Here is a 57,671-nt window from a genome sequence, read left to right on the forward strand (position 1 = left end):
CTGCCATTCATCACTTGACGAATCGCTTCGGCGAGCTCTTCTATAGGGCTGTCCTTAAGCAGATAGCCGCGAACACCGCCTTTAAGCGCACGTTCGAAATATCCGGTTCTGGCAAACGTGGTAAGAATAATGACTTTGCAGTTCATGCCTTTGAGTTCCTCGGCAGCTTCTAACCCACTCTTAACAGGCATTTCGATATCCATTAAACAGATATCAGGCGCATGTTGTTGTACAAGCGCAAGAGCTTCCTGGCCATTGCTAGCTTGTCCAACAACCTCCATGTCTTCCTCCAGATTAAGTAGCGAAGATAATGCGCCTAGCATCATGCGCTGATCTTCAGCAATGACGATTCTGATCATTCTTCTGCCTCCTTTATCGGTTTGCGTACCAGCTTGGGCACATGGATGATCAGCGATGTACCTTCGATTCCTGTACCTGACCGAATGTCCATGCAGCCGTTCACAAATTCCAGTCGTTCTTTCATGCCGAGAATGCCCGTTCCGCGTCGATCTTGCTTGCGCGTGCGCTCCATGCCTATCCCATTATCGTCTACGGTTAAGACATTGTGGGAAGGGGTTTCTTCAATTCCAATAATACACCTCGTAGCCTGACTGTGTTTGACTACATTGGTCACCGCTTCCTTTAAACACATTCCTAGCACATTTTCATTTAATTGAGAGGTGTCCTGTAGCTTGGGGTTGCCTTGTAAAATAAATTCAATGGAAGCGGCTTTCAGAATCTGCTCCGCCCGGAACATCTCATCCACAAGTTGCGTTCCACGCATCGTTGTAACCATCTCGCGAACTTCCTTCAAAGCTGTGCTTGCTGTCTGTCTAAGTTCATTCAGTTCAATGATGGCTTGATCCGGATTTTTGCGAAGCAAGCGCTTGGCCAGATCGGTTTTGAGACCGATCAGCGAGAGCTTTTGCCCCAGTGTATCGTGTAAGTCTCGTGCAATCCGTTGACGCTCTTCCATTTTCACCAGATCGTCCAGCCGTTTGTTCGCACTTTCCAGCTGGCCTTCTAGTTGCTCTCGCTTGTTTTTATTGTACGTGCTAATCGGTAGGAGAATAGAGGCCATCAGGCTGATAAAGACAAATGGAAACTGGCTGAGCAGCATTGAGTTTTGATTGATAAAACCATAATTGACCGTAAGGAAGCTTGCACCGAGATTTACCGAGTAAAGGGTGAAAAATCCAGCTTTATTTTTAATATTGCCAATAAAAAAAGCGAGAAATAATGAGAAATAGGCATAATCATATGCAATCGTCATCGTAACGGATATGGCAATCAGTAGTCCGATCCACATGTAGACCTGCCAGCCCTTGGTAATGAAGGCCAGTAGATAACACACGAAAAATACAAGAATAATGATAATGCCGGTCACCAGTGTCCACAATTGCGAATATTGAGAGATGTAGTAGAAGGGCAGAATGAAAAAAACAAGCCATACATATGGATTCAACCCTGTATTTTTATAAAATAGTTGCGACCACTTCTGAATATCATTCTCCTCCTTGAAAAAGGTGTTACTGGACTTTAGCCTGACTGTAGCATGACTGCTGTCCGAATACAAGAAAACGAATCCGACAGAGCCTAAGGCTTCTCTGTCAGACCCGCTTGATTAGTTACCCGAATAGGATTCGGAATATACTTTTTGCGTGATGCTTGTTTCAGCTCTCTGAAACTGATGAATTGTTTGTGCTCTTCATCCCACAGACGGAAGCGGAGTGCAACCAAACTGGAACGTAGTGTGATCGTTGTGGCCTTCTGCAAAGGCGGTGTTGAGTTATGTGCTTCTTCCAGATAGTAGTTCGGCACACGTGGGCTCAAGTGATGCACATGGTGGAATCCAATATTTCCGCTGATCCATTGTAGCAACTTCGGCAGCTTGTAATAGGAGCTTCCTTCTACCGCAGCTTTGACATAACTCCATTCGTCTTCGTGTTCGAAATATGTCTCTTCAAACTGGTGCTGTACGTAGAACAGCCAGATGCCAAAGAAACCGGAGAAGAAAAATACGGGTGCTTGCACCATGACAAAAGCTTGCCATCCAATCAACCAGCACATAAAGCTATACAGAGCAATGATTAGAATCGTTGTTAAATGGGTATTAATTCTTTCCTTGCGTCTTGCCGCTTTGCGATTAAAACGATAGGCAAACAGAAACACATAGATCGGTCCAATGCCAAACATGATCACCGGGTTACGATACACACGATAGAAGAGACGCATCCAAGGTGTCGCAGACTTATATTCATCGACGGTCATAACCCAGATGTCGCCTACACCGCGTTTATCCAGATTGCCGCTTGTCGCATGGTGGATCGAGTGCTCTGCTTTCCATTGCTGGTAGGGGGTCAAGGTTAATACGCCCGTGATGGTGCCGAGAATATCGTTAGCCCGCTTGCTTTTGAAGAATGAGCCGTGACAGCAGTCATGAAAAATAATAAACGTTCGAAGCACGAATCCCGATGCCACTAGTGCAATAGGGAACGTAAGCCAGTACGAGATCGATAAGCTGTAATATGCAGCTGCCCATAATAGAAAGAGCGGGACTAATGTATTGATTAATTGACGAATGCTAAGTTTGAGATCGTTTTTTTCAAAAGGTGTAACTTCTTTTTTTAGCGCCATTTCTTTGCTTCTACTCATACATGTTCCTCCTTATGCGTACAAACCATAGCGGTCTGTACCCTGCCGATTCCCGATAATGCTCTTTTGGGAAGCGTTTTTATCATTGTAAAAGAATGCGCGCATGACGGTAAGTCACAAACGTCAGCCTGCTGTAATGACAAATATCAAGTATCGACCATGACATTTGTCATGGTCAGTTTCCGTTTTACATGATACAGAGCGCGAAAAGATGACGTTTTCACATTTCCTTTGCACAAATGACGCAACAATTTGTATTATGTATACAAATTTTGCGAAGAGCATGGTAGAATCTATCCTGGAGTGTATATGACAGGTTATTAGGTAGAGAGTTATTTTAGATGTATTAGTTAAGGTAAGGCGATTAATTAGAAGATTTAGATAAGCTATTATTTTTGGATGGATTGGATGGAGCGCCGAATGAAAAGAAGAATCACGGATATTTTATTTATTATGGCTGGTGCGTTTCTGTTTGCGCTGGCGGTAAACTTGTTTGTCATCCCTAATGATCTGGCAGAGGGTGGCGTGACAGGGATCACGATCATTTTGTACTATCTCTTTCACTGGTCTCCCGGACTGATGAACTTGATTCTCAACGGTATATTGCTACTCGTAGGTTATAAGTTTTTGGATCGAACCACGACAGTATATACGATTATTGCGGTTATCTTTAACTCGCTGTTCCTGCACCTGACAGAAAGCTGGAGCATTGCATCAGATGAGCTGTGGGTTAATACCATTTTTGCAGGAGTATTTGCAGGTCTCGGGATCGGTTTAATTGTCAAAGTAGGAGGAACAACGGCAGGCACGGTCATTCTGGCACGGCTTGCGAACAAATACCTGGATTGGAATATCAGCTACGGATTGCTTTTCTTTGATCTGATCGTAGCATTCTCTTCTTACTTTATCATTGGGCCACAGGGTTTGATGTGTACGATTGTATTGCTATTCGTTGGAACGAAAACGATGGAATTTATTATTGAAGGATTGAATCCGAAAAAAGCAGTTATGATTATCTCATCGAAGCAGGATCAGATCGCGAAGCAGGTCATTGAGAAGATGGATCGTGGGGTTACGGTTCTGTCCGGCCACGGTTATTATACGAAGAATCCGAAAGAGATTTTGTATATTGTGATCAGCAAGCAAGAAGTTCCAATGCTGAAGAAAATTGTACGTGCAGAGGATGAGATTGCGTTTATCACCATTCATGACGTGCGCGACGTATTCGGGGAAGGTTTTATCGAGCTTTCGAAGTCATAGTATATGATATTGTACAGTTTCAAGCGTGGATAAGGACGAAGTGGGGAAACCATTCCCATTTGGTCCTTTTTGCGTTGTGGATTTACGGAAAATGTGCTGTACACACTTCAATGAGGATGATATATTGAATTTAATTCGTTAAGAAACTTAACTAACTATGAAACGAAGGTGATAAAATGGCTGGCACACCGCAATATATCCGTAATCTGAATGAAAACTTGATTATGGATGCCTTGATTACACAAGGCTCCATGTCGAGAGCGGATATCAGCCGTCAAACAGGACTTAGTAAACCGACAGTATCATCAGCGGTAGAGCACCTGATTGAGCGTAATCTGGTGAAGGAGACAGGTCGGGCAGACAATGCCCAAGGGCGTAAGGCCACGTTAATTCAATTTAATGAAACAGCTTATTATGTCTGCGGTATTGATATCGGGGCTACACGAATTCGAATTGCCCTGTCTGACCTGAATGGGCAAATCATTGCATATGATACCTATCCGCCAATTGATCCAGGTCAGTACGTGCAGTTCAACTCAGCAATCGTACAGTCCTCTGGAGAGGCCGAAGTCGAGGGGGGGGATGAGACATCTGTTGCCTCTGAAGTGCCTGTACTTCGCTTGTTACACAGCTATGTGGATCAGCTGCTTCAGAAGAACCGCCTTCAGTGGAGTGATCTTCGCTGTATTGGGTTTGGAATTCCAGGTGTTGTCTTGCCTGTCTCAGGCAAGATTAGCCGGATTGTTGACCCGCTTGCAGGCATGGAGCAGGACTTCTCCTGTGATGCCTTAGCTCGTGCTTTTCCATGTGATATTATGCTGGACAATGATGTGAATCTCGCTGCGCTCGGGGAATATAGAAAGGGAGCTGCGATGAATTCGCCTTTTTTCATATTTTTCTCCATTGGGGCGGGAACGGGTGCAGGGATTATGGTTCAGGGTCATTTACTACATGGCTTGGGGGGGCTAACTGGTGAAGTAGCTGAGATGCGGATGCAGGATGGCCGCCGTCTGGAAGATGTGTTGTCGGCTGATGGGCTGATAAGACTGGCGAAGCGACATTACTTAAAAGGCCTTTTAAGTTCAGACATGCAACCTGAGGATATCTTTGCGGCGACTCGTAGCGGAGAGGGATGGGCTATAAGCATGATGAAGGAGTACAGTCAGATGATCGCTTCGGCGTTGCGTCAGATTAGCACGTTGCTTGCCCCTGAATTAATCGTGCTTGGAGGCGGCATTGGCGGGAATGGTGATGTATTGTTACCTCTGCTAAGGAAAGCTGTTGCCGAACAATTTCCGGTGCAACCACAGCTGATATGTTCGGATCTTGGAGAGCGAGCGGTCGTTACAGGGGCTGTGCAAGTAGCTTTGCAACATACATTGATGAAGCTTAAACAAGGGACGACTGAAGAGTAGAAATCGAAGAAAATAAGTTTTGAACCGTTGTACTACCAATAATAAAGAACAGATCTGCCAAGGAGGAAGTGTAATGACAGAAGCACAGCTTGAAGGGTTCGAAGCGAAAGGCTCATGGGTCGCCGGTATTGACATTGGAGGAACCAAAATACTGATGTTGTTATCCGATCAGAAAAGCGGTGGAGAAGTGCATGAGCGCAGATTGCCAACACAATCCGCGGAGCAACCGGAACTGTTTTTCCAGTGGTTATTCACGGAATTAAAAACGTTCTGTGCAGAGATTGGATGTGATTGGGATCGGCTCGCGGGTGTAGGGCTAGGTTTTCCAGGTGTTATTTTGCAAGATGAAGCTATGCTTCGGAATGCTCCTGCATTCCAGTGGCCCGAAGAAGATATTCGGCCAATAATCGCTAAGTACTACAGTGGAAAGATCGTTCTGGATAACGATGTGAACATGGCGGCCATGGGAGAAGTGGATGAGGGGGCAGCCAAAGGACATCGTCATAGTGTAATGGTAACCGTAGGTACAGGCATTGGCGCTGCGCTCGTGCTCAATGGAGAATTGCACAGTGGGCAGCACGGTGCGGCCGGTGAGATAGGACATTTTATCACAGGTGATGAGGGACTGAGTTCCGACTATGTAGCAGATGGTGATGCCTTCGGTGTATTTGAACAAGTGACGTCGGGGACCGGCATTACGGAGCGGGCAAGGCATTATTTTAATTCGGGTAAGGGAAGTGAATTATCCCTGATCTGGAGTCTGTCCGGAGGCGAAGTGGAACAGATTGAAGCAAGACATGTGTTCAAGGCGGCGGAGTCAGGCGATGTAGCTGCACTTGAAATTCTGGAACTGCCTATGCGTTATATGGCAAGAGGACTCGCGAATATTACGGCGCTGCTGAACCCGTCGATTATCGTACTCGGCGGCGGAGTAGCTGCATCCAATCCAGCCTATTATCTGAATGAAGTTCAGGCCAGACTCAAACGTTATGTTGTGCTCCCGGTCCAAGTGGTTATTGCCGAGCTTGGCAATAAAGCAGGGGCAATCGGGGCGCTAGCTTCCATTAGACGTCACCTTGAACGTATGTAGCGGCTAGTCATAGGAGTAAACCATACACAGAGACTACAGAAATCAAAGGATGGAGATCCGGATGAGCGATAGACATATGACGGCTACTACAAAAAAAACAAAAGCCGAATTCAATGAAGCAAAAGCTGTATTAATTAAATTGCAGGGTTTATATCTGTTTATGGGACTTGCTGGAGGCATATTTAACCCTTACATCAATCCGATATTGGTTGCTCAGGGTTTTTCGAGTAAGGATACCGGATTCATCATGGCATTCGGAACATTAATATCCATCATTCTCCAGCCAATCTGGGGGATTTTGGTAGATAAATTCAAAAAAACACGCCTTGTATTGGTGGTCAGTCTGCTTGTTCCAGCAGCGTTAGCGTATTTTTATAATATTCAGGTGTACATTATATTAATTTTGATTTATACTTTGTGCACTATATTTCAAGTGACACAGATACCTGTAGCTGACTCCTACGCGGTAACGGCAGCAAGAGCGGCGAATACCTCTTACGGTATGATTCGGCTGTTCGGAAGCCTGGGGACAGGGGTTGGCGGATTCGCTGCAGGGATGTATCTCTCCCAGTTTTCCATTCATATGTTATGGTTGCCCTTTCTGTTTTTCAACATCTTGAGCGCAATACTGGCGGGCACACTCCCCAAGCAGACGAGCATATCCTCGTCCTCGGTAACTTTCTCCGTAGGTTTGGCAAGATTACTTCGAAATCGCACGTTCCTTCTCTTTCTCACAGGTTGTTTTCTGGTGAATCAGACCCTTACAGCATTTAACTCCTTTTTTGTTATTTCATTTCAGATGGCTGGTGGCTCGGTTGCCTTGACGGGTACAGCTCTTTTGATCGCTTCCATCACCAATGTACCCTCTATGCTGGTAGCCGCTTATGTGTTGCGCAGGTGGGGACATGAACGAACCATGTTGCTGGCAGCGGGAGCCTACATGTTACGCTGGGGAATTCAATGGTTATGGCCAAGTCCCGAAGTGATGATTGGTGTTCAGGTGTTGCACGGATTGTCATTTGGATTTTTCTATATCGCGGCAGTGGAATATGTGGCGTCTGTTACTGGACGTGAGATGCAGGCGACAGGTCAAAGCTTGTTTAACATGGTGTTTGCAGGACTCGGAGGCATTGTGGGAAATATGCTTAACGGCTATTTGTTGGATACTGGCGGTCCGTCAATGATGTATCTGGCTTGTACCATCAGTGCGGCAATGGGGGCAATTATTCTGTATATCGTCAGCAGACAGGCCAAAGAGCAGAGAAGGGCATACCCGTTAGAGTAGAAATGGAGTTAGAAACTTAAAGTAGAAACGGAAGGAACTGAGGCCTATGAAGGTAAATCTGAAGCGGACATGGCACACCAGGTTGATTTATTCATATTTCCCCCTATTTCTGCTCACGATTTCCATTCTGATCTTTCTCTCCTTCCTGGTTGTTAACGAACTGTCACGAAAAGAAACCAAAAAAGCGGATATGATCTCCACACATTACATTGTCAGCACATTGGAGCGTTCGTTAGGCGATATCGAGATGAGACTGCTGGATGAAATTGTAACGAACACAATGTACAGTCGTTTTTTGGAAGCCGAAAAAGGACAATTGTCCAGTCAGTTTATTTATGATGCAGCCAGTGATCTGAACCGTATGGTGGATCAACAGGGCATGGTGCAGTCGATTTACCTCTACCGAATGTCGGATTCGAGCATTATTACACCTAGAGGAATGGTAAGTTTTGAGGAATTTGAGGATAAATCGTATATCGAACAGGCGTTGAAAAATAAATTGAATCTGGGTTGGAATCAGCCCAGATCCTATAAAGAACGTTCATTTGATGTCCCTTCACAGGTCATCAGCATGAATAAATGGCTACCACTGCCTTGGGGTGGTGAAGGTCTGCTTGTTATTACCATACGGATGTATGCCTTGGAGAGGCAAATTGACAATATGACGGATGCGAATCTTTCTTTTCTACAGGTGAAGAATAACTATGGGGATCTCGTATATTCGGCTCATCAGATTGACTCGGCAGAGGGGAATGTCCTTAATCAGGTCAAGGCTGAGAAGCTTGGACTTACCTTTGAGAGTGGCATTCAGACAGGTCAGTTATATTCATGGGTATCGCTGGTGTCCTATGTGTGGATTGGAATTGGTATTCTCACCATTGCTGGTGCGGTCGCAGGTCTGATCTATATTACACGTAGAAACGTAAAACCCATGCAGCTGATGATGAATCGCATTCAGGCGTTACAGCCCCGTGTGCATGAAGAGAATGCCGCACCTTCTGTCAAAAACGAGCTTGCACTGATCGACCGGGCGCTGGAACATCTCATTGCTCAAACCGTAGATTACGAGAAACAGCATCATGAGAATCTGCTGATTCATCGCAGGCAGTTGCTTGTGGATTTGATGGAGGGTGAACGTATAGATTCTTTCCGTCAGCGTCTTCGTCACTTGCAACCGCTTGAGGAAAGGTTTCTTGAACCGCAGTGCGCCGCTGTATTGGTAGCGGAGATGAATGGGGCAGACCTGCCCGCTCCTTCCAATACGCTGAAAATGGCACTGATGAATGTGTTCAAGGAACTGGTGCAGAAAGAGAGCAATTTTGGTGCGTGGGCAGAATGGTTTGGCAATCGGCGTTTAATCGTTGTGGTAGCCTGCAATGAAAAAGAAAGACTGAGTCGTGAACTTCTGATGGATTTGGCTAAACAGTTGCATATGTGGATTGCTGAGCATTTCCGGATTCGGTTTACGTTCGGAATCGGGCAGACGGTTAATGGCTGGGAAGAAATCACTCGATCCTATAGCAGTGCAGACACAGCTCTGCAGCACCGGCTTACCCTTGGTCAGAATGCGATTGTACTCAGTGAACAATTGCCAGGCCACATGGAACTGCATTCGTATAAATATTTGCAAATGCTCGCAGATATCGTTCGGGAGTTCAGGCTTACGGGGGATGGCTGGCGAGCACAGCTTGACCAGATGTTTATTGCGTTCAATGAAGACCAAATGAACGATAAAGATATTCGTATGCTCTTGCAATCGTTGATTCAGATGTTAGCGCGTGAGTTCGGGGAGTTATCTGAACGTTTGCAACACCAATTTGATGAGCTGCTTTTGGCGCGGCTTCGCTCGCAAATTCAGGAGGACGATACGCTCGAAGGCATTCGGGGGATTTTGCTGGATTGGCTCAAAGAGGTCTATCGCAATTATGTTGCCGTTAATGAAACGAAAAGTCACCGTGCGATGATAAACGAGCTGCGCGTATACATTGAGGAGCATTTCGATGATCCGGATCTGTCGCTGAAACATCTGAGTGAACGTTTTCAAATCTCGGGTAAATATGCGAGTTATTTGTTCAAAGAAGAGTTCGGTATGAAGTTTGTTGATTTTCTTGTGAAATTGAGAGTAGAAAAGGCATGCCGAATGCTAACATCAACGGATACAGCTATTCAGGATATCGCCCAGCAAGTGGGGTATGCTAATGCGATCTCGTTTGGAAGAGTTTTCAAACGTGTGATTGGCGTGACCCCTGGGGATTATCGCAAGCAATATGGCAAACAAGAAGAACAATGAAGCGAAGCATTATTTTTGAAAACTCCTCTACTTGAGCAACGTACATTTTTTGTTGCGTCGTAGGGGAGTTTTTTTGAGGCTACTCGAAAAATGACGTAAGAACACAGTTAGAAAATAAACAATATGTTCTAAACTATATATACATATATCAAAAGGAGGGGGACAAAATGCATCAGTATGGACAGCAAGTTTGGGGCTCCGTGGAACTGGGTAGCGAGGTTAACATTACAACGGATAACAGTACCTTCGGTTTTAGCGTAGACGGTTTGCAATATTCTTTGGACATTCCAGCGGGAAGCTACATGACCAGTAGGAACAGACATGAGTCAGAGCTTGTTCAGATCATGACTGAGACAGCTGAGCATCTGAGCTTGCCTGTACAGTTCAAGCTGGGCGGGATTCATGATGATCAGAAGCTGAACGTATTAATTCTGGAACATCTCGACAAGAGTAAAGAGTATGTGCTGGATGAATTCGGAGGAAGCGCAGTAGATACGATTTTTGGAGAAGTGCGTTTTAATCTTGCTCCAAGAAACTAGTCGAGTAGCATCATCATAGATTGTTTAGAAATGACCGCTGATAAGGCGGTCTTTTTTATTTGCGCGCAGATCAGGAAAATGGATTAGTGTTTGTCGTTTATTGTCGAATTAGAGGGGATTACCACCTGAAAAAGAGTGAGAATAACTTATATTTGTGTTAGTTTATATAACATAATTAGTGTGAAAATAGTTTATTGTCAGGAAAATTGTTTATAAAGATAGGTTACTTGACGTTATAGTAGCTTTATCCTGTTTTGAAAATAGTTTATTGTCGATTTTCAGAAAACAATGTAATAATTAATGACATTCACAGGTGCAACAAGTTGGGCAACCATAACGGAGTGGCGATCATGTGAATCATTACAGAATGAGTGCGAAAGGGGAAAGGTCAAATGAAATTATTTCAAAGACGCAAGGCAGGAAAGGCAAGTTCGATTCTCGCAGCGGTAACAGCATTCACTCTATTATTATCCGCGTGTTCGTCAGGTAGTGAACCATCATCTTCATCATCCGGGGAAGCGGGTGCGGGGAACAGAACCATGTTGAAAGTAGAAATTTTTGACCGGGGAAATACACCGGCTGGTTACACCATCTCCGATAGTTATCTGACACGCTTCATTCAAAAGGAATTTGGTGACCCTAACAACATTGATGTTCAATTTGTTCCGGTTCCCCGCTCAGAAGAAGTGCAGAAGCTTAACGTGCTCATGGCAAGTGGTTCTGAAGTGCCCGATGTTGTATTCACTTATGATTCCGGTACATTTAATCGTTATGCCTCACAAGGCGGTTTGACAGAGTTGACTGATCTGCTGAACAAAGAGGGAAGCAATCTGAAAACATTTTTGGGTGATGACACGCTGGCATACGGTCAGTATGATGGACAACAATTCGCAGTTCCGGGTAAACGTCTGGTGTTAGGAAAGTACGCTTCATATGTTCGCCAGGACTGGCTGGATGCACTTGGACTGCCAACGCCTCAAACGGCTGAAGAACTGCACACAGCCCTGAAAGCAATCAAGGAGAAAGATCCGGGCAAGGTGGGCTCGGCACTCATTCCCATGGGGATGTCAATCGCTTCGGCGCAATATGAGCCATTGATCTGGTCTTTCATTCAACCTCTTACGGAAGAACAGAGGTATACACTGACTCAACAGCTAGGTTCTAATGATTATCCAACGTTGCTCCCTGGTTTCAAAGATGCACTGAAATATATGAACACGTTGTATAACGAGGGACTAATGAGCGCAGACTTCGGGCTGGATAAAGACAAGAAAAAACTATGGGAAGATGTATCCAACGGGAAAGTAGGTTTCTACAGTGAAGATGCCGGAGAAATTTACATCTCAGGTACGTATAAAAATCTGCAAACGAATAAACCAGATGCGGTGATGACACCGATTGATGCATTCAAAAATTCGGAAGGCAAATTTGCCAAGCCGGCATATGCACCCAATGCGATGTATGTCATGATTCCTAAAACAAGTCAGAATGCAGAAGCGGCTATGAAATATCTGGATTGGATGGCTTCTGGCAACAATTTGTTTGATCTGCAATACGGCGTGAAAGACGAGAACTATGAACTGGTGGATGGAGTACCGCAGATTAAAGAAGATGCTTCTCCTGAAATTGCTGGTCGGATCTACAACTCTGGTGATATTGCCATCATTGTAAACGGAAAATATGTCGGAGATGAAAAGAAAAACGAAGAGGCTTATGTCGTTCAGGTAGATCCCAAATATCGGGATGACATGCGTAAATCGGTAGCCATCTCCAATACGGATACGATTCAACCCGTGCGTTTCTCCAAACCTATTGAAGCGGAATCTCGTTATGGTAACGGCTTAAAAGACAAATTCTCTGAGTTTATTGTGAAAACAACCATCTCCAAACCGGCTGATTTTGAAGCTGTGTACAACAGTATGATGAGTGATTATATGGCAAGTGGAGGCCAAGCTGTTCTTGATGAGCGTACGGAGGCTTACAAAGCGATGAAGTAATTATTCATCATATAGCGCAGGTTAGACAGGTCTGGCCGTATTGAACAGGACTTTTCATGGGGGCGATGTAAGGATCGCCTTCCATGAGACATCCTTCACGACTTGGGGGGAACATTATGAAGACAGGCACTTATTTCCGCAGAAACTGGCAAATGTACGCATTACTTGTGTTGCCCATGTTATACTTCATCATTTTCAAATACGGTCCAATGTATGGGGTACAGATCGCATTCAAGGATTTTAACTTTTTCCAAGGAATCGGTGGCAGTGAGTGGATTGGATTCGATGGGTTTAAGGAAGTGTTTCAGAATCAGGGGTTCTATACTGCCTTGCGCAATACGATTGTGCTTAACTTGCTAGACTTGCTAGTATCTTTTCCGGCACCGCTAATTCTCGCTATCCTGCTCTTTGAATTACGAGTCGCCTGGTTCAAAAAGATGGCACAGACGCTGCTTTACATTCCACACTTTATTTCCTGGGTCATCATAGGTGGTATCGTATTGCAGGTGTTTGGCACACAATCTGGATTCATTAACAACATGTTAATGAGCATGGGGCTTGATCCGCTTCCATTTCTATCGGATAAAAACTATTGGATCTTTACGTATCTCGCCGTGGGCGTGTGGCAGAGCGCAGGCTGGGGAACAATTTTGTATCTGGCATCCCTTACAGGCATTAACCGTGAACTCTATGAAGCAGCCGAGGTAGACGGAGCCAGCCGTTTGCGCAGAATTTGGCATATCTCCCTGCCAGGCATCAAAACGACGATTGTTACCTTGCTAATCATTAACGTTGGTAACATGATTTCTATCAGTTTTGACAGGCCGTTCATCATCGGAAATGTGGCAGTACGCGAATATTCGGATGTGCTTAGTACGTTTGTGTACCGTCTGGGTCTGCAATCCGGCCAGGTAACTCTGGCGACCGCAGTGGGACTGTTCCAGGCTGTCGTTGGACTGATTTTCATCCTCGGTGCAAACTACGCATCTAAAAAATTGACAGATGAGAGCATTATGTAACGGAATGAATGCTTCTGCGGCAACACGGTATCCATCTATGATCTGTAAGGAGTGAGTGAGATGTCGGAAAACACGGCGAATCGAATATTCAACACAGTAAATGTAATTCTGATTGTCATTGCGATGGTACTGTGCCTTGCACCATTTATCCATATCATTGCGATCTCGCTTAGCTCGAACCGGGCGATCGGTTCGGGAGAGGTTTCCTTTTTCCCCAAAGAGCTGTCCTGGGAAGCCTATGGCAAGGTGTTCGGTGATGGCTCCATGATTCGTTCCCTGATCTACACGATCTGGCTGACGGTTCTGAGTACGGTGCTTAGTATGCTTATGACGATTATGGCAGCATATCCCCTTGCCAAAAGCAGTCTGAGAGGCCGCAAATGGTTCATGCTGGTCATTGTTGTGACGATGTTTTTTAGCGGGGGAATAATCCCGGAGTATATTTTGATCAAAAATTTGCATTTGCTTGACAGCACTTGGGGATTAATTCTTCCTGGCCTGATCAGTCCGTTTTATATGATTATTCTGATCACCTTTTTTCGCGGCATTCCGGAAAGTCTGGAGGAAGCTGCTGATATTGATGGCAGTACCCAGGTTGGAACGTTAATGCGCATTATACTGCCACTATCTCTTCCGGTAATGGCAACGCTCAGCCTGTTTTACGCTGTAGGACGCTGGAATGGATTCCAGGATGCGTTAATGTATATTACCAAACCGGAGTTGTATCCGTTACAATTGAAGTTATATCAGATGATTCAGCAAAACCAAATCACCGAACTGATGCAAAATGAAGGTATTGGTGCAGTTCATGTGTTACCGGAAAGCTTGAAAGCAGCTAGCGTAATATTTTCGACGTTGCCAATCCTGCTCGTCTATCCATGGTTGCAACGATTTTTCATCAGCGGTGTAATGGTAGGTGCTGTAAAAGGTTAACGTCCCAGGAGGTCATAGGCATGACACAACCGATGGTTAAGAAGATGTCCAAGGAACAGCAACATCTAGTACACCAGTCCATGATTATGATGGATCGTTTTTATGACGATGAATTCGCGTTGCTTCGCAGCTTTGAAGACGATGCATCAGAGCATGGTACACGAGGCAGTGCACATTATGCGCTGGGCTTGCTGATTCGTCAGGAGCCCGGCGATGTCGAGCGGGCTGTTCGTGTGTTTCACAAAGTGCTCGATTATCAATATGATGCGCCAGAAGAAATCTATCACGGCACCTTTGCTACCCAGACAAATGAAGAGCACCCGCCTGCGGGTCATTATGCATGGAAATCATTTGCGCCAGGCACAGCCTATTTCCTGGAACGCACCTTTGAGAAGGTGTCTGCGCAGTTTATTCATAATCTGCAGCAAGAGAATGATTTGATGAAAGAAGGCGCAGACGCCAAACAATTGAAAGAACTGTTCTATACGTCCGTGAACGCTGTTTTACCCCCGGTCTGGATCAGTTATGATCCAAACTGGCGGGAATTTATCGCATGTGCGTGTGCTATAGCAACAGCCGAGTTTGCGGCACTTCTGCCGGATACGCTTATTCAGCGGATGGATGAAGCGATGGAACGTGCCGTTCAGGGCTCTGTTGATCGCAGACGGTCAGATGTGATTCCGATGAACACCAACATTGAACTGATGCATATTTTTATTACCCATTATTATGGACATCGGTTCCAGCGAACGGATTGGATTCAGCATGCGGATGCACAGGCCGAAAGTCTGTTACAGGAGTTTGAGCAGTTCGGAGGCACGTTTGCCGAGTTCAATACCACGACCTATTACGGGGTGGATCTCGCCGTACTTGGCATGTTCCGAAAGTATGCTGTAACTGAGCGCATGACTGAAATTGCTCACTCGATTGAGCATGGATTATGGAACAATATCGCGCTGTATTACAATGCCAATCTGGAGAATCTCTCCGGGCCATTTGCACGGGCATATGATATGGAGATGCGGGAGCATAGCTCGATCGGTGTCTTTCTCTATCTATTGCTGGGAGAAGGCTACGAGTATTTGACAGGCATGAACTGCGAATCGGGGCATGATCCGATGATAGCGTTGTTGGGTGTTGATGTCCCTGAAGAGGCTGTACCGTATTTCAAAGCCCATCAAGGAGACCGACTCGTGCAAAAACAGTTCATGGAGCTTTGCGAACGGAGCGATCCAAAAGCGAATCGAAATTTATGTACCGCTTCGGCCTGGATTGGTGAGACACGAATGATGGGAGCGATGTCTGGCAGTCGGAATACCAACGGCCAGATGCATCCGGCAACGATTCATTGGCAGACCGAGACAGGAGAGCGGTATTACTTGCGTCTTGTTCGGCGCGAAACAGGTGGAGACTGGAACAGCCATCTGCGGGGCATCACTTTTGAAGCGGAGGTCACGCCGGAAACATTGCATATTGAAGTGCAGCTGGATACGGCGGAAGAGATCGAGGTTTATTTTGAAATCAAAGGACCTCACCTGCATCCACAGCATTTACAACCGACACGCTGGACGCTTCCGGGGCTAACCTGTTCTGTAAAAGCAGAAGCACCAGTGCCGGCAGTATTAATGTATACCGACTATGCTGAAATAATCTATCGTTATGTTCCGGGCGTGACGGAGAACCGTATGAAGTTTGAACTCGAGATCAGCGAATAGATCGATGAGGCAAGACGGTATCATAAGGTTAGGCAGGAGACTAAGAGTGGACTTCTATAGAAGGCTATTAGAAGGACTGGGATAGGGCTAATGTGCGGAAGGAGGCAGGGCAGAGTAAAAATGTATACAGACAAAAAAGAATACTCATTCTCGACATGCTGGAATATCAAGCGCCATACGACGGGCGAAGGGATGATCGAAGAGATTCTGTCGCTTGGTTTCAAACAGGTGGAGTTGAATTATAATGTGACGGATGAGCTATTAAATACAATTGAACCGATGATTGAACGTGGGCAAGTGGGTGTATCGAGTGTGCATAACACGTTTCCGCATGTAGCCGATCCGGATTATGGAACGGATTCGGTGCTGCTTGGATTCGACGATGAGCCGCGGCGTAAAAGGGCGATTGAACTGTTGCTTCGTTCTGCGGAATACGCTCACCGCTATGGTGCGAAGGCTGTTGTTGTGCACCCGGGGGAAGTGCCGTTTGAGTATAACATTGATGAAGCTCTGAAAAAGATCTATCACAAGCAAGGCAAGGATTCACCAGCCTATCAAGCGTTGTGGCATGAGATGCTGGAGAAGAGACAGGCTAGTAGTGAGCACTACTTGAGACGCATACAGGAAAGTCTAGAAGAGGTATGTAATCTGTCAGAGCAACGTGGATATGGTGTGAATTTCGGAATTGAAACCCGTTCACGCTGTTATCAGATGCCTACGTTGCAGGAAGCAGGAACGATCATTGGTCAGATGAAGGGTGCACCGCTTGGATTATGGTATGATATCGGCCACGGCATGATGATGGATCGCATGGGATTGTATGACAATGTGCGCGAAGCGAATGCGCTGATCGATCATGTCGTGGGGGTTCACATCCATGAAACGGTAGGATTGTCCGATCACTGGTGTCCATATATTCATAGTCAGGACATGAGCTATTTTGATTCATTTCTAGATATCATCGATCGATCTCCTGTGAAAGTGTATGAACTGAAAGCGGCTTGCACACCCGAGGAGATTGACGAAAGTCATAAACTCATTAAAGCTCGTATTGCTGAACGTCGGGAGAAAATGAAGCAGGCGAACGAATTGTGATGCAGTAGTGGAATTGGGGAAGTGCAAAGTACAACAAGCGTGAGTAAATAGAGCAAACACAGAAATTGCAGAAAACAGAGAAAGCACAGAAAACACAAAATGCACAGAAACACAGAAACACGAGGAGAGCATACACTCTCTCGTGTTTTTTTGTTTAATGCATTGAAGCTGAGTGCGTCAAGCAAGTCAAGGGGAGGAACGGAATGGAGAGAGCGATTGAACGGAGCGGTGATCGGAACACGTTAACGTATCAGATAAGAATAGCAAAAATGAGTTCTAATCCTGACCCTTAAAGTTCTAACGATCAGCAGGAAGCTTATTTCCTCCATCTAGACTGATATAAAATTCTAATGATCACCAGAGAGCTTATTTCGTTGTTTCAGTAACTTTTTGCGTGTATTTAGGCCTTTTTTTGGAAAATAGCGTCATCTGAGATCGTTAGAATTTTAAAACCGCCAAAAAGGTCCAAATAAGCTCTCTCAGGATCGTTAGAGTTTGATTGCCTTCATACCTACACCCGCGCGCTCAAAATTGCATCCTACAATACCCGAACCCGAACCCGAACCCGAACCCGTTCCAGTTCACCCCACATACCTTTTCCTTTCACTCATATCACTCATACATCCGTCGTTCCAATTCAGCAAAAGCAATAGCAGGATCATCACTAGAATTGTCGATGTATGCGATAGATTCCGTTGGAAGCGGCCAGGCCACTCGTTTTCGATCAAGAGAAGAACGGAACGCATCCCAATTAGCTAGTTTCCATTCATCTAATGGAGATTGTCTCGCTGTGATTCGTTGACGGTATAACGCTTCGTTCTGCAAATAAACATAAGCCACTCGAACGTCTGTGTTATCGAGGGAACGGCCAATGCGTGCGAGTTCCTGCTCAATCCAATCCGGTGTCCCGGTCTCTTTGGTAAAAGGTCCAACCACGAGAGTGTCTACACCAAGTTGTACGTTATCCAAAGCGGCGTCCATCGTGATTCGATAACCCAGATCACGGCACAGCCGTTTGTATTCTGGTGAATCCCGGTCTGATGGATCAAGCCCTTGTAACGTCATGATGGCCTCAGCTGCGGGACGAAGCAGGATGTCCATGTCCAAAAATGCAGCTTTATATTTACGTGAGAGCGCTTTGGCGAGTGTAGTTTTGCCACTTCCGGCTCCGCCGAGAAAGAAAATAAGTTTACTTTTGCGCATGAGAGAATGTCTCCTTTAATTCGTAATATCGGTCTATCTAAATCTGTAAAGATCGAAAAAATTTCTATATACAATTCAAAGCTGGATAGAGGTAGTTTAACATAAAAAGATAAATGGGGTGCTGGACATCGAAGGAATTATAAGGTATCATGACACCTAGATTAACTATGCATAGATTTCCGATGTATTAGACCAGTACTTAGGAGGGAGCGTTTTGTTTGCAGATAAATAAACAAATGATTAAAGGAAGTACAGAAACATTAATTTTAACTTTACTTCATGCACAACCCATGTATGGCTATGAGCTGATTAAGGAACTGCATCGTCAATCAGAGGGCGTGTTTAGTCTCAAAGAAGGAACGTTGTATCCGATTCTACACGCGATGGAAATCGAAGGATGGGTGGAGGCTTACTGGGCAGAAGTGGAGGGCAGAAAACGGAAATATTACTCCATACGAGAGCAAGGCATACAGGCATTACAACAGAAAAAAGCGGAATGGTCTCTATTTCGTCGTGCTGTAGATCGAGTGATCGGTGAAGGAGGTTTAGCCTGATGAATCTGAAGCAAGTGAAAGAGCAGGGGAAGCAGAAAGAAAAAAAGGAACAGATTCAGAGTTATCTGGATCAAATCTGTGATCAGGTCAGGGCGAGGGAAGTACATAACGATCTTCGTGAGGAACTCGGGAATCATCTCGAAGAGATGACCTATGACAAGGAGCAGGAAGGATTTACAACGGAGGCAGCTGCCACATACGCTATTGAACAAATGGGTGATCCGGCTGATCTAGGCAAAAGAATGCACAAAATTCATCGTCACCGAATGCACTGGGGATTATTGGCGGGAGTCGTGGGGATGGCTCTTATTGGCATGGTTTTGACCTGGATATATACGAATAGTCTATTAGACTTGGGAAATGAATACTCATCCGTCCATCTACTGTATACAAGTATGGGGATGTTAGCCATGTTGTTCTGCCTCTTTTTCGACTATAGGAAATGGATTAAATCTGCTTGGTGGGTATACATTCTAATGAATGTTCTCTTATGGATTACCCCGGTGATAGCAGACTCGTATGGTAGCTTGAATAGAATGCTTATATTGCCATTTGGCTTCTCAATCGATGTTACTACGTCCGCGCTTTGGATATTGCCACTCGCGATCGGCGGGATAGTCATTTCCCATTTTCGTTCGGGTCAGAACGTGCAAATGATCTTTACCTATGTTGCGTTAGTAGCTTTGCCTATGGTACTCATCTATCAAATCTCGGATTGGGTCCGATTATCGTTATTTGGATGCATATGTTTGCTACTGTTCGGATGGATTACAAGAAAGTGGCTGTATACGCTGATTACTGCGTGTTTTTGTGGAGTGGCTGCAGCCTTGTTATTACTTGTAACCGATCAATATAGTCGATTCGAAAGGTTGTCTGTTGTATTTAATCTGGATCAAGATTCTAAGGGTATGGGATTTATGAATAACGCTATTATTGATATCGTCCAAACAGCGGGATGGTGGGGGAATGGTACGAATATCCCGATAGGATCAACTTTAAAATATCTTTATCTGAGTTATCCAGGGGTTATGCTTATAGACGTGTTTGGGTGGTCTGCCTGTGCGCTGTTTATTGTTGGCATAGTGTGGTTTGTAAATACATTATTTAAAATACTGCCGCGTATACAAGACAAGTTTGGTTCGATGATTGTACTGTCTGTAACGGTTACACTTGCACTTCAACTGAGTTATTCAGTTGCGATCATTACGGGAATGGTCCCAATCATGAGTATTGAATTTCCCCTTATCGGATATAGATCTCATGTGATACTTGAATACGCTATGATCGGTTTGCTTCTTGGTGTTTATCGTCGAAAGGATACGGTTTCCTTGAGCCGTAACTACACCCGAACCCACACGGGAAAGAGTATGACGTTATCAGAAAGATGATGGACTATGCCAAGGTTCACAACTTATCAGAGGGAAACCAGATGTGCCGCAGATTAACCCAGCCCTGACTGTTGAATGACATTCCGCGAACGGAAGGAAGATAAGCGGTTTCTACAGGTTTTTGGGACAAAATGAACATTAGATGTTCACGAATTAGAAATTCTTCGATATCGAATAGTGCCTGCTTACGCTCGCTGGTATGTGGAGATATAGCAACGGATTGTAATCTATACTGAACCCACTCCTGAGACGGGGATTCCAGATGCTCGGATAATGTGGAGAACAGATCATATCTGCGAAGCTCCACGTCACGATCTTGAATCAGGGAGAAGAGAATCAGATCGGATTCAAGCCGCCAATCGCCTTTGAATTGTTCCATGTTGCCTGTGTGTATGGTGCAATGAAAACCGGATTTTTCCAAAATCAGTGCAAGTCGCTCAGCATCGGGCCGATATTGCGGAATGGTAGCAAGGTGCAAGGCAATGGGTGCATCGTAAGGAGAGTTCTCCTGTGAAGTGGGAGTTTTCCCATGTTTATATTCGTGATGTTGAGGTCGATTTTCTGTCCCCTTCTGTAGTGCCAGATCAATACACTGTTGCAAATAGGCTCGTACAGCCGGATCGTTTAACGGTCCGGTTTTTTGTGTGTTACACGTAAGCAACTTGGTCACGGTCACTCCAGAACTTGCCTGTGTCCGAGCAGTACCCGCATTTTTAGCCGGATTATGAACAAGGTGGAAGAAGGGAGATTCCACATGTTCAGTTGGTCCGGGCACCTGATTTGGATCAAGTCCCTCCAGTGGAGTACCCCACGGAATTTGCAGAATATCCACCCGGTCAATAAGAGATCTACCCTGAAAATAAGTTGTATATGCTTCAAGTCTGCACAGGTGATGATCCCATACGGCAACTTTAAAAGGCCCCGTTCCTACCGGTTTCAACATGGAATGTATCGGCTCGGTAGGCATGTTTATCTGATCTGTATCTGGGTTCCGAGTAACAATGACGGCCCGGCTTGTTGTCAGAAAAGATAAAAATAATTCCTGCGGTTGTTTTAAACAAAAGCGTACAGTTAAGGGGTTTAACGCTTCAACTGAATGGATCTGTTTCATAATTTCACGGTACAATGTACGGCGCTCTGTAGATAACAGTCGCTCGAACGAATAGACGACATCGGGTGCTGTAAAGGGACTGCCGTTGTGAAAATAAACCCCTTTCCGCAAATGGAAAATCCATGTCCGTCTATCAGCGGATACATCCCATGTATGCGCTAGACAGGGTAGAATGTGTCCTCGCTCATTTCGCTGCACAAGTCCATCGTATACGTGGCTTGTTACGAAAGACTCGGCAAGCAGATTAATATATAACGGATCGAGCGCATGAAGTTGCTGGCGAATAGGTAAACGAAGCGTTTCAATGGGTTCATTGTTCGTTCCAGCTTCCGTGTGGTGCCCTGAATAACCAAGCAACCACTGGTTGAGAACATGTTGCATAGACATTGAACTGGAGAAGGCGCGAACTTGATCCGCAGCCTCTTGTAACTCCAGGCGATTCATCGCTTGCATCATGTACTCTGCAGCAATTTGATCTGCTGGAATCAGTAGAGATAGTGTCGAACGCCGTCCTCGTCCCCGCTGGGCATGCCAATGAATCCAGCCCAAAGAAGCCATTTTTTTCACAATTGTTAATGTGTTGCGATGGGTACAGTCAAGGATCACAGCGAGATCTGCTAGAGTTATGGTGTGTTCTGATGCTTCGCCGAGCTGGCTGTGCAGTAGCAAGTATTGCTGATGTAGCTTCATCGGGGTTCCTCCTTGATGACAAGGTGTATGACGTTCCTTAGCAATCTAAAATAAGAAGTTATATCGGTCAAGATTTCTGTTTGTGTTCTTATTTTATCATTTAGAATAAAACGTAGATAGATGAATGGAGGTTTTTCCTATGATTGATATAATAATCTCTTCATCCCATCTTTGTTATCTTGTAGCCCGGGTAGAATTGTCCAAATTAAGAACGGAATAGAGCGGAGTTTGGATTTGCCAGCAGTTCATTTATGCAAACGTGATATGTAAGTGCTATAATGTAAAAATAAACGTATGAAGGGGGTGAATCTCTTGTTTGAATTACATGAGCTATTGCCGTATATATTCTCCATTGGTCTGATTTTTACCGTCAGTTACGCCTATATTGCCCATCTACACTGTGGTATGACGGAGTACTGGATGGAAGGTGGAGCTGGAGACGGAATTGAACCTGTCTTTCCGGCACTTGGCTTGAACTTACAGTGCAGGCCGGAAAACTGGAGCCGCATGGTCAGACGAAAAGAAGCACCGGATGAAGATGAACCAGACTGTATTTCCTTGTTGAGACTGGAATCAACCAATCAACAAGGAGGATATATATGGAACAACATACAAACAAGAGGTTCACACTCACATCTGGCAAGGGACGGATCTATGGCCTGATTGTGATTTTATTCGCAGTTATGCTGCTTGCCGGATGCAGTAATAATGTATCAGAGATTAATTCTTCCACTCCAGGGTTCTTTAATCATTACATCGTATTTCCGCTGTCGTATCTGATTCAGCATATCGCCAGTATATTTAGTGGAAGTTATGGTGTTGCGATTATCGTCATTACACTTGTCATTCGGCTCGCATTATTACCGCTCATGATGCGTCAAGCCAAGTCCCAGCAGGGAACACGGGTGATTATGAATGCAATGAAACCTGAACTGGATGCCATTAAGAAAAAGTACGAGGGCAAGAACGATACGGCTAACCGGCAGAAGTTGTCTGAAGAGACAATGGCGTTATACAAAAAGCATAAATTCAACCCGCTGAATATCGGCTGTTTGCCATTGTTAATTCAACTCCCGATTTTATCGGGGATTTACACGGCAATTCGGCTAACGCCAGAGCTGTCGTCCCATTCGTTTTTGTGGTTCAAGCTTGGCGCACCTGACTATGTACTGGCTGTAGTTGTAGCTGTTATTTATCTTATTCAGGCGAAGGTATCACAGGCAAATATGGCTCCTGAACAGCGCAAACAGTTTGCGATAATGGGGTATATCTCCCCGCTAATGATGGCGTTTTTCTCGTTTTCCGCACCAGCAGCTATGCCACTGTACTGGACGGTTGGGGGTTCGTTCTTAGTGCTACAGACTTTGCTGTTCCGCAAATTGTACCCAGTCGAGCATCCGCAGGTAGCCGAAGTGACGGAATTAAGCACGCAGAAGCCTGATAACATCAAAGGTGCTAAAAGCACGAAGAGCGCAAAGAATACCAATAGTGCAAAGAATACCCAAAATGCGGGTAATTCCAAACGTTCTGCTAAACCTGCCAAATCGTAGTTGAGTTATAAAAATATTAAATAATGCAATCAAAGAAGCGCGTCCATAGGGACACGCTTCTTTGATTTGCTTAACTTATATTCTAGGTATATCCAGATCTCCGGATAATTGAAAACGGGAAACAAAATGCCAGATTAACTCCCGACGGGAGGAAACCTTTGTTTTGGCGAAGATGGACTTCAGATGATCTTGAACGGTGTAGGCTGAAATATGCATAGCCTTTGCAATTTCCTTCGAGGAAAAGCTGCGTAGCACATAGGCGAGCAATTCACGCTCCCGAGCGGATAAGGAATAACTGTCGGACAGCAGGGGGAGTAAATCCTGAGGCATAGCCTGCTCCAGCCAAACGGCGATCTGATCCCATTTCTCTGCATGTTCTGCCGATTCGCAAGACTGCATCATACTAGCTTGAAGCATAACATAACGACCGTCCGCCAACTGGACACATACTTTGGACAGTGAACCGTCCGATGTTGGTGAAGCTGACGAGGCATTCTTTTGAATGGATTGCAGTAGATGAGAACTCACGGCACGAACGGGTCTCGGAAGCACATCGGATTCAATCTGCTCCAATCGGCGTAATTGGGATAACCAGTATTGTGCGGCCGGATTTTGCATAACAGGTTCAAGTGAAGCACGCAGAACAACAATGCCCGGCTCCCGCGGACTACCACCTTGAAGCTCTTCCATCAATAATAGATGCGTTGTCCGTAGCATAAATGCAATTGAGGATGCCCAGTGTTGCATGAGCTCTCGCTCTTCTTCAGAGAATGTAGGCTTGTTCTGTTTGCGGTACAACGTGAGATAACCCCAGCAGGCATCGTTATTCACAAATACCGTTCGAAGCTCATCTCCGAATCCGGCAGGCTGTAAAATATTCGTATAACGTGAACTTGCTCCAGACCGTGATTGGATAGAAGCATGCAAAATAGCAGCATACTGGCCGGACTTAATCAAGTCGCTATATTTATGGATATCCTCTTCCATGTATTCATTAATAAATAATCGATCATGAATGGCTTCAATGCCATCTTCCGTCACCGCGCCTGTAGAAAGAAGGGTGGAAGGATCTACGGTGGTGAAGCAATAAGCATCATATGTGATAACCGTATGAATTTGTTTGAGAACAGCTTCCCGATAGGTGTGAGAGGTCCAGTTTCCTTTTTCAAGGGAAGTAATCCGGTGTACATTCTGTGCAGTAATTAGGCTGGTCAATTGGATAAGCTCCTTCCCGAGTACGTTAATATCCCATACTTATGGGATGGTCGTCTGTATGTATACTTTTATAATGAAATTAGACGAATGCAGAGTCAAGTCTAACTTCAAATTCAGAGGAGTGTAACTGCGATGAAAGATCATATAAATGGTACACGGGATGAAAAACGAAATAAAGGAACGGATCATACATGCTCGGATAATCCTTCACCCATGAGTTGGGATAGCGCGGACATCGTTCGTTATGAACAATCGATTGCTCTCAAAATTCCGGGATATGCCTATATGCATGATCTGATGGATAAACTTATCACAGCAACAATAGCAGATAACAACGATATTGAAATATTAGTTACCGGAGCTGGAGGAGGCAAGGAGATTACTTTACTGGGTACAGAACATCCTGACTGGTTGTTGACAGGTATGGATACCTCTCAGCCGATGTTGGATTTAGCGAAAAAAAGAGCAGATGAAGCTCGCATCTCGCATCGGATCAAGCTTTTTTCCGAGACCATTGAACAATTACCTGAGGATGGATTGTACGATGGTGCCACGAGTATGCTGATGCTGCATTTTATTCAGGGACTGGAAGCAAAAAAGTCTTTCCTGATGCATCTCGCCAGTAGGCTCAAACCCGGCGCACCTCTAATCCTTGCGTCTGTTAATGCAGATCTGGATTCTCCCGCTTATCCAGTCATGATGCAGGCGTGGCGGGAACATATGATGCAGGCGGGAGTGCTTACGGAGGAATGGGAACGGTTCGCCGCATCGCTCGGTCAGACATCCGATCCCGTATCTGCTGAAATTTTAGTGAGATTGCTTGCGGAGTGCGGTTTTTCAAGGATAACCCGTTATTTTGCAGCATTCTGGGTGGAGGGGTATTATGCAATCCGAGACTAATATACAACAAGACAACATCATGAAGGATCAGATCTGGGTTGTTGGTGGTTATGGCCAAGTGGGGCAGATGGTCTGTACTCAGCTTGCGCAAGCATTTCCCGGCAAAGTGTGGGCTGCGGGTACACGCTTGGAACGTGCCGAACAATTCAGTCGCCAGACGGGTGGAGCAGTTAAACCACTGCAACTGAATATTATGAAAACGGTGGACCCTGCCATGTTGCGACACGTTAAACTTGTCGTCATGTGTGTAGATCAGAATGACACCCGGTTCGTTGAAAGTTGTGCCAAAGCCGGAGCCGATTACATCGATATTTCTGCCAAAGGTGATTTCTTAAAACAAGTGGAAGGATTGCATTCAGTGATGAAAGTTTCCGGATCAACCGCTATTCTTAGCGTTGGTTTGTCGCCCGGCATAACCAATCTGCTTGTTCGTGAAGCGTCGATGCATTTGGATCAAGTGCAGGAGGCGAACATCACGGTGATGCTTGGTCTCGGGGAGAAGCACGGCAAGGCCGCAATCGAATGGACGGTAGACCAGATGAATACGGCTTATGAGGTCAAGAAGCATGGAAAGTTTACCAAAGTTCAGAGTTTGAGCGATGGAAAATGGATTGATTTCGGCGAGCAACTGGGAAGCCGGATCGCATATCGATTTCCGTTTTCAGACCAACAGGCTGTAGCCCAAACGTTGCACATCCCTACCGTTTCAACCCGACTGTGCTTGGATTCCCGTTGGATTACCAGAGCATTGTCGATATCCAGACAAGCAGGATTAGTGAAGCTGCTGCGTTTTGCTTGGGTTCGTGATCTGGTAGTAAAAGCATTTGCTGCGATTCCAGGTGGTAAGCCGATGTTTGCTGTGAAGATAGATGCGACAGGATGGAAAAATGGAGAGCGGATGGGAATAGAGCAGCTCGTTGTTGGCGAGAAGGAGGCTGTTCTCACAGCAGAGGTAGCTGCAGCTGTAGCGAAAAGGGTCTATATGAACGGTCAACAGCCAGGCGTGTATCATGTGGAACAATGTTTCTCCATAAAGGACATTGAAGAGGAACTTAAATACTCGTTAAATGTGGTAACCAAAATCAAATAATCTGAACCGTATCCAAGTGACGCGACGCGTTGGACTTATGGCTTAAAACAACTTAAAGGTTGTTTTGTCTGAAAGCGCCAATCTGCTATGATAAAACTACGGATCAAGCACGATTGGAGGGAGAACATGGACTGTATTGCCATACTTCCTTATTACAGAGTACAACGAGAGATGACTGGCCTTTCGCAGGAGATTGAGAGGAATGCCCGTACCATGACCCTTTATTCGGATCGAATCGTGACCAAGTACAGGGAGTTCAGGATTACGGAAGTATTTGATATGTCTTTTCGCCGGATGGGGGATGCAGGTGGTTTTTTCTATCTGCATACGAGCACAGGAGTATATCCCTATATGGTAGAGATAGATCCTAGGCCGTTTATCCAGACATTCCACCAAGTGGCGATTGCTCGAATCAAATGATTGACCTTGCCGCCACGTAAAGCCTTACGATGGATGGGTAGTAATTATATCCAATCCAGAGGAGTGTATCTCATGAGTATTTTGATTCAACAAGTAACTATTCTAACGATGCAAGAAGCCGAAGCACCTTTCACGGGGGATATACGGATTGAAGGAAATCAGATTGTGCAGATCGCGAGTCATATCATGCCTCAACCTGAGGATGAGGTGATTGATGGTCGAAATAAACTGGCGATGCCCGGTCTTGTGAATGCCCACCAGCATTCGCCAATGAGTCTGCTTCGAGGTTTTTCCGACGATCTGAAGTTGATGGACTGGCTGGAGCGCAAGATGTTGCCTGCCGAAGCACGAATGACACCTGAAGATATTTATTGGGGAGCTAAATTGGGCATTGCAGAGATGATTCGTTCAGGAACAACGGCTTTTGCCGATATGTACATTCATATGAATGAGATCGCTGAAGCAGTCACGGAAACAGGCATACGTGCATCGCTGACTCGTGGTATGGTTTTTATGGAGGATGATGGAGGACGCAGGCTGCAGGAAGCGATCGATCTGGTGCAACGCTGGTCAGGGAAAGCAAATGGTCGAATCACAACGATGTATGGACCGCATTCTCCTTATACTTGTCCGATGGAACCGTTACGTGAAGTCGTTGCAATGGCTGTTCAGGACGAGATTCCACTGCACATTCATCTGGCGGAAACGAAGGAAGAAGTAGAGAAGATTCGTAGCCGCTATGAGATGACACCCACGGAATATTTGGAGGAATCAGGTATGTTCGAGCGGGCGCATGTGCTACTGGCTCACGGAGTACATCTGAACCCTCAAGACATCAGCAGGCTGAAGGGCATGCGCGGCGGTGTCGCCCATAATCCGGTGAGCAACCTGAAACTCGGTTGTGGCATTGCTCCAGTAGAGGCGATGATATTCGAGGGAATCACGGTAGGAATCGGGACAGATGGAGCAGGGAGCGCAACAACACTGGATATGTTCGAAGAAATCAAGGCTGCATGCTGGCTGCAAAAGCTGGACTACGGTGATCCAACCCGGCTTCCAGCACGTCAAGTACTTGATATGGCAACCCGTGGGAGTGCAAAATTGTTATCATTGCAAAATGAAGTGGGGATGCTTGCACCTGGATACAAAGCGGATCTCATTCTGATTGACCTTGCCAAACCTCACCTGCAGCCCATTCATGATGTAGAGTCGCTGTTGGCCTATAGCGTGAATGGGGCGGATGTGCACACCACCATTGTAGATGGGCAGATCCTGATGCAGGACAGAAAGTTGCTTACCATAGATGAGGATGAGTTATATCGGGAAGTAAACACTCGCGCGAAGCGAATTGTGGAAGGCGTTTAAAAATATTATGTTTTCGTTTAATCGATTAATTCAAAAGGCAATCTCTAATTTCATCTTAGAAAGTGCTGTATTTCTCCCCATATTTTATGGGCTTCCACAGCGTTTTGTGCTGGTGCGACATACCGGGAGTTATTTTTTGCATGAATGATATATAATGTATTGAATTTATCGTCAGCCCACTGAATCATATAATAATCGTCGAGATCAGTTCGGTTTTCATTTGCAATAATGGGGAAATATCGATCACCATTCATTTTTTTCTTCATTTTAGCTATGAAACGATCCGGCCTTTCAGGTTCAAAAACATCATATACTTTGTCGTCAATAAGCATTTTTCCTTTAAAGGTAGTAGGTCTGAAAAAATCCCGATAACCTTTCGTAGTTATTTGAATCTCGATTGTTTCTCCATCTAATGTACTAGCTATGTATTTTTGCTCAATGTCATAAGGTAATTTATAGATTAATAGCAATATAAAAAAAAGACTGACAACACCAACAATTAAGGCAATTAATTTCTTGATAATATGACCGCCTTTCTATGAGTGAGTAACGTAAATGATCTATCCTAAGAACAATTCTGTTTACATGTTCATAGTCATTGAAATATCAAAAATAAAAATAACTGTGGGCACTGTAATTTGGTATGCTGATACAAATTATAACATGTAATATACTGGAAAATAAATCATTTATCAGTATATACAAGTGGGGTTATTCGCGTTTATGATAAACTCAAAATAGAAACTTGCGGATATTTAAAAATATTTTTTTCGAAAATTCAATCGAAAATGGAAATTTTTTGATGATTAAAACGCTATGGGAGCTTATCCTATGGCGTTTTTTGTCGAATATTAACTGGTAATAGTTCTATTGACCTGTTCAGAATCCGTTCAGAATAGGTCGTTATACTTGCTATGTATCTATATTAAAAATCAGATAAACACGAGGAGGAACATGAATTGAAGGGGAAAAATAAACACAATAAATTAAAGCCGATCATGAAAAAAAGCATGTTGGCCGCACTTAGTCTTGGTATTGCCTTGCCTGTAGCCGGTTCACTTCCTCACGCTCTGGCGGGAGCACTTGAGCCGACCAACATTAACATTTCACGCCCAGTACTTAATGATGATATTTATTGGCTAAGCCATTCGTCCGAGCAAGTGGATGCACTACCTATTATGCCTTCTACCCCAATCGGAGTTGATAATAATACGATCATTATTGATTTGAGTACTCATTTTCCTTCTGAGAAGTTCATTCAACTCGGTGCGATTTCAGAGAATACGAATGTAGCTCGCACTTATGTAACTAACGACAATAAACTTATTGTTGTTCCTTATCGTAGCGGCAAGATCAACATTCAATTGCAGGCTAAAAATGCACTATCCCCAGAAGGGGAAATGATTAGAGACAATATAGAGCTCTACATCAGCAAAAAAGGAGATCTAAACGGTGACGACAAAGTTGATTCTGCGGATGCAGTTCAACTATACAATTACCTTCGTAACATGGTAACCCGTCGTGGCTTCTCTTTTGTAGAGATGAACCAAGCAGATGTAGATCGAAACGGTGAACCTGAATTGGCAGATATGAATGCTTTGCTAAGTGGTTACGCTAACCAATCTCTTGGAGCTAAAGATAATAGCTATGTATTAACTTTCAAGCAAGTCGATGACGCTCCATATGTGTTGAATGGCAAGTTAAATGGGGATTTGAAAGTGGGCGCTACGTTAACAAGTAACACCGAATTCTTTGACCCTGACGGCGATAGACTTAGAACGATGCACTATCAATGGTATCGGGGCTCCGAAGCAAGTGGAGAAGGTAAAACAGAAATCATAGGAGCTACTGATGCAGTATATAAGATTACTGATGCCGAGCAAGAGAAATATCTCTTTTTACAGATTACACCTGAATCTTATTCATCTGATCGTCCTCAAGGAAAACCGGTAGTCCTTCGTAGTGAGTCAACTGTTGCGGTAAAACAGGAGGATATCGTAAGTCTTTCGCCATCGAATGGTTCTACGGAAGTTAGAATCGATGAACCTTTAGTCATTACGTATCGTCAAAATGTTAGAGTAAATAATTACAGCAATTCCAGTATTGTCATTAAGAATCTGACAGCTGACGAGGTGGAGGCTTCCTACATGATTAGTGATGGAGGTAATTTCTATATAATGGGCAATAAAGTATATATCAGAAACAACGGTTTGAGATATGGAGCTAATTATTCCATTGAAATCCCGAATGATGCCTTCATAGCTGCGGATCCGGATGATAATGCTTATATGCAAGGGACTGTCGTAGAACAAAATGGTGTTCAATGGACATTTACAACACGGATACCACAATAATTTAAAATTCTAGCTTGCTCAAAAATGATATCTACCCATTATTGATTCAGACATGGAGGTTATACCATGTTTCAACTGAAAAAGAAACGTATTAAAATGAGAAAAACAATGTCAGGTCTGATTATGTTGACATTATTTTCGTCACTTGTTTTGCCGGGCTCCGCAGGAGCTACACCTTCTCAATCATCACAAGTGGAATTGGCGAATGTCAGTGTACAGGCAGGTCAAACCGTTCATGTGCCTGTTGTTATGAAAGCGACGGAACTTCCGATCAAAGCTTATAATATGCAAGTTGATTATGATACAACAGCGTTGGAGATTGTACGAATCACTCCAAGAACGATCAATACAATCACTTCATCCCCAGAATTAAATACTCCATCCGATTTCCAGTACGTTATTAATAACGAGGAAGGATGGGTGCGGATTATCTGGATGGATCTTAGTGAAGTTGAGCATTGGATCGATACAGGTGACCAGATGTTCGATATCGAATTTAAAGCTAAATCCACTGCTACTCCAGGACAAAAACAGCTCAAAGTGAATCAGGATGACTCAGAACACTTCCATTTCGAAAATGTAGACTATGGTGCTAATGCCCAATTGTCTGGAGGAACCATTACCATTACAGCAGCTAGCTCAGGCGGTAACTCCAGTACGCCTTCAACGGGTTCATCAGGTGGAGGGGGAGCGGCACCATCTCCTGCACCATCTGTGCCAACCACATCTTCCACTCCAGCGCCAACTAAAGGTGTAGACATTTACGTGAATGGACAGAAGCAGGAGCAGTCTGCAACGGCATCAATCTCCACGATTGATAATAAAGTGACTACAACGATTCAAGTGGATAACAACAAAGTGATCAATCAAGTGGGGAACGGACTTCGTACTCTGTTACTTCCGGTTACAGGCACAGGTACTAATTCGGTTGTCGGTGAACTGAATGGTAGACTCGTGAAGACGATGGAAGGAAGCAATGCACAAGTTGTAATTCAAACGGATACGGGAACGTATACCCTTCCAGCCAGTCAAATCAAAGTAGATCAGGTGGTCAGACAGCTTGGCGGCTCAGCACCTTTGGAAGATGTTAAGTTCCAGATCGCGATTACACCAAGTAATGATGCAAAGAAAGCAGCGATTGCAGCGGCAGCAAGCAAAATGAATAATACAACGGTTATTGCGGCTCCGGTTGATTTTGAAGTGAAAGCTGTTTACAAAGGTCAACAGGTGGATGTAAATCGCTTCAATGCTTATGTAGAGCGCACGATCACCTTGCCTAAAGACACCGACGGCTCCAAAATCACCACAGGTGTTGTGCTTCAAGCGGACGGTACAATGCTACATGTGCCAACCAAAGTAATCAAAGGAACAACAAATGATGCTGCGGTGATTAACAGCTTGACAAACAGTACGTATGCGTTGATTTACCACCCGGCAACGTTCTCAGATATTTCCAATCACTGGAGTCGCACGGATGTTGAGGATCTGGCTTCCCGTCTCGTTGTAGAAGGTGCAGGAGATAACACATTTGCACCGGATCGCAGCATTACGCGTGCAGAGTTCACAGCCGTATTACTCAGAGGTCTTGGTCTGCATACTCCTGAAAGTGCAGTTACGACAACATTTACAGACGTGAAGTCAGACAGCTGGTATGAAAATGAAGTGCAAACCGCCATTTCCTACGGATTGATCTCCGGTTACACGGACAACAGTTTCCGTCCGAACGAGGAAATATCCCGTGCTGAAGCGATGACCATCGTTGCGCGTGCCATGAAATTGGTAGACTTGGCTAAAGCGGATGCTTCCGAGACGGCGAATCTGCTTGGTGCGTATAGTGACGGTAGCAAAGTCCAAGCATGGGCTGCAGAGCCTGTAGCTTCAGCGATTAAGCAAGGTTTGGTTCAAGGGGCTGACGGGAAATTGATGGCAGACGCAGACATTAGCCGTGCTCAGACAGCAGCTATTGTGAAACGTTTGCTGGCAAAAGCCGGATTGATCTAATTTATTTTCAAATGATTGTTCATTAAAATGTAATCCTAACAACAATAGAACACCTGCCTCTCGTTTAACGTTATCGTTGAATGAAAGACAGGTGTTTTTTATTTCAAACGAAAGCTTTGTTTAGCGGCGGATCATTTGATAAAATAGAAGGGACGCCTCAGCACACTTTTTAATAGAAAAAGCATCTCACGCGTCTATGTGAATATATGAACAAAATCTATATCGTTTGAACATTTTATTTACACAGTAACGGAGAGGACAGAAAAAACCTGGAAAAGCGAAGCTAAAAGCTTTCTGTAAGAAAGCTACTTCGGAAGCATACCCTTCGCATTTATCACCGGATTTTTCCTTAGAAAAAGGGAATCAAAAAAATCTGGGGATAACAGCGATTGAAAGGTTATTCTGTCATCGGAGTGCTCCGTGTAAAGACCTTAAGTTCAACATAATCTAGCGATTTTATTATACACAGAATGGAGCCATCCGATGAAATATCGCAATATGGAAGATTGTATTAACGATCTGGAGCAGCATGGTCATCTGATCAGGGTTAAGGAAGAGGTTGATCCGAATCTGGAGATGGCTGCGATTCACATGAAGGTGCATGAGGCTAAGGGCCCGGCGCTGTTATTTGAAAATGTAAAAGGTTCCAAGTTCAAAGCCGTGTCGAATCTGTTCGGCACCGTTGAACGCAGTAAGTTCATGTTCCGCGAGACACTGGAAGGTGTACAGCGCGTTATGGATGTGCGGGATGACCCTATGAAGGCTCTCAAGACACCACTTAAGCATGTTCGCACAGGACTTGCCGCTTGGCAGGCATTGCCGAAGCAAAAATCCATCAGCCTTCCGGTATCGGCGCAGGAGATTCAGATTTCCGATCTGCCGCTCATCAAACACTGGCCGATGGATGGAGGAGCGTTTGTCACATTGCCTCAAGTGTATTCGGAAGACCCGGACAAACCGGGCATTATGAATTCCAATCTGGGCATGTATCGTGTGCAGCTGAGTGGTAACGACTACGAGATGAATAAAGAGATTGGATTACATTATCAAATTCACCGTGGAATCGGAATCCATCAAGCCAAAGCGGTGAAAAAAGGCGAACCGCTGAAAGTTAGCATTTTCATCGGCGGCCCACCAGCTCATACGTTATCAGCAGTCATGCCGCTGCCAGAAGGATTAAGTGAGATGACCTTTGCGGGCCTGCTTGCCGGACGCCGCTTCAGATATAGCTACAAGGATGGGTACTGCATTAGCAATGACGCGGATTTTGTCATTACGGGGGAGATTTATCCTGGCGAGACCAAGCCGGAAGGTCCTTTTGGGGACCATTTGGGTTACTATAGCCTGACTCACGAATTCCCGCTTATGCGTGTTCATAAAGTATATGCTAAACCAAACGCGATCTGGCCATTTACGGTTGTAGGGCGTCCGCCGCAAGAAGATACGGCATTTGGCGATCTTATTCATGAAATTACGGGAGATGCCATCAAACAGGAAATTCCGGGTGTGAAAGAAGTGCATGCTGTGGATGCTGCAGGGGTGCATCCTTTGTTATTCGCCATCGGCAGTGAGCGTTATACGCCTTATACCGATGTGAAGCAACCAACCGAATTGTTGACGATTGCCAATCGAATTTTAGGAACAGGCCAACTCAGCTTGGCGAAGTATCTGTTTATTACGGCGGAGGATCAGCAATCACTGGATACGCATAAAGAAGTTGAATTTTTGACTTATATTTTGGAACGGATGGATCTGCAAAGGGATATTCATTTTCATACGCATACTACGATTGATACACTCGACTACTCAGGTACGGGGCTCAACAGTGGTAGCAAGGTGGTTATGGCGGCATACGGCGACAAGATTCGTGAATTGTGCAAAGAAGTGCCGGAATCGTTGAAGAACATTCGCGGTTACGACAATCCGCAACTGATCATGCCGGGCATGGTTTCCATCCAGACATCTGCCTTCACTACGTATGAAGATACTGCGCGGGAGATGAGAGAGTTCACAGATCTGCTGCAAGAGCGTGGGGGACTGGATTCATGCCCGTTGATTATCGTGTGTGATGACAGCTCGTTCACGAGTGCAAACCTCAGTAACTTCTTATGGGCTACGTTTACGCGCAGCAACCCTTCACATGACATGTACGGAGTGAACAGCAGTTATAATCACAAGCACTGGGGCTGTGACCAGCTGATTATTGATGCGCGGGTGAAACCACATCAGGCGCCGCCGCTTATTCCTGATGCATCGGTGGAGAAGAGCATTGAACGTTTTTTCGTAAAAGATGCAAGTCTGGAATCCATTAAACTTTAAGTCGCATTGTAATGAATTGCTCATGAATCAGGAGTCCAAACCATGTGTTAGGGCTCCTTTTTCATTACGTTGGTTTCGTTTCATTCGCTTGGAAACACGTGAAAAAGTTATTAAATCTCGCATACACGAAATTAAAACCGGGATAATACCTTATTGCCTATGAGGATAAAGTCTTAGACGTTCATTTTTGTCCATATGATTAAGGTCGTTTGGACTATGTTGAAAATGTTGGATTCAAACGATATAAGATGTATAAGTATGTCTCGGCCCCGATCATTCGGGGTTGTTAACTATAATCATTTGTTCAGGGGGAGTTCCGATTGAGAATCCATATTATGAACCTGCAAGACGGGGACCGTCTGACAGCGGATACGTTTAGTGACGCAGGACTGCACATTCTCGGAAAGGGGACTGTCATTCGAAGCGAGGATATTACCTTGCTTATGCAACATCGGGTAGATTACGTAGACATTGAATTGCGTGAAGAAGGAATTACCGAAGCAGAGTTTTTCGCAGCTTCGATGAAACACGCATCAGAATCCAGAAGTAACAGCAGTTCTAGCGGGACGAGCACTGGTGAACAACCTCCTGAAGAAGAGATGAAGTCTCAATTCCTTCAGACTGTACATAATTATCAGAATGCATTTCTGGAAGCGCTGACGGTAGGCAAGTTTAATGCAACGATGGTAGATGATGCCCTGCAACCTATGGTGGATGGACTTGATGAGCAAAAGGACGTTGTACATCTCCTGATGATGCTGGAACGCGATGACGTTAACAACTACACCCATTCCATACAGGTAGGTCTATTATCCTTCTATATTGCGAGCTGGCTAGGATATTCTCAGGAAGAATGTTACAAAATCAGCCGGGGCGGGTACTTGCACGATATCGGCAAGTGTAAGGTTTCACTTCGAATTCGAAACAAAACAGAACCGTTGACGGCAGAAGAGCAACTCGAATTGCAGCGTCATACGATCTATGGACATGAAATCATTAAGAACTCTATGACAGATGAAGCTACGGCTCTGGTCGCTTTACAGCATCATGAGCGTGAAGATGGATCAGGGTATCCAATGCAACTTGGAAAAGGTGAGATTCATCCGTATACTCAGATTGTGTCTGTAGCTGATATCTACATTGGTATGCGGACCGGTAAACATGGAGCGAGCAATCCGAACCTGATTAACAATCTCAGAGATATCTATGGCATGGGATTTGGTAAATTGAATGAAAAGGCGGTTCAAGCGTTAATGCAGCATTTGCTGCCTAACTTTATCGGTAAACAAGTACTTCTCAGCAATGGTGAGAAAGGTGTTATTGTTATGAACAATGCGTCCGATATTTTCAAACCGCTGATTAAAGTGGAATCCGAACAGTATCGTGATCTGTCCAAAGAGCGCACTCTTTCCATTAACGAATTGCTGATTTAAGCGGTAAAAAAGAAAACAGGCAAAACGAGCTTCTTATCATTGGATGAGAAGCTCGTTTTATTAATGAAACAATCTCAACCATTGCTATCAATCACGCCTCGCTGAAACGAACCGTTCCGAAAGACGATCCACGATCCATACCACCAAAGCCGTGATACTGACGCCCGCACCTAACAAACATACTCCCCTCCAGCCTGACCAGGCGTACACTTGTGTAGAAATAATGGAACCAACAGCGCTGCCGATAGAATAGAAGATCATATACGATGCAGTTAATCGGCTCTGAGCTTCCGGACGGACTTGATAAATCAGACTTTGATTGGTCACATGTACAGCTTGCACGGCAAGATCAAGCAGGATCACACCCACAACCAGAAACCATAATGAAGTATGTAACAGGCTGGTAGGAATCCAGGACAACACTAAAATGATGAGAGAAATGCCGGTTGTTTTCTGTCCAGAACCATGATCGGCCAGTTTGCCTGCTTTGGCGGCAGCAAGTGCTCCAGCAAGGCCTGCAAAGCCAAAAGCGCCTATAGCAGCGTGGGATAACGATATTGGGGATGCACTGAGTGGTAACACAATGGCAGTCCACAATATGCTGAAGGCCATAAAAATCAACATGGCTAGTAACCCTCGGATACGAAGTACATGTAACTCTTTATATAGTCGCAGGGTGGAAGCAAGCAGTTGCAAGTAGCCAAGCTTGGATTGTTTGAACGATCCTTGAGGGAGCATACGCCCCAGCACAAATACACTAATCAGAGTGAGACTGGCTGAAAATAAATATACAGATCTCCAGCCCAACCAGTCGTTCATCAAACCGGCCACAGATCGCGCAAGCAAGATGCCGATGACAATTCCGCTGGTTACCCGGCCTACGATGCTCCCTCGCTGGGAGTCGGCTGACAAATGAGCCGCATAAGCAACAAAGGTTTGTGTGATAACGGCTAATAACCCAACCATTGCAATAGCTGAGAATAAAATGGATGATGAAGCAGAAGTTCCTACAACGATTAGAGCGGATGCGGATAAAATCATCTGGATCAGGATCAGTTTTCGGCGGTTGACGAGGTCTCCCAGTGGAACAAGCAGTAAGAGGCCAAGCGCGTAACAAATCTGAGTAATGGTAATCACGAGACCAATGGTTGCAGTAGATAGATGAAATTCGAGTGCGATGGAATCCAATAAGGGTTGCGCATAGTAAATATTCGCTACGGATAGACCGCTACACACAGCAAATACCCATGCTAATGCTCCTGTCATGCTCTGTTTTGTAGAAGATTCCTTGTTTACTTTTTGAATAGAATGTTGCATTTGTGTCGCATTCCTTTCTTGTTTTCTATTTTGTACTGTTTGGTATATTATTGATGGGATTAACCATATATTTTATCTTTCTGAATGTCAATAGGGCTCCTGATTAGAAAAAGAGGAAATGGTTATTAATTGACTGAGATGCTATGTTTATTGTGGGGGAGGGAGGATTGATGATTTAAATACATTTTGACATTTCGAATCACTGCGTTAGTATATAACTATACTGTTCGATAAATAATGGAGGGGTATTGTGGTTAGAAAACGAGAGTTTAACACAGAAGAAGCACTGGATGCTGCTATGCATGTATTTTGGCTTAAAGGGTTCGAGGCAACCTCACTAACGGATTTAACAACGGCAATGGGGATTCAGCGTCCCAGTTTGTATGCAGCTTTCGGAGATAAAATGGAGCTGTTTGAACATGTGCTTCGTAGATACACCAATTCACATGCCGCGCAGATCAGAGCTATGCTAGGGCATGGGGAGTCCGTCAGAGAAGCTTTTCGCGCTGTTTTTGACTGGATTACATCTGGGAAGAAGAAAGTTAATGCCAGTCACGGTTGTTTTTGTATCAACACCATGGTTGAACTGGCTCCCCATGATCCCAAATTTGCTGTGTTAACACGTGAGCATCAGATGTATCTGGCGGTTATTTTCAGAGAAACACTCGAAAAAGGTCAACAGAATGGAGAGTTACCAGAGGAGTTAAACGCCGGACTTGTGGCACAAAGTTTAGTTGTTTCGATGATTGGGTTAACTGTGCTAATGAAGGCGGCACCGGATCGTTCGTTCATCGAGCAAAGCATTGAGGCAACGCTATCTGTATTGAATAACAGCGATCATAGAAACGAGCCTCTTATTTTAAAATAAGAAGCTCGTTTTTTGAATGGATACGGCGATAATTGTGTACAGATCCGTTTATCCTCATTTTTAGGAATGGGCATTGTTTATCGGGTTTGACGAGCGAATCATAGCTACACTGGACTCGCGGACAATCAACCGCGGTTCGAACTGGATATGTTCGTAATCCGAAGTACTCATCTCACGTATCCGTTTAAGCAACAACTCCGTTGCGAGCCGAGCGACCTCCTCACCCATGATGGAGACGGAACTGATCTGGGGCGACGACACCGTTGTCCATTGATTATTATCCACGCCCACCACAGCAACATCCTCGGGTACCCGTACGCCGAGCTCTTTAAAGCGGTTCACAAGTCCGATGGCAACCATATCATTGATTGCATAGACTGCATCCGGCATATGGGTCAAACCATAGAAGTAATCCGCTGCACTTGCTCCCGTAGCAAGTGAGAAGTCCTCACCGAAGTAAACGAGGGAAATATCCACATGTCCGACAGCCTGCTCGTAAGCACGATAACGCTCCTCGATAATATCTTTGGGGGCTCCGGCATAAGCAATCCGGGTTCTTCCGATCTTAAACAGATGCTCCATAACCAGTTTTCCCTCAGGTTGCGATAAGGAGACGATGTCTGCTTGAATGCCAGGTTCCAATTTTTTTCCGTAGTTAATAATCGAGATGGGAAGAGGCGCTTTGTCAATGAGTCCGGGCAGTGTTTTTGGATAGGCAAGTGGCATGAAAATAAGACCATCAACGTGTAATTTCTTCACATTACGTATCGTTTCAAGTTCTGTTCTGGCATTGCCAGCTGTGTTAATCTGCACAACATGGTACCCGTGCTGCTTCGCGGTCTGCTCAACGGACCAGGAGATTTCGGGAATGATGGCGTTGCGGATATCCGGAACAACAAGTGCAATCTGATGCGTTTGCCTGATTTTGAGACTCTGTGCAGAAGTGTTGGGCACAAATCCTAAATCTTCTATGGCACGCATAACCTTTTCTCGTGTTGCACTACTGATTCCATCCGAATTGTTAATAGCCCGCGATACGGTAGCAATCCCTACACCAGCGCGCTCAGCGACATCCTTAATCGTGATTTTCTGCTCTTTACTCACTTTATCATTGACCTCACTTCATCGGAAACGATTCCGTATTTTAGGCTTATGTATGTATTGCAAAGTATGCATATAACTTGATTATACCATTGCAACATTATAGTATCCCGTAAACAAACAGAAATGGATGTAAATTTATGCATCTTTATGTTTAATTTTCTAATTTATGATTAAAAACAAACGAAATCTTAGACTGATCATCGCGTTTATTTTCTTTATCAGCATAAAATTACAGATTAATCGACGAATTTACTCACGAGATCGACATATTTATGGAGAAAGAGGTTTGACAGGTTATCTCTAATGTGACATATTTAATTTACGGAAACGTTTCCGATATTATATGAATTAATCATTTGGGAGATGAATGAAATGAAAGCATTGCGTTGGCATGGTGTCAAAGATCTTCGTCTGGAACATATTTCTGAACCTCAGATTGAACAGGGTAAAGTGAAAATAAAAGTGGAATGGTGCGGGATTTGTGGTAGCGATCTACATGAATACACAGCTGGACCGATTTTTATACCAGCTCAGGCTCCACATCCGCTAACAGGGGAAAAAGCACCTGTGGTTATGGGACATGAGTTTTCTGGACAAGTGGTTGAAGTGGGCGAAGGGGTGACTCGTTTTCAGGCAGGTGATCGTGTGGTTGTAGAGCCCATTTATGCATGCGGTCATTGCGAAGCTTGTAAACAGGGCAGATACAATTTATGTGACAAGATGGGATTTCTAGGTCTGGCCGGGGGCGGAGGGGGATTCTCCGAGTATGTAACAGCAGATGAGAAGATGGTTCATGCCATTCCTGATTCCATCTCCTATGAGCAAGGTGCTCTGGTTGAACCTTCTGCAGTAGCTCTGCACGCTGTACGCCAGAGTAAACTGAACGTCGGGGATACGGCAGCGGTATTTGGTGCAGGGCCGATTGGACTACTGGTGATTGAAGCGCTCAAGGCATCCGGAGCATCGGATATTTATGTTGTGGAACTGTCGCCGGAGCGTAAAGCAAAAGCGAAAGAACTGGGTGCAATTGTGATTGATCCGACCGAGGTTCAAGTGGTTGAAGAGATTCACCAGCGTACGCAAGGGGGAGTCGATGTAGCCTACGAAGTAACAGGTGTGCCTCGTGTGCTGCAACAAGCGATTGACTCAACGCGTATTGGTGGCGAACTGATGATTGTAAGCATTTTTGAACAAGAAGCGCCAATGCAGCCGAACTCCATTGTGATGAAAGAGCGCACAGTAAACGGAATCATCGGTTATCGCGATGTGTTCCCGGCTGTCATCCGTTTGATGGAGAAAGGATTTTTCCCGGCCGACAAGCTGGTGACCAAACGAATTGTGCTGGATGAGGTTGTAGAACACGGTTTTGAAGCGTTGCTTAAAGAAAAAAATCAGGTGAAAATTTTGGTTAAAGCAGAATAGTTCTTGAATTCTTATAGTAGACCTCTTATCCACGGATACGAGCGTCTACTTTTTTTGCTGAAAAGGGCGAAATTTGTTGCAGTGTACGCACCTTTTACATACTATAAAAAGATACAATTTGTATCTTTTTTGAACGTATGAAAAGTGATTATGTTGAAGGAGGATGCGGATATGCAAAGGAAAGTAACCTGGGCAGCAATTGGGCTGGCTCTTGTCGCCGGAGCAGGCTGGATGCTGATGGGAAACGCCAAACCCAAGACGAACACTCCGGCCATAAGACCTGTGGCTACAGAGCGTGGGGGTGTGCAAGTGTCAAATGCCCCGATTCAATCCGTTGATGTGACAAGCAAACTGGAATTGTTAGGGAGGGCTTTTAACAAATCGCCTTATGCCAACAACGTATGGGACATGCAACAATACAACGGTAAAATCTATCTGGGTCATGGAAATAGCAGCAATACGGGGCCTGCACAAAATGCGGGGCCGATCCCTGTCGTGTACTATGATGCAACGAATGCCGAGTTTCAGACACAGGCGGTGACAAACAGTAATCCGAGCATTATACCCTCAACAAAAATGTACGTGGATGAAGAGCAGATTGATCTCTATAAGGTGTTAAATGGAAAACTGTATATCCCTGGTCATGATTCCGATGGTGAAAGCTGGGACTTTGGAAACTTTTACCGCTTGGACGAAGGGACGTGGACCAAATATCGCAATCTGCCCAAGGGCGTTCATGTCTATGATCTCGCATATTATCAAGGCAAGCTGTTTGCTGCACTTGGCACAGAAACCAAACCAACCGTCTTAATCTCACATAATGATGGGCAAAGTTGGCAGCAGTTTGCAACAATCAACACATTTGGCTTTAGAGCATATACGCTATTCGAAATCCAGGGGAAATTGTATGCCTCCGGAATGATGTACCCCGCCAATAAAATATGGAATGACAAAACGAATATACTGGAGATTAATGAACGTTTGGAAAAGAGAGACGTAGCTATCTACGGTAACAAAATGTTACCCGGGTTGACCTATCAACAAGGTACAGTTCCGTACAATAAAATCGGTAAAAATATTAATTTTAACAATAAGCTGGTGTATATTGCTGGTGGTGTCTTCAATGATAGTCAACTGTTGCCTAAGTCATTGAATGTGATGACGGATATCAATCAGGCGAGACGTGTCAGTCTGGCAGATGCGAATGCGTTACCAACAGACTTGCTTGTGCGTGATGATAAAGTTTATGTGTTAACGTATACGCGCAAGCAGGCCAATGTCTACGTGAGCAGGGTCTATCAAACCAATGATCTGACAACATGGAATGAAATTTTGCGCTTTACACAGGACACTTATGCCAAGTCATTTGAGGAGCTTGATGGTGATTTTTATTTTGGATTGGGTACAGACCCGGACGTCCTATCGCCCTCATCTGGAAAAATATTACGAGTGAATCGAGTGGATATTCCTGTGAATTCAAATTAAAATATAAGGAAGATTATGGATTATATACTATGCTGCATCCACATTGTTGGTGACCCGGCGATGTGCTGATGATATTCATCGTGCAGAACAATCTGCAGCACCCGAGTCAACGGACAGCGGCTCTTCCGAAGCTGTTCTTTTTTTTGTGGTTCAGTTTCGTGTGAGAAATTTGTTTGAAAATAAAAATAAGAATCTATAAAATGGATAAAGAGAAATATTCATGACAGTCCACAGGCGTATGACCACTGCTTGATGTATCCAAAGCATGTCACATCTCAAGGTAAGTGCGAAATGTAAACTTTCCATTGCAAAGGAGACTAAATCATGAACGTACCTTCATCATTGTTTAAACCGTTCACATCTGACAAACTTACCTTGCCCAATCGAATTGTTATGGCACCGATGACGCGGGGATTTTCACCGAGCGGTGTGCCAGGGCCCGATGTGGCTGACTATTACCGCCTTAGAGCGGCTGGCGGCGTGGGACTTATTATTACAGAAGGCACAGGGATCAACCATCCATCCTCAGTAAGTGGTGAGAACATTCCACTTTTTTATGGAGAAGAAGCGCTGCAAGGATGGGCGAATGTGGTCAAGGCTGTTCACGATGCCGGCGGGAAAATAATGCCTCAGCTCTGGCATGTTGGCACTGCACGGCGCTCTGGAGATTTACCTAATGCAGAGGCTCACCCGGTTAGTCCGTCCGGAATAAGCATGGCTGGTGAAGCGGCTTACGAACCATTAACGGAAGAGGAGATCCAAGAGCTTATACAAGCCTATGCAGAAGCAGCGGCTGATGCGAAACGTATCGGTTTTGATGGAATTGAGTTACATGGTGCGCATGGATATTTAATTGATCAATTTTTCTGGGCGCAGACGAATCGCAGATCTGACAAGTATGGCGGAGATTTAGTACGCCGGACACAGTTTGCAGTCGAAGTGATCGAAGCTTGCCGTGCTGCAGTAGGACCTGATTTTCCAATTGTTCTTCGCTTCTCGCAATGGAAAATGGGCAGTTACGAGGCAAAACTGGTCGAATCGCCAGAGGAGCTGAAACAGTTTTTGGAACCGCTCAGTGCAGCGGGGGTAGATATTTTCCATTGTTCCACACGTCGTTTCTGGCTTCCGGAGTTTGAAGGTTCTGATCTCAATCTTGCCGGCTGGACCCAGAAAATAACGGGTAAACCCGCGATTTCGGTTGGTTCAGTAGGTCTAGAGGCAGAGTTTGTTGAACGTGGCAGTGAAAAGCAAGAAACGGGAGATGCTCATCTTGACTTGCTGGATGATAAGATGAAGAATGGGGAATTCGATCTAATTGCACTTGGACGTGTGCTACTAAGTGATCCCGAATGGCCGCTTAAAGTGCAAGAGGGACATAATGCCGATATCATTCCTTTTACAAGTGAAGTATTATCCAAATTGCACTGAGAATTTCATTATATGAAAAATTCAAAATAGTAATACTTAACATGTGATTACATCCATAACAACGGGATAAAAAGGTGTTTAAAATCAACAGCAGAGCCGCCGCAAGGCGGTTTTTTTATTCCCGATTTTATTTTTCCAATAACCATCCTCTTAAACAAAGAACTTAATACCCACCATTCTCAAAAAATAAATATTTCATCATATGAAAAATTCACAATAGAAAGCGGAAATCCGCATATACCCAGAACACATCCACAACGTATACTCCCGCCCAATGTTAAAGCAGCTATTCATGCCATATCCAAGTACAAGAAGCAAGAATACTTTTCACATCTAAGACCTATTTTGAAAATCATTTACCTTATGGTAAGGTTAGCCTGAACGAATTCCAAAATTTTCAGAACCGATAAGACATAAGGAGGAAGAACATCCTTGAACATGAATAGAAACCTGCGTTTGAAGCGGAATTTCAGATTTGTGCTGGTGCTGTCTGTGATTGCAACTCTGAGCCTTGTACTGGCCGCATGCGGACAAGCTCCAAAGCCTTCAACTGCAACAGGTAACAATAATGGAACAGCAGCGAGCCAAAATCAATCACCGTCTGGGAATAACGCCGCTGCACCTCAAGATGAAGTACATGAAGAACCTCAGGATGAAACACAGGAAGAGATTGATCCGGTAAAGGAACAGCTTCAGCAACTAACGCTGGAGGAAAAAGTAGGCCAGATGATTCTTGCTGGTGTGCAAGGAACAGCGTTGGATGAACAGGCGAAACGAATGATTGCTGACCAGAAGATCGGCGGCATTATTTTTTATGCCAACAACGTAACAACGCTTCAGGGAACGGCCGCATTTGTGCAATCGATTAAAGAGGCGAATCAGCAAAACCCGGTTCCCATTCTAATGAGTGTGGATCAAGAGGGCGGTAAGGTAAGCCGCATGCCAGAGGCGGTTGAGTCGATCCCGTCCAATCGAAAAGTAGGCAAAACCAATGATACCAAGCTTGCTGAGAAGATGGGCGCATTGCTGGCGAGACAGATCAAGCTTGCCGGTTTTAATGTTGATTTTGCACCCGTGCTGGATATTAACAGTAATCCCAAAAATCCAGTCATTGGAGATCGTTCCTTCGGCACTACTGCTGACCTGGTTACACGTATGGGGATCGCCGAGATGAAAGGACTTCGTAGTGAAGGGGTCATCCCGGTGGTGAAACATTTTCCAGGCCACGGTGATACTTCCGTCGATTCTCATCTGGACTTGCCTGTGGTGAACAAATCGGAGAAACAGCTTGCAGAGCTGGAGTGGATTCCGTTTCAGGCGGCGGTGAAACAACAGGCCGAGGCGGTAATGGTTGCCCATATTTTGTTTCCCAAGCTGGACCCGAATTACCCGGCATCCCTATCAAAAGTGATCATAGGGAATCATCTGCGCGGAAAGTTCAAGTATGACGGTGTAGTGATCACTGATGATCTGAGCATGGGGGCGATCTCGAAAAACTACCCATTGAACAAGGCTGCAATCGCAACGGTTCAGGCCGGAAGTGATATTTTGCTGGTGGCTCATAGTTATGAAAGTGCGAAAACGATCTTTGATACTTTAATTAGCGCAGTGAAGTCAGGCAAAATCAAGGAGTCTCGTATTGACGAGAGTGTGTATCGTATTCTTGCATTGAAACAGCATTTCAAGTTGTCTGACGACCAAAAGGCTACTGGAGATGTGAAGCAGTTAAACGCAGATATTCGAAGCTGGCGCAAGCAAGTCGATGCCCGCTGATCTATCCTGTGTTATGATTTGGCTATAAATAGAGAGACATTTGCCATCATAACAGGTTAGAGGAGAGAGCTTTTCATGTATACCATTATGATTATTGAAGATGATCCCAAGATTGCGGGACTGCTGAAATCACATATCGAGCGTTATGGGGACCGAGCTGTATCCGTTGAGGATTTTGAGAATGTGACGGAACAATTCAAACAGCTTCAGCCTCATGTTGTATTACTGGATATCAACTTGCCGAGCTATGACGGGTTTTACTGGTGCAGGCAGATCCGAACGATATCGACATGTCCGATCCTGTTTATTTCCGCGAGAAGTGGCAAGATGGATCAGGTTATGGCACTGGAGAACGGGGCTGATGATTATATTACCAAGCCGTTTGAACATGAGATTGTTATGGCTAAAATACGTAGTCAGTTGCGCCGGGTGTATGGAGATTATGCTGCCCGAGATGAAGAACGTAAGGTCGAACTGAACGGACTCGTGGTGTACTTGGAAAGGCTTGAGATTGAACTCGGCGATCAGAAAGTGCAACTCACCAAAAAGGAAACGATTTTACTGGAAACGCTGATGCGTCGCAGTCCCAAGCTGGTCAGTCGGGAAACCATTTTGGAGAAGTTATGGGATGACTCGTTTGTGGATGATAATACCCTTAGCGTTAATATTACCCGGGTACGCAAACGTCTTGCCGAACTAGGCATTACAGATGCGCTGGAAACGGTGAGAGGCTCCGGATACAGGCTGATTAATAACTGGAAAGCGGCATCATCGTTATGAAGTTGTTTATTCGAGAACATATCGCTCTGACGTGCTGGGTGTTTGCGATGATGTTTACCGTGGTCGCTGTATTTTGGTACGATGGATACGATCATTGGAAGACGGCGCTATATGCCGTAGGGCTGGGCTTGTTTTTGTATGTCGGTTATCTGGTGTATCGTTACATGTCACATCGAGCCTTTTACACCCGTATGACACAGCCCGTGAATTCGCTGAATGAATTGGTAGCATTACATGAAACGGCGCCGTTATCAGCCTCTTTGGAAAAACTGCTGGATTCCCAGTACGGCCAATATCACGCACATCTGAGCCGGCTCGAACAAAAGCAACAGGAATATCTTACGTTTATGAACCAATGGGTACATCAGATGAAAACACCGTTATCGGTCATTGAGCTGACCGTGGAAGAAGAAGAGGACGATGATGCTCGTTTTCGCAGTATTCGTGAGGAAGCAGATCAGATGCGACGTGGATTGGAAACGGTCCTATATGTCGCAAGGCTGGATACCTTCGAGCAGGACTTCAGCGTGGAACCGGTTGAACTGCGAGCGGTAGGTGAAGAAGCGATTCATGAGTTGAAACGATTTTTCATTCGTAACCATGTGTATCCCGAGATGCAGATTGATGCTTCGCTGGTGGTGCAATCTGATGCAAAGTGGGTTCGATTTGTGCTAGTACAGCTGTTATCCAATGCCATCAAGTATGCTGCAGGCAGTGGACAGAAAGTGCATCTTCGCGCCTACGAAGCGGAGCAGAACGTCATACTGGAAGTTCAGGATCATGGGATTGGCATACCCAAATCAGACCTGAACCGGGTGTTTAGACCCTTTTTCACTGGGGAGAACGGAAGGCATTTTAAGGAATCTACTGGCATGGGGCTTTACATCTCAAAAGAAGTGCTGACACGTATGAATCATCAGATTGAGCTTGAATCGGTATATGGGGAAGGAACGACAGTCCGAATTACCTTTTCGGTTTGAACGCAAGATAATGAATAATTAGACCTGATTTTATATATGAAGTTGAATATGAATTACATGTGAAATAACGACGCCTTTTGCCGTGCTGGGAGGAAGGCGTCTTTTTCTTGCGATTTCTGAGGGGGACGGAACCTTACAATATTGTCATGTTGGTGAAAGGTTAACCCATAGGAGAATGAGTGAAGTTTCGGGTAGACTGTAGTCAGAAGGTTAGCGAAGAAGATAAGTACTTAGAAGTTAAAATTAGACGTTAATCGTTAAAGGAGTTGTACGTATGGAGATATGTTCTGTCAAACAGATCAGTAAAATTTATAAAGGGATTGTATCCTATGAAGCCTTGTCAGGGATTGATCTTAGTATCCAAGAGGGAGAGTTTGTGGGTATTATGGGGCCGTCCGGTAGTGGCAAAACAACATTGCTGAACATGATTTCAACCATTGATCATCCGACATCAGGAGAATTGCGAATTGCGGGTCAGAATCCATTTGATCTGGGAGCAGATCAGCTGGCTTTGTTCCGGCGTAGAGAATTAGGCTTTGTCTTTCAATCCTTCAACCTGCTTAACACACTGACGGTGAAGGAAAATATCGTGCTCCCATTAACACTAGACGGTATTTCCGTTCGGGAGATGAATGCGCGAGTTGTGGAGCTTGCTAACAAATTAGGCATTGAAGGCATTTTAAACAAACGCACGTATGAAATATCGGGCGGACAGGCACAGCGGACAGCGATCGCTCGAGCGTTAATCCATTCTCCCAAGCTGATTCTGGCGGATGAGCCGACGGGAAATCTGGATTCCAAGGCTGCCAAGGATGTGATGGAGATTCTTGAACAGCGCAATCGAGAGGATCAGGCGACGATGTTGCTCGTAACCCACGATGCTGTGGCAGCTAGTTACTGTAGCCGAGTGGTCTTCATTAAGGATGGTCAATTATATAACGAAATTCATTACGGTGATAACCGCGCGGCCTTCTATCAAAAGATTATAAACGTATTATCCCTGATGGGAGGCTCTGGACATGAATTTTCGCCAGTTCGCCATTAATAACGTTGTTCGAAACAAACGAATTTATTTAGCTCATTTTCTAAGCAGTACGTTCTCGGTTATGATCTTTTTTATCTATGCGTTGCTGCTGTTCCACCCGGATTTACAAGATGGTTTGAAAGGTTCTTCCCAGACGGTGACGGTGCTTGCGAACCAAGGCCTGATGATTGCTGAAATCATCATTTTCATATTCTCTTTCCTGTTTCTGCTGTATTCGGTCGGTTCATTTCTGAAGACTCGGAAGAAGGAGTTTGGTATCTTCCTGATCATCGGCATGACTCGAAAACAGATGAACCGACTTTTATTTATGGAAAATATGTGTATCGGCTTAGCCTCCATCGTGGCAGGTATCGGACTTGGACTCATATTTGGTAAATTGGTTTTGCTTATTTGTGGTTCCATGCTTGCGGTGGAGAACAGTCTGAGATTTTACTTTCCACTCAAAGGAATTCTGCTGACAGCCGGAGCGTTTCTGGTGCTTTTTGTAGTCATTGCTCTGTCATCCTCATTGCTTATTCGTAAGGGAACGTTGATTGAGCTCGTGAAGTCAGAGGAAAAACCAAAGCCTGAGCCTAAGGCATCACCGCTGCTTTCACTACTCTCGGTTGTGTTGATTGGTGGAGGGTATACAGGTGTATTTATTTTCGCGTGGGGATCATATATTTTCCCTTTATTGTTTGGCAGTGTGCTCAGCGTAATTGCAGGTACGTATCTTCTGTTCACGCAGCTGAGTGTATATGTCATTCGGGCATTGAAAAAGAAAGAAGGATTGTTTTACCGCAAGACCAATCTGCTCTTTCTGTCCGAGCTTACCTATCGCATGAAAGATAACGCCGTGATGTTTTTTATGGTCAGTGTTATCTCGGCTTCTGCGTTTACGGGCATTGGCAGCATGCTGACTTTAGGTGACCCAAGGCTGTCTTCCATGACGAATCCATATGCTTTTACGTATACAAATTCAGGCTTTACGGATTCTGCGGTCGTTGATCGTCAGATCCAAAAAATTGAAGAGACGCTGGTTAATCGCGAAGTTCCATATGTAAAAGGTAGTTACCAGCCTCTCTATGAGAACAATAACAACTACATCATCAAACTGAGTTCATATAACCGTCTTGCCAAAGCACTTGGTTATGAAGAACGGGTGCTGGATCGCAATGATCTGGCGTTTAATACAGCACCCAATATTACTGCACGCAATAAACTGTTAGATACGAAAAAGGACAGTTACCCATACTCCGCTGACTTGTATGTTGGTGAACAGCAGCATTTACAAATGCAGATGTTGCCACCGGCAACCGATATCGTGATTCCGATGGAGGGTGAGGCGGGCGTCTACGTTGTTTCTGATGACCTGTATTCCAAGATTCGAGAAGCATACATTGCAGAGATTAAGATGGATGTTGATTTTTACTCCGATCAGACGACATTTTTTGTGGTAAAAGACTGGATGTCGACACGCAGTTTTGCTTCGGAATTGCTGGATACTATTGAAAAAGACCGTCCGGAGAAGGGATATGTTCAGTTCACTTCTCTTGTCGTAGACTGGCTGAATAACAAACAAACCAATGGCATCATTCTCATCGTAAGTGGATTGATCGGTATTGTGTTTTTCACCTTCGCGGCGAGCTTCACCTATTTCAGGCTGTATGCAGATCTGGAGCGAGATGAGGCACAGTATCGCATGATTGGTAAAATGGGGCTTAGCCGCCCGGAGCTACGCAAAATTGTAACAAGACAGCTCGTGCTGATGTTTTTCCTGCCGCTTCTCGTGGCTTTGATTCACAGTACAGTTGCATTTACGGCGCTGTATCAGATGGTTCAGTTTTCGATTCTAGATCATAGCCTTGGCGTATTTATGGTGTTTGTCACGATGCAACTTATCTTCTTTGCCATAGTACGCTGGCGCTATCTGCGTCATATGTATTCGAAGCTCGTGTAAATTAGCAGTGCACCTTATACATTTCACTGCATTTTATCAGCCTTGGCCTGTAGGTCAGGGTTTTCTTTTTTAGTTAAGAAAGATTTAAGATAGAGGAATTAGCAGGAATGAAGGGATTTGATATATAGTAAATATTAATATATAGAGAAAAGAATAATTCAAAGCTGAAGAACGGCGATAAATCTATTGTTTAAAGGTAATGCATTTGTCCGGTTCAGCATTGCACTGGCCCTGATTTTGGTTAATATCTATTTATTATCCTGTGTGAGCACGCCTAGAGGGCAGAAATGTAACTGTGCGTAAACCGTGGTAGAATAGAAGGGATAACATCCATACTTAGAACAACAAAAAAAGATCATAAGGAGAGGAACTTATGTCTGAAATCATTGAAAAAACTGTAACCGAAGCGGAATATATTGCACCTCCAGCGATTCAGCTTGGAACCATTCATATTTCTAACGATGTCGTGTCCAAAATTGTGGGCATGGCCGCGCAAACCACTCCAGGAGTGTCTTCCATGTCTGTTGGGCTGACGGAAGGTCTCGCCAAGAGCATCAGCGGTAAAAGTCTGCAAAAAGGAATTGACGTTCATATTCAAAATGATGAAGCGTCCATTCAATTGCGCATTAATGTGCAATATGGCCGCAAGATGCACGAGGTCTGCCAGGAACTGCAACATAACGTACAGCAAGCGGTGGAGCAGATGGCAGGCGTAATCGTGAAAGAAGTTAAAGTGCAGGTTGTCGGCATTGCCATGCCTGAAAACGTCTAGATCTTATAATCTTATAATAGGTAAGCACCTTCCTAACATGGGTTCATGGGGAAGGTGCTGTTTTGTGTTTTCGATAGTAGGTGGGAGCTTCACCCAGCACTTTTTTAAACATTTTGGAGAAAAGAAGTTGGTCTGTATATCCGACGGAACGGGCAATATCCCCGATACTCAGGCTAAGATCGAGCGTCAGCTCGGCTGCTCTGCGCATACGATAATGGACGAGATAAGATTGAATGCTGCTTCCGATCTGATCTTTGAAGAGTGAACACAGATAACTTCGCTGCAAGCCGATGTGAGAGGCGATGGACTGCACTGTAATGGCGTTGGCATAGTTCATCTCGATAAAATCAATCACTTGGGTTACATATGTTTCTTTGCCGTATTCTGCAGTGGGCTGAACGTTCTCGTCATGCGAATGATCAATCAGAATGGCAAAAAACTGATAGAGCCATCCGGTCATACTAATCTCCCAGCCTTTATAAGCCGTGCGAGAATGGATGATGCGGTGCAGACATGAGCGCATCTCATCGTCTTCGTCACCGAGATCAAAGATGGGTTGTTGTTCCGATAAAGAGGCTTGTTGTAAAAAGGAAGCACTATGCGTGCCCTGAAATGCAACCCAGCTATACTCCCATGGATCATCTTGATCAGCTTTATAATGTACCACGAAATGTGGCACGATCAGGAAGCCTTGCCCCTTACGTAGTTGATAAGTCTTCCCTGCAACTTCAAACGTGCCTTTGCCGTTCAGGACATAATGGATTTTATAGTAATCCCTCATTGCTGGGCCGAAGTGGTGCCCGGGCGTGCAGGCTTCAGTACCATAATGAAGGAGCTGCAACTCCTGAAAATGCGTGTTTTTGAACATATACGTAATCATTACGTCCACTCCTGTGAGAATCAATTGATTCTTGCATTTTAACATATATATAATTGTAATTGGTACTTAAATTGAAGTATAAGTTTAGCTATAACGATCATTTTTACATATCAATGTAGTGATAAACCATATCGTTTATGCAGAAAAATGACTAAGATAAAAGAGTATTAACGGCTGGGCTTAACCTACTTTACAGAAAAGAGTGAATTCACGATGCCTTATATTGCAAATGAACAACGTTATGATGATATGAGCTATTCTCGCTCAGGCAAATCGGGAATTAAGCTTCCACAGATTGCGCTGGGATTATGGCAGAATTTTGGCGGCAATCGCACGCTGGATATTCAGGAACAAATGATTTTACGCGCGTTCGATCTCGGTATTAATCATTTTGATCTGGCGAATAACTATGGGCCACCTCCAGGGTCAGCAGAAGAGAACTTTGGCGTGATCTACCACAAACATCTGCGTCCTTACCGGGATGAGCTACTGATCTCTTCTAAGGCAGGGTACCATATGTGGAGCGGCCCTTACGGCGAGTGGGGTTCCCGTAAAAATTTGATTGCCAGTCTCGACCAGAGCTTGAGCCGAATGGGACTGGACTATGTAGACATTTTCTATCATCATCGTCCAGATCCAGACACGCCACTGGAAGAAACGATGACAGCGCTGGATCACATCGTAAGGCAAGGTAAGGCGTTATATGTGGGCTTGTCCAACTACAATGCACAACAGACGCAGGAAGCGGTGACGATTCTGCGCGGGCTCGGAACACCTTGTCTTGTTCACCAGCCGAATTATTCCATGCTGAATCGCTGGATTGAAGAGGGTTTGCAAGATGTGTTGGACGAGCAAGGTGTAGGTTCTATTGCGTTTTGCCCACTCGGTCGAGGTCAGTTGACGAACAAATACGTGGACAAAATCAAAGCGGAACGGGCCAATCCTACAGGTAATCTAAAGAAAGAATCTTATACAGACGAACGTATCGCGAAATTCGAAGCGCTACAAGCCGTGGCAGAACGACGAGGACAGACGATTTCACAACTTGCACTCAACTGGGTATTACGTGGTAACCGTGTAACGTCCGCATTGATCGGAGCCAGCCGAGTATCGCAGATTGAAGAAAATGTTGCTGCACTCAAGGCTCCTGAATTAACAGCCGCAGACCTGAGTGAGATCGATACGATTTTGGACGGCATCGGAAATATTCCTTGGTAAACGTCTTATATAGGTAATGTTTATATTGAGTACCTTTTCTCTTTATAGAGAAGGGGTACTTTTTATGTTCAGAAGGGAAGAACTGGCGTATCGAGTAGCATAAGGTTTATACTGGAATGATTCGTTATTAGGTTATCAGATGAGCAAGAAAGGGAGATGCATCATGGAGTTTTATCGATTTGATCAAGAGAGCGGCAAACAGATCACGAAATTTGATTCCGACTTTGTGATGTCGCGAATCATTCAAACGAGTGGGAACGCGCATATAGGCTGTATGCATATCCCCGCTAATGGTGTGGTCGGATACCACCAGGCGAATTCACCGCAACTAATGCTCATTATGACAGGAGCAGGACGGGTCCGAAGCGGGAACGATGATTTTATCGAAATAAAAGCGGGAGAAGCTGTTTTTTGGGAAAACGGAGAATGGCATGAAACCATATCAGAGATCGGTCTAACAGCTATTGTCATCGAGAGTGAAGCATTGAACCCCTCAGCATACATGACTCCCAAAGAAAGTGACCTCTAGATATCACGAATAGAATGAGAAAGTCGCGTTCTTATGATAAAAAGGTTGTTGTTCATAGTACCTGGTCATAGGATTTGATGTATAATATAAAGAAGCTATATAAATGAACTTTTTTACACGTAAACGGAGAGGACAGAAAAAACCTGGAGAAGCGAAGTTAAAAGCTTTCTGTAAGAAAGCTACATCGTAAGCATAAGATTCGCCTTTATCACCGGATTTTCCCTTTAGAAAAGGGAATCAAAAAAATCTGGGGATAACAGCGATGGGAAGGTTATTCTGTCATCGTAGTGGATGTGTAAACCTATTCAATTTATATATATTTGAATGATAAAGGAGAGGCTCCATTTGAATTTTGAACAGTGGATTGCGCCTGAAAACTATAACCTGACATCCGAGATGGAGAATCACCCGTCAGACCGGATTGCACTTAGATGGCTCAGCGATCAGAAAGAAGTAGAAGAGATTACGTACGGTGATTTGTTAAAACAGGCGAACCGTCTGGCTGGAGGACTGCGTGAACTTGGTTTGGCGAAAGGAGATCGGGTGCTGGTCATGGTACCACGCCGGATTATCGCTTATGTGATATATATTGCATGTCTGAAACTTGGCATTGCTGTGATTCCATCTTCGGAGATGCTACGTGCGAAAGATTTGGAATACCGTCTGCGGCATTCATCGGCGAAGGCAGTCATTGTATGGTCTGAGACCACATCAGAAGTGGAGAAAATGGATTCCGACCTGCCAGCACTTGCCCATCGTATCGTTGCATCACCTAACGAAGACCATGGTGTTCCTGGAGAAGGCTGGGTTAACGTACATCAATTGATGCAGAATCAGCCGGATGAAATGGCTGCTGTTCAGACGCACCGTGATGATATGGCTATTCTGGCGTATACCTCTGGCACGACGGGCAATCCAAAGGGCGTCGTACATAGCCACGGCTGGGGTTATGCACATCTGCGGATAGCATCCACGTTATGGCTGGATATTCAGCCGACAGATACGGTGTGGGCAACAGCAGCACCTGGATGGCAAAAATGGATCTGGAGCCCGTTCCTGTCGGTACTCGGAAGAGGGGCAACAGGTTTGGTATACAACGGCTCATTCCAGCCGAAGCGTTACCTGGAGTTGATGCAGGCGCATCAGATTAACGTGCTCTGCTGTACACCGACGGAATACCGCCTGATGGCAAAAACGGATGATCTCGGACATTATGATTTATCCCATCTTCGTAGCGCTGTATCGGCGGGAGAACCGCTGAATCAGGAAGTGATTGAAATCTTCCAGCGCCATTTCGATCTCACCATCCGTGATGGTTACGGACAGACGGAAAGCACGCTGTTAATTGGCAGTTTGAAGGATGCGCCTGTGCGCATAGGTTCGATGGGTCAGTCCATTACCCCGGGATTGATCGAGATTATCGGTGAAGATGGACAACCTCTACCTGCTGGGGAGGTTGGAGATATTGCTGTGCATCAAGACATGCCAGCGCTGTTCCGTGCTTATTATCAGGACGAGGGTCGCAAGGAAGCGAACCAGCGCGGGGAGTATTTTGTCACAGGTGACCGGGCAAGCAAAGACGAAGAAGGGTACTTCTGGTTTGAAGGCCGCAGTGATGATATTATCATCAGTTCGGGATATACCATTGGGCCGTTTGAGGTGGAAGAAGCGCTCATGAAACATGCGAGTGTGAAAGAGTGTGCTGTCGTTGCAAGTCCGGATGAAATTCGGGGCAACATTGTCAAAGCTTTTGTTGTGCTCCGAGACCCTTCCCAGGCTTCATCGGAACTCGCGCATGAACTGCAAAGACATGTGAAGGAATGGACAGCACCTTACAAATATCCACGCAAAATTGAATTTGTAACGGATCTACCCAAGACCAACTCAGGTAAAATTCGCCGCATTGAACTCCGTGAACAGGAAAAACGCAACGGTTAGTTTGCGGACTGTGTATAGAGTGATATAGAGGCTAAAGATGAAATAACATTTTTGATTGATGAAGTTTGAGAATACAGCAATTTGAAATCTTACCGAAGCAGGAGTGAACCTAACATGAGCTCGTTTGAACAATCTTTTGCAACATCATTGGAACAATACGCTGAACTGGTCGTCAAGGTTGGTGTGAATATCCAGAAGGGACAAGACCTACTGGTAACAGCACCGATTGAAACATTGGAGTTTACACGTCTAATCGCCCAAAAAGCTTACGCGGCCGGAGCTAACTATGTACAAGTCGATTTCGAGGACGATAATATTACACGTAGCCGGTTTGAGCATGGTTCGGATGATAGCTTTGACTATTATCCGAAGTGGAAAGGCGACATGATGGAACGTTTCGCCGAAGCTGGAGGAGCAACACTGACAATTAAAGTTCCTGACCCAGACTTGTACAACGGAATCGAAGCGACCAAAGTATCCCGTGCAACCAAAGCGGCAGCAGAGGCACGCAAAGGATATTCCAAATATACACGTAACCATGACATCAGCTGGTGTCTGATCAAAGCGCCAACCAAAGCTTGGGCCAATAAAGTGTTTGCCGACATTCCTGAGGAAGATCGCATCAACGTGATGTGGGATACCATCTTCAAGATGAATCGTGTGGACGGCGGAGATGCTGTACAGAACTGGAAAGAGCATATTGAGACGTTGAACAAAATGAGTGAGTTACTCAATCAGAAAAATTATAAGAGTTTGCACTATCGTGCACCAGGTACGGATCTGAAAATTGAACTGGTAGACAACCACATCTGGGGCGGTGGCGGCAGTGAAAACAAACAAGGGGTCTACACCGTCGCGAATATGCCGACAGAAGAGGTATTTACGATGCCGAAGCGTAGCGGTGTGAACGGTTATGTTAGTAGTACGATGCCGCTGAATCTGAACGGACAGCTGGTAGATCAGATGCGAATTACATTTAAAGATGGTCAGGTTGTTGCGTATACAGCGGCTTCTGGCGAAGAGCATCTGAAGAACCTGTTTGCGACAGACGAGGGGGCTCGTTACTTGGGAGAAGTGGCGCTCGTGCCGCATGATTCGCCAATCTCGAATCTGAATCGTATTTTCTATAATACGGGCATTGATGAGAATGCATCCTGTCATCTGGCTGTCGGAAGTGCGTATCCGTTCAACATGAAGGGTGGCACATCGATGTCGAATGAAGAACTGTTGAAACATGAATGCAATGTAAGCCTGACACATGTCGATTTCATGATTGGTTCTGCGGAACTGGACATCGACGGGGAGTT

Annotated in this window: 47 protein-coding genes (2 of these 47 running past the window's edge); 37 read left to right on the plus strand and 10 right to left on the minus strand. The window is 44.9% G+C overall.

All coding sequences use genetic code 11. The features are described 5' to 3' along the window. The 3 genes from MKY23_RS12640 to MKY23_RS12650 all read right to left on the minus strand — a co-directional run. Nucleotides 1-359 carry the 5' portion of a response regulator transcription factor gene (locus MKY23_RS12640; protein ID WP_154984201.1) on the minus strand. Its footprint begins 241 nt before the window's first position, so 359 of the gene's 600 nt are visible here — the first part of the coding sequence; it begins with the start codon at nt 357-359; the stop codon falls past the left edge of the window. Further along, nucleotides 356-1,504, minus strand: a complete 1,149-nt coding sequence (locus MKY23_RS12645) for a sensor histidine kinase (RefSeq protein WP_154887338.1) — start codon at nt 1,502-1,504, stop codon at nt 356-358. Before MKY23_RS12645 ends, MKY23_RS12640 begins: the two co-directional genes overlap by 4 nt. Nucleotides 1,505-1,596: 92 nt before the next feature. Continuing rightward, a complete protein-coding gene (locus tag MKY23_RS12650; protein ID WP_154984200.1) occupies nt 1,597-2,655 on the minus strand; it encodes a fatty acid desaturase in 1,059 nt (352 codons plus the stop codon). Between the two features lie 420 nt (nt 2,656-3,075). On the opposite strand from MKY23_RS12650, the gene MKY23_RS12655 reads away from it, so the two are divergent. The 11 genes from MKY23_RS12655 to MKY23_RS12705 all read left to right on the plus strand — a co-directional run bounded on the left by MKY23_RS12655 (nt 3,076) and on the right by MKY23_RS12705 (nt 17,293). Further along, on the plus strand, nt 3,076-3,915 hold the full coding sequence (locus MKY23_RS12655; RefSeq protein WP_090920568.1) for a YitT family protein: 840 nt from the start codon (nt 3,076-3,078) through the stop codon (nt 3,913-3,915). Between the two features lie 176 nt (nt 3,916-4,091). Next, entirely contained in the window at nt 4,092-5,330 is a 1,239-nt protein-coding gene (locus MKY23_RS12660; RefSeq protein WP_339838507.1) for an ROK family transcriptional regulator, read from the plus strand. A 73-nt stretch (nt 5,331-5,403) separates the two neighbouring features. After that, nucleotides 5,404-6,420 (plus strand): ROK family protein, encoded by a 1,017-nt coding sequence (locus MKY23_RS12665; protein ID WP_339838510.1) that lies wholly within the window; start codon nt 5,404-5,406, stop codon nt 6,418-6,420. 61 nt (nt 6,421-6,481) lie between these two features. Next, the gene (locus MKY23_RS12670) at nt 6,482-7,705 is read left to right on the plus strand and encodes an MFS transporter (RefSeq protein WP_260511001.1); all 1,224 of its coding nucleotides are present in this window, start codon (nt 6,482-6,484) and stop codon (nt 7,703-7,705) included. 46 nt (nt 7,706-7,751) lie between these two features. Further along, nucleotides 7,752-9,995, plus strand: a complete 2,244-nt coding sequence (locus MKY23_RS12675; RefSeq protein ID WP_221789721.1) for a helix-turn-helix domain-containing protein — start codon at nt 7,752-7,754, stop codon at nt 9,993-9,995. A 167-nt stretch (nt 9,996-10,162) separates the two neighbouring features. Further along, a complete protein-coding gene (locus tag MKY23_RS12680) occupies nt 10,163-10,534 on the plus strand; it encodes a hypothetical protein (protein WP_154886162.1) in 372 nt (123 codons plus the stop codon). Nucleotides 10,535-10,926: 392 nt separating this feature from the next. Next, complete coding sequence (locus MKY23_RS12685) at nt 10,927-12,531, plus strand: extracellular solute-binding protein (protein ID WP_221789719.1); 1,605 nt, start codon at nt 10,927-10,929, stop codon at nt 12,529-12,531. A gap of 116 nt (nt 12,532-12,647) precedes the next feature. Then, nucleotides 12,648-13,550, plus strand: a complete 903-nt coding sequence (locus MKY23_RS12690; RefSeq protein ID WP_090920550.1) for an ABC transporter permease subunit — start codon at nt 12,648-12,650, stop codon at nt 13,548-13,550. A gap of 60 nt (nt 13,551-13,610) precedes the next feature. Then, nucleotides 13,611-14,483 carry a carbohydrate ABC transporter permease gene (locus tag MKY23_RS12695; protein WP_221789717.1) on the plus strand — a complete coding sequence of 291 codons (873 nt, stop codon included), beginning with the start codon at nt 13,611-13,613 and terminating at the stop codon, nt 14,481-14,483. Between the two features lie 20 nt (nt 14,484-14,503). Beyond that, on the plus strand, nt 14,504-16,198 hold the full coding sequence (locus MKY23_RS12700) for a hypothetical protein (RefSeq protein ID WP_221789715.1): 1,695 nt from the start codon (nt 14,504-14,506) through the stop codon (nt 16,196-16,198). Nucleotides 16,199-16,318: 120 nt separating this feature from the next. Then, nucleotides 16,319-17,293, plus strand: coding sequence for a TIM barrel protein (locus MKY23_RS12705; RefSeq protein WP_339838519.1), 975 nt, complete (start codon nt 16,319-16,321; stop codon nt 17,291-17,293). Between the two features lie 612 nt (nt 17,294-17,905). On the opposite strand, the gene MKY23_RS12710 is transcribed toward MKY23_RS12705, so the two are convergent. Beyond that, nucleotides 17,906-18,496 carry an AAA family ATPase gene (locus MKY23_RS12710; RefSeq protein ID WP_090923963.1) on the minus strand — a complete coding sequence of 197 codons (591 nt, stop codon included), beginning with the start codon at nt 18,494-18,496 and terminating at the stop codon, nt 17,906-17,908. Between the two features lie 218 nt (nt 18,497-18,714). Here MKY23_RS12710 and MKY23_RS12715 point away from each other — a divergent pair, with 218 nt between their 5' ends. Together MKY23_RS12715 and MKY23_RS12720 are read left to right on the plus strand one after the other, a co-directional pair. Continuing rightward, nucleotides 18,715-19,050, plus strand: coding sequence for a helix-turn-helix transcriptional regulator (locus MKY23_RS12715; protein ID WP_167375822.1), 336 nt, complete (start codon nt 18,715-18,717; stop codon nt 19,048-19,050). Continuing rightward, nucleotides 19,050-20,438, plus strand: a complete 1,389-nt coding sequence (locus MKY23_RS12720; protein WP_339838525.1) for an FtsW/RodA/SpoVE family cell cycle protein — start codon at nt 19,050-19,052, stop codon at nt 20,436-20,438. Before MKY23_RS12715 ends, MKY23_RS12720 begins: the two co-directional genes overlap by 1 nt. A 16-nt stretch (nt 20,439-20,454) precedes the next feature. Here MKY23_RS12720 and MKY23_RS12725 read toward each other — a convergent pair whose 3' ends face one another. Then, nucleotides 20,455-22,239, minus strand: a complete 1,785-nt coding sequence (locus MKY23_RS12725; protein WP_339838528.1) for an ABC transporter substrate-binding protein — start codon at nt 22,237-22,239, stop codon at nt 20,455-20,457. A gap of 312 nt (nt 22,240-22,551) precedes the next feature. On the opposite strand from MKY23_RS12725, the gene MKY23_RS12730 reads away from it, so the two are divergent. Both MKY23_RS12730 and yidC read left to right on the plus strand, forming a co-directional pair. After that, nucleotides 22,552-22,902, plus strand: coding sequence for a hypothetical protein (locus MKY23_RS12730; protein ID WP_090923965.1), 351 nt, complete (start codon nt 22,552-22,554; stop codon nt 22,900-22,902). After that, nucleotides 22,839-23,789 carry a membrane protein insertase YidC gene (yidC, locus tag MKY23_RS12735; protein WP_261771626.1) on the plus strand — a complete coding sequence of 317 codons (951 nt, stop codon included), beginning with the start codon at nt 22,839-22,841 and terminating at the stop codon, nt 23,787-23,789. The genes MKY23_RS12730 and yidC overlap by 64 nt, the downstream gene beginning before the upstream one ends. A gap of 75 nt (nt 23,790-23,864) precedes the next feature. On the opposite strand, the gene MKY23_RS12740 is transcribed toward yidC, so the two are convergent. Beyond that, nucleotides 23,865-25,004, minus strand: a complete 1,140-nt coding sequence (locus tag MKY23_RS12740; protein ID WP_339838531.1) for a LuxR C-terminal-related transcriptional regulator — start codon at nt 25,002-25,004, stop codon at nt 23,865-23,867. A gap of 132 nt (nt 25,005-25,136) precedes the next feature. On the opposite strand from MKY23_RS12740, the gene MKY23_RS12745 reads away from it, so the two are divergent. From MKY23_RS12745 to MKY23_RS12760, 4 genes are all read left to right on the plus strand, one after another. After that, complete coding sequence (locus MKY23_RS12745; protein ID WP_221791148.1) at nt 25,137-25,904, plus strand: class I SAM-dependent methyltransferase; 768 nt, start codon at nt 25,137-25,139, stop codon at nt 25,902-25,904. After that, nucleotides 25,888-26,994 (plus strand): saccharopine dehydrogenase NADP-binding domain-containing protein, encoded by a 1,107-nt coding sequence (locus MKY23_RS12750; protein ID WP_339838533.1) that lies wholly within the window; start codon nt 25,888-25,890, stop codon nt 26,992-26,994. Before MKY23_RS12745 ends, MKY23_RS12750 begins: the two co-directional genes overlap by 17 nt. 126 nt (nt 26,995-27,120) lie before the next feature. Beyond that, nucleotides 27,121-27,414, plus strand: a complete 294-nt coding sequence (locus tag MKY23_RS12755) for a hypothetical protein (RefSeq protein ID WP_154958754.1) — start codon at nt 27,121-27,123, stop codon at nt 27,412-27,414. Between the two features lie 72 nt (nt 27,415-27,486). Next, nucleotides 27,487-28,779, plus strand: a complete 1,293-nt coding sequence (locus tag MKY23_RS12760) for an amidohydrolase (protein WP_339838536.1) — start codon at nt 27,487-27,489, stop codon at nt 28,777-28,779. Between the two features lie 50 nt (nt 28,780-28,829). On the opposite strand, the gene MKY23_RS12765 is transcribed toward MKY23_RS12760, so the two are convergent. After that, nucleotides 28,830-29,249, minus strand: a complete 420-nt coding sequence (locus tag MKY23_RS12765; protein ID WP_339838539.1) for a hypothetical protein — start codon at nt 29,247-29,249, stop codon at nt 28,830-28,832. Between the two features lie 489 nt (nt 29,250-29,738). Here MKY23_RS12765 and MKY23_RS12770 point away from each other — a divergent pair, with 489 nt between their 5' ends. The 4 genes from MKY23_RS12770 to MKY23_RS12785 all read left to right on the plus strand — a co-directional run bounded on the left by MKY23_RS12770 (nt 29,739) and on the right by MKY23_RS12785 (nt 36,886). After that, nucleotides 29,739-31,133 (plus strand): Ig-like domain-containing protein, encoded by a 1,395-nt coding sequence (locus MKY23_RS12770; RefSeq protein ID WP_221791156.1) that lies wholly within the window; start codon nt 29,739-29,741, stop codon nt 31,131-31,133. Nucleotides 31,134-31,199: 66 nt separating this feature from the next. After that, a complete protein-coding gene (locus MKY23_RS12775; protein ID WP_339838542.1) occupies nt 31,200-33,134 on the plus strand; it encodes an S-layer homology domain-containing protein in 1,935 nt (644 codons plus the stop codon). Nucleotides 33,135-33,617: 483 nt separating this feature from the next. Next, nucleotides 33,618-35,453 carry a UbiD family decarboxylase gene (locus MKY23_RS12780; protein WP_339838545.1) on the plus strand — a complete coding sequence of 612 codons (1,836 nt, stop codon included), beginning with the start codon at nt 33,618-33,620 and terminating at the stop codon, nt 35,451-35,453. Between the two features lie 320 nt (nt 35,454-35,773). After that, nucleotides 35,774-36,886, plus strand: a complete 1,113-nt coding sequence (locus tag MKY23_RS12785) for an HD domain-containing phosphohydrolase (protein WP_090923975.1) — start codon at nt 35,774-35,776, stop codon at nt 36,884-36,886. 87 nt (nt 36,887-36,973) lie between these two features. On the opposite strand, the gene MKY23_RS12790 is transcribed toward MKY23_RS12785, so the two are convergent. After that, nucleotides 36,974-38,203 (minus strand): MFS transporter, encoded by a 1,230-nt coding sequence (locus tag MKY23_RS12790; RefSeq protein ID WP_339838550.1) that lies wholly within the window; start codon nt 38,201-38,203, stop codon nt 36,974-36,976. 250 nt (nt 38,204-38,453) lie between these two features. Here MKY23_RS12790 and MKY23_RS12795 point away from each other — a divergent pair, with 250 nt between their 5' ends. Beyond that, complete coding sequence (locus MKY23_RS12795) at nt 38,454-39,071, plus strand: TetR/AcrR family transcriptional regulator (RefSeq protein WP_154889483.1); 618 nt, start codon at nt 38,454-38,456, stop codon at nt 39,069-39,071. A 60-nt stretch (nt 39,072-39,131) separates the two neighbouring features. On the opposite strand, the gene MKY23_RS12800 is transcribed toward MKY23_RS12795, so the two are convergent. Next, nucleotides 39,132-40,175, minus strand: coding sequence for a LacI family DNA-binding transcriptional regulator (locus MKY23_RS12800; protein ID WP_090923978.1), 1,044 nt, complete (start codon nt 40,173-40,175; stop codon nt 39,132-39,134). A 372-nt stretch (nt 40,176-40,547) separates the two neighbouring features. Here MKY23_RS12800 and MKY23_RS12805 point away from each other — a divergent pair, with 372 nt between their 5' ends. The 9 genes from MKY23_RS12805 to MKY23_RS12845 all read left to right on the plus strand — a co-directional run bounded on the left by MKY23_RS12805 (nt 40,548) and on the right by MKY23_RS12845 (nt 51,799). Next, a complete protein-coding gene (locus MKY23_RS12805) occupies nt 40,548-41,597 on the plus strand; it encodes a 2,3-butanediol dehydrogenase (RefSeq protein WP_154889481.1) in 1,050 nt (349 codons plus the stop codon). Nucleotides 41,598-41,768: 171 nt separating this feature from the next. Further along, the gene (locus MKY23_RS12810) at nt 41,769-43,082 is read left to right on the plus strand and encodes a hypothetical protein (protein ID WP_090923980.1); all 1,314 of its coding nucleotides are present in this window, start codon (nt 41,769-41,771) and stop codon (nt 43,080-43,082) included. Nucleotides 43,083-43,406: 324 nt separating this feature from the next. Continuing rightward, entirely contained in the window at nt 43,407-44,510 is a 1,104-nt protein-coding gene (locus MKY23_RS12815) for an NADH:flavin oxidoreductase (protein WP_221791176.1), read from the plus strand. A 438-nt stretch (nt 44,511-44,948) separates the two neighbouring features. After that, entirely contained in the window at nt 44,949-46,283 is a 1,335-nt protein-coding gene (gene nagZ / locus MKY23_RS12820; RefSeq protein ID WP_339839403.1) for a beta-N-acetylhexosaminidase, read from the plus strand. A gap of 75 nt (nt 46,284-46,358) precedes the next feature. Continuing rightward, entirely contained in the window at nt 46,359-47,063 is a 705-nt protein-coding gene (locus tag MKY23_RS12825) for a response regulator transcription factor (protein ID WP_154958744.1), read from the plus strand. Beyond that, complete coding sequence (locus MKY23_RS12830; protein WP_221791180.1) at nt 47,060-48,043, plus strand: sensor histidine kinase; 984 nt, start codon at nt 47,060-47,062, stop codon at nt 48,041-48,043. The genes MKY23_RS12825 and MKY23_RS12830 overlap by 4 nt, the downstream gene beginning before the upstream one ends. Nucleotides 48,044-48,317: 274 nt before the next feature. Further along, complete coding sequence (locus MKY23_RS12835; RefSeq protein WP_090923984.1) at nt 48,318-49,088, plus strand: ABC transporter ATP-binding protein; 771 nt, start codon at nt 48,318-48,320, stop codon at nt 49,086-49,088. Beyond that, nucleotides 49,063-51,027 (plus strand): ABC transporter permease, encoded by a 1,965-nt coding sequence (locus tag MKY23_RS12840; protein WP_339838557.1) that lies wholly within the window; start codon nt 49,063-49,065, stop codon nt 51,025-51,027. The genes MKY23_RS12835 and MKY23_RS12840 overlap by 26 nt, the downstream gene beginning before the upstream one ends. Before the next feature lie 373 nt (nt 51,028-51,400). Then, nucleotides 51,401-51,799, plus strand: a complete 399-nt coding sequence (locus tag MKY23_RS12845; protein ID WP_090923986.1) for an Asp23/Gls24 family envelope stress response protein — start codon at nt 51,401-51,403, stop codon at nt 51,797-51,799. Nucleotides 51,800-51,842: 43 nt separating this feature from the next. Here the strand turns inward: MKY23_RS12845 and MKY23_RS12850 are convergent, their stop codons facing one another. Beyond that, nucleotides 51,843-52,679: an AraC family transcriptional regulator gene (locus tag MKY23_RS12850; protein ID WP_308721887.1), complete on the minus strand. Its 837-nt coding sequence runs from the start codon at nt 52,677-52,679 to the stop codon at nt 51,843-51,845. Nucleotides 52,680-52,892: 213 nt separating this feature from the next. On the opposite strand from MKY23_RS12850, the gene MKY23_RS12855 reads away from it, so the two are divergent. From MKY23_RS12855 to MKY23_RS12870, 4 genes are all read left to right on the plus strand, one after another. After that, a complete protein-coding gene (locus tag MKY23_RS12855) occupies nt 52,893-53,897 on the plus strand; it encodes an aldo/keto reductase (protein ID WP_308721886.1) in 1,005 nt (334 codons plus the stop codon). A gap of 163 nt (nt 53,898-54,060) precedes the next feature. After that, the gene (locus tag MKY23_RS12860; protein ID WP_308721885.1) at nt 54,061-54,426 is read left to right on the plus strand and encodes a cupin; all 366 of its coding nucleotides are present in this window, start codon (nt 54,061-54,063) and stop codon (nt 54,424-54,426) included. A gap of 324 nt (nt 54,427-54,750) precedes the next feature. Then, nucleotides 54,751-56,364, plus strand: a complete 1,614-nt coding sequence (locus tag MKY23_RS12865; protein ID WP_339838562.1) for an AMP-binding protein — start codon at nt 54,751-54,753, stop codon at nt 56,362-56,364. 114 nt (nt 56,365-56,478) lie between these two features. Further along, nucleotides 56,479-57,671 carry the 5' portion of an aminopeptidase gene (locus MKY23_RS12870; RefSeq protein ID WP_339838565.1) on the plus strand. The gene runs 52 nt beyond the window's last position, so only the first 1,193 of its 1,245 coding nucleotides appear in the window; its start codon is at nt 56,479-56,481; its stop codon lies off the right edge, out of view.

The sequence above is a fragment of the Paenibacillus sp. FSL R7-0272 genome (assembly GCF_037969905.1).
Classification (GTDB): domain Bacteria; phylum Bacillota; class Bacilli; order Paenibacillales; family Paenibacillaceae; genus Paenibacillus; species Paenibacillus polysaccharolyticus.

Bases quoted from the DNA above. Each gene is read 5' to 3' on its own strand.
- MKY23_RS12745 (WP_221791148.1), top strand. From the start codon at position 25,137: ATGAAAGATCATATAAATGGTACACGGGATGAAAAACGAAATAAAGGA.
- MKY23_RS12670 (WP_260511001.1), top strand. From the start codon at position 6,482: ATGAGCGATAGACATATGACGGCTACTACAAAAAAAACAAAAGCCGAA.
- MKY23_RS12790 (WP_339838550.1), bottom strand. From the start codon at position 38,203: ATGCAACATTCTATTCAAAAAGTAAACAAGGAATCTTCTACAAAACAG.
- MKY23_RS12855 (WP_308721886.1), top strand. From the start codon at position 52,893: ATGCCTTATATTGCAAATGAACAACGTTATGATGATATGAGCTATTCT.
- MKY23_RS12760 (WP_339838536.1), top strand. From the start codon at position 27,487: ATGAGTATTTTGATTCAACAAGTAACTATTCTAACGATGCAAGAAGCC.
- MKY23_RS12695 (WP_221789717.1), top strand. From the start codon at position 13,611: ATGTCGGAAAACACGGCGAATCGAATATTCAACACAGTAAATGTAATT.
- MKY23_RS12690 (WP_090920550.1), top strand. From the start codon at position 12,648: ATGAAGACAGGCACTTATTTCCGCAGAAACTGGCAAATGTACGCATTA.
- MKY23_RS12650 (WP_154984200.1), bottom strand. From the start codon at position 2,655: ATGAGTAGAAGCAAAGAAATGGCGCTAAAAAAAGAAGTTACACCTTTT.
- MKY23_RS12685 (WP_221789719.1), top strand. From the start codon at position 10,927: ATGAAATTATTTCAAAGACGCAAGGCAGGAAAGGCAAGTTCGATTCTC.
- MKY23_RS12700 (WP_221789715.1), top strand. From the start codon at position 14,504: ATGACACAACCGATGGTTAAGAAGATGTCCAAGGAACAGCAACATCTA.
- MKY23_RS12840 (WP_339838557.1), top strand. From the start codon at position 49,063: ATGAATTTTCGCCAGTTCGCCATTAATAACGTTGTTCGAAACAAACGA.
- MKY23_RS12830 (WP_221791180.1), top strand. From the start codon at position 47,060: ATGAAGTTGTTTATTCGAGAACATATCGCTCTGACGTGCTGGGTGTTT.
- MKY23_RS12680 (WP_154886162.1), top strand. From the start codon at position 10,163: ATGCATCAGTATGGACAGCAAGTTTGGGGCTCCGTGGAACTGGGTAGC.
- MKY23_RS12655 (WP_090920568.1), top strand. From the start codon at position 3,076: ATGAAAAGAAGAATCACGGATATTTTATTTATTATGGCTGGTGCGTTT.
- MKY23_RS12675 (WP_221789721.1), top strand. From the start codon at position 7,752: ATGAAGGTAAATCTGAAGCGGACATGGCACACCAGGTTGATTTATTCA.
- MKY23_RS12825 (WP_154958744.1), top strand. From the start codon at position 46,359: ATGTATACCATTATGATTATTGAAGATGATCCCAAGATTGCGGGACTG.
- MKY23_RS12780 (WP_339838545.1), top strand. From the start codon at position 33,618: ATGAAATATCGCAATATGGAAGATTGTATTAACGATCTGGAGCAGCAT.
- MKY23_RS12835 (WP_090923984.1), top strand. From the start codon at position 48,318: ATGGAGATATGTTCTGTCAAACAGATCAGTAAAATTTATAAAGGGATT.
- MKY23_RS12815 (WP_221791176.1), top strand. From the start codon at position 43,407: ATGAACGTACCTTCATCATTGTTTAAACCGTTCACATCTGACAAACTT.
- MKY23_RS12805 (WP_154889481.1), top strand. From the start codon at position 40,548: ATGAAAGCATTGCGTTGGCATGGTGTCAAAGATCTTCGTCTGGAACAT.
- MKY23_RS12755 (WP_154958754.1), top strand. From the start codon at position 27,121: ATGGACTGTATTGCCATACTTCCTTATTACAGAGTACAACGAGAGATG.
- MKY23_RS12705 (WP_339838519.1), top strand. From the start codon at position 16,319: ATGTATACAGACAAAAAAGAATACTCATTCTCGACATGCTGGAATATC.
- MKY23_RS12845 (WP_090923986.1), top strand. From the start codon at position 51,401: ATGTCTGAAATCATTGAAAAAACTGTAACCGAAGCGGAATATATTGCA.
- MKY23_RS12660 (WP_339838507.1), top strand. From the start codon at position 4,092: ATGGCTGGCACACCGCAATATATCCGTAATCTGAATGAAAACTTGATT.
- yidC (WP_261771626.1), top strand. From the start codon at position 22,839: ATGGAACAACATACAAACAAGAGGTTCACACTCACATCTGGCAAGGGA.
- MKY23_RS12665 (WP_339838510.1), top strand. From the start codon at position 5,404: ATGACAGAAGCACAGCTTGAAGGGTTCGAAGCGAAAGGCTCATGGGTC.
- MKY23_RS12860 (WP_308721885.1), top strand. From the start codon at position 54,061: ATGGAGTTTTATCGATTTGATCAAGAGAGCGGCAAACAGATCACGAAA.
- MKY23_RS12810 (WP_090923980.1), top strand. From the start codon at position 41,769: ATGCAAAGGAAAGTAACCTGGGCAGCAATTGGGCTGGCTCTTGTCGCC.
- MKY23_RS12750 (WP_339838533.1), top strand. From the start codon at position 25,888: ATGCAATCCGAGACTAATATACAACAAGACAACATCATGAAGGATCAG.
- MKY23_RS12725 (WP_339838528.1), bottom strand. From the start codon at position 22,239: ATGAAGCTACATCAGCAATACTTGCTACTGCACAGCCAGCTCGGCGAA.
- nagZ (WP_339839403.1), top strand. From the start codon at position 44,949: ATGAATAGAAACCTGCGTTTGAAGCGGAATTTCAGATTTGTGCTGGTG.
- MKY23_RS12710 (WP_090923963.1), bottom strand. From the start codon at position 18,496: ATGCGCAAAAGTAAACTTATTTTCTTTCTCGGCGGAGCCGGAAGTGGC.
- MKY23_RS12775 (WP_339838542.1), top strand. From the start codon at position 31,200: ATGTTTCAACTGAAAAAGAAACGTATTAAAATGAGAAAAACAATGTCA.
- MKY23_RS12720 (WP_339838525.1), top strand. From the start codon at position 19,050: ATGAATCTGAAGCAAGTGAAAGAGCAGGGGAAGCAGAAAGAAAAAAAG.
- MKY23_RS12850 (WP_308721887.1), bottom strand. From the start codon at position 52,679: ATGATTACGTATATGTTCAAAAACACGCATTTTCAGGAGTTGCAGCTC.
- MKY23_RS12865 (WP_339838562.1), top strand. From the start codon at position 54,751: ATGATAAAGGAGAGGCTCCATTTGAATTTTGAACAGTGGATTGCGCCT.